The sequence below is a fragment of the Amycolatopsis sp. WAC 01376 genome (genome assembly GCF_003947415.1).
Lineage (GTDB): Bacteria > Actinomycetota > Actinomycetes > Mycobacteriales > Pseudonocardiaceae > Amycolatopsis.
The window spans coordinates 515,018-571,907 of sequence record NZ_QHKL01000004.1 but is presented as its reverse complement, the minus strand read 5'-3'; the positions used below and the strand labels follow the sequence as shown (position 1 = coordinate 571,907).

Genomic DNA, 56,890 nt, shown 5'->3' with positions numbered 1-56,890 from the left:
AGGCCTACGGCACCGAACTGCGGCGGCTCTACGACACCTGCGAGCCCGCCACCCTGGTGATCCGTGAGCTGGAGCCGACCGGCCGGAAGATCGCCGGGCAGGCGCAGTACACCGCGACGCTCGAGGTCACCCGCGCCGACGGCGCCACCTACCGGACGGTGTCGCAGCTGATCGCGCCGCTGGCGACGATCCAGCAGTACGCGCCCGGCACCCGTCACGAAGCCCGCGTCGACCCCGCCGACCCGGCGAAGGTCGCCGTGTTCGGGCCGATCGCGTAGGTGACGGTAGGCGGAGCTGCGGCAGGTCCGGAGAAATGACCATACGCGTGAACCCGCCCGGCCGAAGGCCCCGCTATCGCGGTGGCGGGGCGCCTTGTTCGCTCGACATGACGTGCTATGCCATGCCGCGCCCCGCCGACGTCGATCGCGGCCGCGGGTTCACGCACAAACAGAGAGGTGACGGCGATGTTCGGGTCCTTCGAGTTCGGCCTGCCGGGAGATCCCCGGCAGGCCCGCCGCCCGGGTCTGCGCCTGTGGTTGCTCGGCGTGCCGACGACACTCGCGTGGGCGGCCGTCGGCTGGTCGGGCGCTCTCGGGCTGCTGGACGGCTTCCGGCTGATGTCGCTGAACCGCGTCGACGCGTGGGGGCCCGACGCGGGTCCGGCGGTCTCGCTCGTCCTGTTCTTCAGCGTCTCGATCACGGTGGCTTCGTCGCTCGGGTTCGCGATGCTGTGGGGCGGCGGAATGTCGCTCAGCGGGATGGGCGTCGGCTTCCGGGCGAGCAGCCTGGCCGCGTCCCTCGGTATCGCGCTGGGCAGTGGCGTCGCGATCCCGTCCTGGACGCCGCCAGAGTCGGTGGGGCAGCGGCTGCCGTCCGACCCCTGGACCGATGTGGATTGGATCGTCTACTACGAGCCGTATCTCGTACCGGCGGTGGCCGGGGTGAGCGCGCTGGTGATGATCATGGTGCTGGGACGGGCTTTCGTCACCAGGGCCGAGGCGGACGACCGCGCGCAGGCGCTGGCGCAGACCGGCCGTCAGGTGATCGGCCACGTGCTCGGCGTCGAGTTCACGAACGTCTGGGTGATGGGGAATCCGCGGTTCAGCGTGCAGGTCCGGTTCCCCACGGACGGCGGTGAGCGGACCGTCATCACGACGATGATCACCTCGCCGATGCAGGCCCCTGCCCGGGGTTCGACGGTGAAGGTCACCTACGACCCGCTGAACCCGGACTCGGTCCAGGTGGATCCGGATCCGGCCGATCGGGCCGCCGGCGGAAACTTCGGTGCGTTCTTGCCTCCACTGTTCTGATCGCCCTCTACACTCCCGCGGATGGACGAACAGACGGCAGAGGTGTCCACCGCGTCAGCGGTACGCAAGGCGATGATCCGGCTGGTCCCGTTACTCGGGCTGCTCTATCTGCTCAACTATCTCGACCGGGTCAACGTCGGGTTCGCGGCGCTCACCATGAACGCCGACCTCGGCATCAGCTCGGCCGCCTACGGGCTCGGCGCGGGCCTGTTCTTCGTCGGGTACTTCTTCTTCGAGGTGCCCAGCAACGTCATCCTGCACAAGGTCGGCGCCCGGATCTGGATCGCGCGGATCATGGTCACCTGGGGCATCGTCGCCTCGGCCACCGCGTTCATCCAGGGCGAGGTCAGCTTCTACATCGTCCGCGTGCTGCTCGGGATCGCCGAGGCCGGGTTCTTCCCCGGCATCATCCTGTACCTGACCTATTGGTTCCCGCGCAAGCAGCGAGCCAAGATCGTCGCGCTGTTCTTCCTCGCGGTGCCGCTCTCATCGGTCATCGGGAGCCCGGTTTCGTCCCTGCTCATCAAGCACGGCGACGGCGTCCTCGGCTTCGACGCCGGCTGGCGCTTCATGTTCTTCGCCGAAGGGGTGCCTTCGATCCTGCTCGGGGTGGCGGTGTTCTTCCTGCTGCCGAGCAAACCGAAGGACGCGAAGTGGCTCTCCCCGGGGGAGCGCACGGCGTTGCAGTCGGCCATCGACGCGGAAGACTCCCGTGAGGTCGGCAAGGAGGTGAGCACCCGATCGGCGTTGACCGATCCGCGCGTGCTCGCGCTGAGCGCCGTCTACTTCGGGATCATCTTCGGCCTGTACGTGCTCGCGTTCTTCTTGCCGCAGGTGATCAAGGGCTTCCAGCAACAGTTCCAGACGAACTACAGCATCGTGGAGATCGGGCTCATCACGGCGATCCCGTACGCGGTGGCCGCCGTGGCCATGGTGCTGTGGGCACGCCATTCGGACCGCACCGGCGAACGGGCGGGGCACGTCGCCATCGCCGCGTTCGTCGGCGCGGTCGCGATCGCCGGCGCGCTGTATCTCGGCTCGCCGCTGTGGGTGATGATCGCGGTGACCGTCTGCGCGGTCGGCGTGTTCACCGCGATCCCGGTGTTCTGGCAGCTGCCCAACGCCTTCCTGACCGGAGTCGGTGCCGCCGCCGGGATCGGCCTGATCAACTCCTTCGGTAACCTGTCCGGCTTCGTCGGTCCCTACCTCACCGGCTGGTTGCAGGGGTTGACCGGGAGCTTCCGCGCCGGGATGTGGGCCGTCGCGTTCTTCATGGCGATGGCGGGGGCCATCGCGTTGACCTTCCGCAATAAGGAAAAGAACGCGATCAAGTGAGGTGGTCGAAGTCGCCGTTCACCCACCGGATGTGGGTTTCGGCGCTTCGGCGCACCACGGCCTTGGCGTCACGATCGATGGTGTCGCCGCCGAGGGTGTAGAGCCGGTCGTAGGCGAAGTCGTCGAGCCGGTCGACGATGCGGCGGACCACGGCGCCCGAAAGCGGGACGTGCTTGGGGAAGTTGCGCTGGAACGACACCCAGTCCGGCGCGAGCCCACCCGAGATCGTGTCCCCGGCGAGGATGCTGCCGTCCGGCGTCCTGGCCACGGCGCTGCCGCGCATATGCCCGCCGAGCCGGACGAGTTCGAGGCCCGGCAAGGGTTCCGCGTGCTCGTCCCAGAACTCGAACGCCGGATCGGGGGCGGGCAGCCATTCTCGGTTGCGTTCGTTGACGAGCACCGGAACCCCGCCGAGCGCGCGGCTCCAGCCGAGCTGGGCACCGAACATGTGCGGATGACTGGTGGCGATCACGGCGACGTCGACCAGGCCGCGCACGACGTCGAGCACCTCGGTGTCCAACCAGGACGGCGGATCCCAGAGCAGGGTGCCCGCCGGGGTCACCGCGATGAACGACCAGTGCCCGATCGCGAAGTTCGGTTCCCGTTTGATGCTGTGCAGACCACGGCCGTGATCGCGGTGCAAGGTCCTGTGCGGCACGGAGATCAGTTCCTCGTGCGTCCACCAGCGTCCGGTGTGCGCGCCGAGGTCGCCTGCTTCCTCGATGCCGACCTCGCCGCGGTCGAGAACGCAGCGGGGAGGTTCGGGAGTGGCGGGATGTTCGATACCGCACCTGTCGCAAATCCACATGATCGACAGCTTGCGACCTCCAGTGCGCTGGAGGTCAAGACGCGTCTTCCCCCGGCTCGGCGAGCCGGGGGAAGACGAGGGTTCAGCTGACGGTCGTCTTGCCGAGGACGGCGTCCTGGTCGGGCGGGTCGAGCGCGAGCTGGACGTCGAACTCGCCGAGGGAGCTGTCGGTGACGATATGCGAGGTCGCCGCAGCGTCCACGCTGCTGGTCGCCTCACCGGCGGGGGTGCCCGCGGGGATGGTGAAGTCGACCTTGCCCTGCGCGGTGAACTTCAGCGGTCCTTCGGCGGGCACCTCGGTGTCGGGGATCGGCAGCTCGATGGGGATCGCGATCTTCTGCTCGCCGAGCGCGATGTTCACCTTCGAGCCGATCGTGCCGGAGAGCTTCTTGGCACCGACGAGCCGGAGCCCGTCGCCCGCGGCCTGACCGGCGTCGACGTCGAGGGTGAACGGCACCGAAACCGGCTCCCCGGCCTTCGCCGCCGCCGGGATTTCCGCCTTCACGACCACCGCCACCTTCTGGTCGCCGATGATGGGGAAGCCGCCCTTGTACGTGAGATTCTTTTCGACGGCGGCAGCGGTTCCCGCCGCGGCGAACATGACCGTGCCGGCGACCGCGGCCGCGATCCCGGCCGCGCAGAACCGCCGAACACCCTTCCGTACGAGGGTTTCCGTCATGTCAGGTCCTTTCGTCGTTGAATGGGCTCGACGCCGAATCTAGGTGGAAAGTCACCAACGAGGAAAGGAAAAGATCTCTCGCGTTTTCTTTACGTGTGGATCTTGTCACGCATATGTGGAATAGCGTGTTCATGAATTGTCATGCGAAGGCGGAAAGGGGAAATGCGTGCCGCATTCTTGTCATCCCGGTGACAGGTGCCCCGGTCGTACCGTGCGCGGTCTAAGGTCTTGATCGTGACCGAACGACCCGAGCCGTGGCATCGCCGGACCCGCAGGTTCCTGCGTGCGACGGACCAGCGCGGCGAACTGGTGCGCGGCGCGCGGTTCCTCCGCAGGCTCGTCCCGGGGGACGGCACGCCCGGCGACCCGCTGGCGCCGTCGACGGGCCGTTCGTCCGACCGGCTCGCCCGCCTGCTCACCGAGGCGGGCGCGGACCGGCCCAGCGCCACCCGCGAGCTGGGACTGGCCGCCGTGCAGGCCTGGCAGGCCGTCCGCCGGACCGGCGCGCAGCCGATGTCCGCGGACGGGATCACGGTGCTGTTCACCGACCTGGTCGGCTTCTCGACCTGGGCGTTGCAGGCGGGCGACGAGCGCGTGCTGGAGCTGCTGCGTTCGGTCGCCGAGGTGACCGAATCGGTCGTCACCGGGCACCGCGGCAGCATCGTGAAAGGACTCGGCGACGGCGTGATGGCCGTGTTCGCCGACCCGGGCGAGGCGGTGAAGGCCGCGTACGAGACGTGCTCCGCCGTGAGCGTGATCAAGGCCGAGGGCTACCTGCCCCATCTGCGCGCGGGGCTCCACCGCGGCAACCCGAGCCGCGTCGGCAACGACTACCTCGGCGTCGACGTGAACATCGCCGCCAGGATCATGGCCGCCGCCGACGGCGACGAGGTGCTGGCCAGCGGAAGCGTCGTCGACGAGCTGGACCCCGGCGCGGTGATCGTGCGCCCGCGCCGGAGTTTCCGCGCCAAGGGGACCCCGAAGGACCTCCGTGTCTACCGCGTCGTGCCTCGCTACTCCTCGTGACGGGCCCTCACGGAGCCTTGCCACTCACGAGCCGCAAGTCCTAGCCGGGCATCTCCGAAGGCTGCGAGTCCAGCCCCGCCCGGGGCTTCGACCAGCCGCCGCGCGTGAAGTCCGGCACCGCGACCGGTTTCCCGCCGCGCGCGAGGGAGACCACGCTCAACGGCACGGGGGAGCACCAGGCCGCCGAGTCGTAGACGTCGATGTCCGGCACCAGCCCGGCACGCATCTGCTGCACGATCCGCCACTGCAGCACGTAGTCCATGCCGCCGTGCCCGCCGAGGTTCGGGTCGTCCTTGAGCTTCTTCCACAGCCAGTGGTCGTGGCGTTCGCGATACGGCCCGAAGTCCTTCCACGCGTGCCCGCTGTGGTCGGGCTCCAGGTAGATGCGAGCGGGGTAGTCCTCCACGATGCCGCGGCTGCCGGCGAGACTGTTGATGCGGCTGTACGGCCGCGGCGAGCTGACGTCGTGCTCGGCGCGGATGATCCGCCCCTGCTCGGTCTCGATCAGGCAGGTCACCAGGTCGCCGTTGACGTAGGTCTCTTTCCACGACGGATGGCCCGGCGGCATATGGCGTTTCCGGTAGTCGGCGAGCCCCTTCGGCTCGGTCGCCGTGGCACGCAACGTGGCGAACCGGTCGCCGCGGTTGACGTCCATGCAGGCGGCGATCGGCGCGAGGCCGTGCATCGGATAGAAGCTCGCGGTGCTGCGGGTGTGCCATTTCCGGCGCCACGCGTCGGTGTAATACGTGTCGGAGAACAGCAGCGCGCGCAGGTCGTGCAGATAGCCGCCGTGCCCGTTGGTGACCTCGCCGAAGACGCCCTCGTGCGCCATCTTGAGGATGGCCAGCTCGTTGCGCCCGTAACTGCAGTTCTCGGCAAGGAACAGGTGTTTGCCGGTCTGCTCGCTGGTGTTGACGAGGTCCCACAGCTGGTCGAGCTCGGTGGCGATGGGCAGTTCGACGCCGACGTGCTTGCCGGACAGCAGCGCGGCCTTGCCCTGCGGGTAGTGGAACTCCCACGGGGTGGCGATGTAGACCAGGTCGATGTCGTCGCGGGCGAGCATCTTCTTGTAGGCGTCGGCGGATCCGCCGTACTCGGCCGGGCGCGGACGTCCGCCGGCGGCGAGCTTGTCCGCGGCGGCCTTCGCGCGCTCGGCGCGGATGTCGCAGACGGCGGTGACAGCGGCGCCCGGTACGGCGCTCCACCCGCCGATCATGGACATGCCGCGATTGCCGAGACCGATCATCCCGATCCGGACGGTCTGGTGCCGCTCGAACGGCACCCCGATCATGCTGCGCTGACCAGGACGGCGAGGCGCGCTTTCCGCCTCTTCGGCTGCGGTCGCGCTCGTCGGGATCGCGGCGAGCGCCCCGGTGGCGAGCGCGCCGCCGAACAGTGTCCGCCGGGAGACAGAGGGCAGGTCGGCCATGAAGAACACTCCTTCGTGTCGCCTTCGGTGCCCAGACCTTGTCCAATCGCCGCCGGATATGTCAAGAGATGCGTCAAAGTGAGCAGTAAACTGCACTAATGCGCAGTTTGACTGCTTGTTTGCGGGCGCTTCGCGCAACCCGGGTGCGCACACGCACCCGGGTCACGCTCGCGCTCAACGGCGGATCAGCACCTGGTCGATCGACTTGCGCACCAGGTTCGGCACCACGCAGTCGTCCGCCGGATAGCCGACCGGGATGACGGCGAACGCCTTCTCGTTCTGAGGCCGTTCGAGCAGCTCGCCGAGGAACCGCATCGGCGACGGCGTATGCGTCAACGCGGCCAGCCCGGACAGATGCAACGCGGTGATCAGCATGCCGACCGCGATGCCCACCGACTCGTCGACGTAGTAGTGCTTGTGCTTGGTGCCGTCCTCGTCGAGGAAGTAGCGCTGCTGGAAGACCACGATGAGGTACGGGGCGTCGGTGAGATGGGTCTTCACGGAGTCGGTGCCCAGCGGGCGCAAGGCGGACAGCCATTCCTCGCCGAGCCTGCCCTCGTACGAAACGCGCTCCTCTTCTTCGGCCGCCTCCCGAATCCGCTGTTTGGTCGCGGCGTCCTTGATGAGCACGAAGGTCCACGGCTGCTGATGTGCGCCACTGGGTGCGGTGGAGGCCACCGCGATGGCGTCCACCACCACCTGCTCGGGTACCGGGTCGGTCGAGAACATCCGCACGGTGCGTCGGGAGTCCATGCGGCGGCGCAGATCGGCGGCGGTGGCCAGCGATTCTTCCGCGGACATGCGCGCCGGACGGTAGGGCACCGGCTCGAAGGGGTCGCCGTAGGTCGGGGTCCACTGTGCTGCGGTCATGGTCCCGATTGTGGTGGCGGACCTGGTTTTCGGGAAGCCCCGGAGCCAGGTTATGTCCCTGGGGTTATGCCGCCATCCGTTTCAAGTGGACGGACGCCGGTCGTCGTAACCAGCGGGCCGTTCCAGTACCTAGCGGGCCACTTAGCGGTGGCCGCGGCGTAGGAATAGGTATCCACTGCACGACTTTCGTCGGTGTCAGGTTTCTCTTGCCGCGCCCCAGAATCAGCACACCCGTCCCCATCGCGCGGCCGAACCCGGGTCGCAGAAATGAGTCGGAACCATGCGACTTCGCTCCTTCGCCCTGATCGCCGGCACCGCCTTCGCGGCGTTGCTCGGCGTCACCGCCCCCGTGGCGTCCGCCGCGGAACCGTCCTCCGATGTCCAGCCGATGATCATCGGCGGCCAGAACGCGTCGAGCGGCCCCTGGGCGGCCAGGCTCTTCGCCAACGGCAGGCAGACCTGTACCTCGACGATCATCGCGCCGCAGTACATCCTGACCGCGAAGCACTGCGTCGCCAGCAGTGGCACGTTCACCTTCCGGATCGGCAGCCTCGACCAGCAGAGCGGCGGCACCATGGCCACCGGCTCCACGGTCACCCGCCACGCGAGCGCGGACCTCGCGATCGTGCGCCTCACCGCCCCGGTGAACGCCACGTACTCGCCGCTGGGCACCACCGCCAACGTCTCCGTCGGGCAGACCGTCCAGGTCTACGGCTGGGGCGCGACCAGCCAGTGCGGCTCGGAGATCAACTGCCAGTCGCGCTACCTGAAGGTCGCCAACGTCTCGGTCACGTCGGTCTCCTGCCGTGACTACAACGGCGGCATCGCGGTGTGCGCGCGCCGCGGCGACGGCATCACCGCCGGCGGCGACTCGGGCGGCCCGATGTTCGCCTCCGGCCGTCAGGTCGGCGTCGCCTCGACGAGTGACCGGCAGACCACGACCGCGTACACGAACATCACGCGGTACCGGCCCTGGATTCAGCAGATCGCCGGCGTCTGACATCTGGATGTAGCGGGGCCCTCCCCGGCGGTTGCCGGGGAGGGCCCTGTGCTGTGCTCTAGTCGGGACGGCCGACTTGGGTGTTCGAGAGGTCGAGACCGATCGCGAAGTCCGCCGTGTAGCCGCTTCCGGCCTGCTGTGGACGCAGCAGCATCTGGGCTCCGCCGCTGCGGTAGATCGAGTCCCGGCTGTTGGTTGTGTCGGCCGGACCTTTCCGCCGGTACGGTTCGGTCCGCAGATAGGCCGCGCCGAACTCGGGGGTGAAGTAGAGCTGCGAGGTGAACTCGTACGGCCGGCCGTTGGTTCCGACGGTGCGTATTTTGAGGTGGATATGCAGCGTGCGTCCCGTGTACCAGCCGGGAAGAATGGTCGTGAACTTGGCCGCTCCCGATTGGTCGGTGTTCTGGTAACCGCGCAGGAAACGGCGGCCGCGACTTCCCTGGGACGGAATGTCGGAATACAGCCCGAACGCGTCGCACTGCCAGAGGTCGACCATGGCCCCCGGTAGCGGGGTGCACACTTGCTGGCGAATTTGCTGAACGGTGAAATTGATGGCCAGCGCGGTGCCGGCGACCAGCTGTCCGGTGGATGGCTCACTGCGGATATCGGAACGGTTGAGCCGTTCGTCGACGAAGTACGGACCTTCCATTTGTTCTGGCTTGACCACGCAATCCAGCGTGCAGACCTCGGGTGTGCCTGCGCTGGGGGTGGTGGCACTCGCGGTGGCGGATCCGGCGACAGTGAGTGTCGCGCCGGCGGCGCCGAGGAGAATCAACGCCTGCCGCCTGCCGAGTACCCGGCCTACTGGCTCATCATCGTCATGCATGGGTTTCCTTTTCGCCGAATGAGGGGAGCGAGGGAACTGAGCGCGACAAGGGATTACCGTAATGTGTCGCGCGCATCTGATTTTCCAACATGGCTCGCCCGCTGTCGAGAAAGTTCACTCGCATGCATCATACTTCGAAGCGGGCACTATTCTTTGATGGGCCGAATTCGTGAACCGCTGTTACGGCATTTCGCCTACGGCGCCTCGAAAAATCCAGCTTGAGAAAGCTTTCGTGCCCGATGGTTGGCCACGTTGACGCGATTTCCGCATAATCCCGGCATGCAATAGCGACGTCGTCCAGGGCGCGTTGTGTCGATGAACGCACCTCGGCACGTAGGTGCGCCACAGGTGCGGAACCGTTCCACGCCGAGAGACTGGACGACGCCGAGTATTCCGACGCCGCAGACTAGGGCCAGGGAGTCCGCGGCCGTCGCGTCAGGCCGGACCGAGACGGCCCATCGTGCGCTGTCAGTCAGAAGGGTGACGTCACCGATCGGAGTGGTGAGCGCGGTGGCGCCGGTGATGAGGCGCGCCTGGTCCGGGTGGTCGATCAGATCCCGCACTGTGACGCGTAGCCGGTGAACGGCACGCAGATCACTGGGCCGGGAGGGCTCGGGCAATGAGTGAAGCTCGGCGAAGGCGGCGAGAGATGCCAGGTCGGGCAGCTTGTCTTCGCCTTGCCAGACCTCCGCGGTGGTGTTGACCAGGTCGGTAGCGATGCCCGCCGCCCAGACGTAATCGTCTAATGCTACTTGCATCCCTTACCAACCTCTCGTACGTTCGCGGTTAACCGCTACTTTAACCCTTACCGGGAGGTTCTCCGTGGAGATCGACGCCTTGGTGTTCGACATACTCGGCACGCTCGTCGACGAGCCAGCCGGGATTCGCGCGGCCATTCGGCAAGCCGCGCCGGATGCGGAGGCTGACGAGCTGGTCGAGCTGTGGCAGGGCCACGTCGAGACCGAGCAGCGACGCATCGTCGAGGGGGAGAGGCCGTACGCCCCGAGTGACGTTCTCGACCGCGAAGCGGCCCAGGTCACCACCAAGATGGACGTGGTGCCGAAGCTCGCGCCGTGGCCCGACGCCGTCGAGGGATTGGCCAGGCTCGCCGAGAATCACCGGCTGATCGGGCTCTCCAACGCCGGCCGGACGAGCCTGCTGCGGATCAATGCCCACGCCGGCCTCCGGTGGCATCTAGCGCTCTCCGCGGAGGAAGCACAGACCTACAAACCGGACCCGGCCGTCTACGAACTGGCCGTCGGGGCCTCAGGTGCGCCGCCGGAGCGGCTGCTGATGGTCGCCACCCACGCGTGGGACCTGAGGGGAGCGCAGAGTGTCGGTCTCCGGACCGCCTACGTCGCGAGGCCTGTCGGGGACCCGCCGGTGGCGACGGACCGGTTCGACTTCTACGCCGAGGACCTCGCCGATCTGGCCGTTCAGCTCGCAAAACAACGGATGTGATCAAAACTGTCGGTGCCGCCCGCTAGGTTCATCCCAGTCCCCACCGAGGCACCCCGCAAGGAGAAGATGCGTTGTCAGACTGGGAAAGAGCGAGCACGGCCCGGGTGTTGCCACCTGCCCGCCCGCGCAAGCTCGCGAAGGTCCCGTTCGTCGAACTGGCCGACGGACGGGTGCAGGGCGTGGTGTCCAGTGGATCGGACATCGGGCGCGTGTACGTCTCGTCGGTCGCGGCGAGCACGTACGAGTTTGCCTGTAGCACCAACAACAACCGGCCTTGTGGCGGGGCGCGGGGCATGTTCTGCAACCACATCCTCGCCCTGCTCAACGAATCCACTCTTCAGTACGGCGCCGAGCGTGTCGCACGGTACTTGCGCGTCGAAGTTCCGGAGCCGACCGCGCAGGCCATTTCGCAGACCATGAGCGCGACGCGGCCGTCGCAGGGCGACAACACCGCCGCCGCGTCCGTGTTCAGCCAGTTCTTGCGGCACTTGGCGTATCTGGAATTCGAAGCGTCGACGGCGCCGGCGCCGGAACTGCACTGGTTCCCGCCGACCAGGGCGGTGGTGTGATGCGCACCGATCTGCTCACCGACCCCATCGCCGGTCTCGACGAGGCGCTGGCGGTTGTCGACGCCTTCGACGACGTACTCGTCGCCGGGTTGCTTCGTCCACAGAAGATCGCCGGTTTGACCGAGCTGGCCGAGGCCGTCGCGGGGTCGCCGTTGGCGTCGCGAGTCGCCGAGGCAGCCGAGAAGACGGCAGCGGGTGCCGCGGGGGAGGAGCACTTCGTTTCCCTTGCGGCGGCGAGGATCGCCGTGTTCGGTTCCGTGCACGACGCCGTCCTCGCGCGCCTCGCCGAGGCGACCGGCCGGCCGTCGGAAGAGGAGTCCACTCGGCAAGTGTCCAAGACGGACATGCCGAATCTGCCGGCCGCCGCGCGTTCCTGGCTGTCCGATCTGGCCCGCGCCGGCTGGCAGGGCATCGACCACGATTTGATCTCGGCTTCGGCGCAGGTGATCTCCGCTCTGCTCGCGGAACCGAGTCTGCGTCGGCTGGCTGTCCTGCTCGACGGCTTCGCCGCGGAACTCGCGGCGTCCTGTCCTGGTGCGGCGTTGGAACGAGTTCCGGTTCGACGCTGGGGCGACCTGTGGTCGCGCGGGATGCTGCTGACCTTGCCCGTGGCCACGCCCGCGATCGGCACGGTCACCGGCCGCCTGCTGCCGCTCGGGGTCGATCTGCTGGAGCACTCGACGGCCGCCCAAGCCCAGGTCCACGCAGTGTTCGAGCCCGAGGACGGCAGCACGCCGCGTCTCGTGCGTGCCAGCGTGACAGTGCCGAAGCCGGACACGATCATCGGCGCCGGGATCTGGCAGTTGCTGCGCCCGCATCTTTCCCTGCTCACGGCGATCAGCGAGGGCCGCTCGATGGACCTCACCGAGATGCCGCTCACCGCCGAGGGCGACCTGCTCTGGCAGGACGAACATGCCCGCCTCGGTGAGCCCGCGGACGCTTTCTCCACCGCGCGTGTCGCGCTGCCGAAGGCTGTCACGCCGGCGGTCGCACCGCTGGATCGGCATCCGGTGCGGATCGCCGTCCCCGTCTTCCTCGAGGGTTACGGCATCGAGGGCGACGAAGACGCGCTCACGTTCACGTTCGCCGGGAATCACCTCGCCGTCGAGACCGACCGCATCCCGGCAGCCGGTCCGCTGACACCGAAAGCTGTCGCGAGTTCCAGTGCGTGCATCGGCCTGATCCGGTGGGACGGCGGTTTCCGGCTCCAGCCGCTCGCGATGGAGACCACGGTGCGCAAGAAGACCACCGCCGTGCACGCCGGAGCCTGGGCCGGGGGCACCACGGACAAGGCCGGGGTGAAAGCCGAGAAGGCGGCCACCGACGCCGCGGCCGTGTTGCGCGAACGCGCCGGAAGGCTGTTGCGGAAATGAGCGAATCCGAGGACAACCGCCGCCAGGTCCTGTACTGGCGGCTGCTCGCCCGGCTCTTCGACCCCGAGGAGCAGGCCGCGCTCGAAGCGGCGAGTGTGGCCGTGGTCGAGGACATCGGCCTGCCGTCCGCGCTGCTCGATCCGAACGTCGCGGTCGACTCGGTCGTCCAGCGTCATCCGGAACTGGCCGCCGAGTTCGACGGGCTGATGGTCCCCGAAGCCGAAGACAGCCGGGACAAGGCCGCGGAGGTGCGGCGCGCTGCGCTGGTGTCGAAGGTGCTGCTCAACGTCTTCGCCGCCGCACCCTCCACCGTGACGGCCGGGCAGCTGTCCAGCTGGCAGGCCGACGCGGGCTGGTTCGAGCGCGCACTCGGGTGCCGCCCCGGTGAGCTCCGCGGCGGTCGTCCCGGTGGCGCTCCGACCGGGCTGGGTGGTACCGGCGGGGGCTCGGCTCCCGACCTGAGCACGCTGCTCCCGTCGATCGGCCCGGAACTCGGTGCCATCGAGGCCGACCTCGTCAAGCGGATGCATCTGCGCGAGGTCCTCGCCGATCCCGCGCTCGCGGCGAAGCTGAGCCCGAGTATGTCCCTCATCGAACAGTTGTTGCGGGACAAGGACAATCTGTCCGGAGTGGCGCTGGCCAACGCCAAGTCACTCATCCGCCGCTACGTCGACGAGATCGCGGAGGTCCTGCGGACCCAGGTCGAGAAGGCCTCGACGGGCAAGGTCGACCGGTCGGTCCCGCCGAAGCGCGTGTTCCGCAACCTCGACCTCGATCGCACCATCTGGAAGAACCTCACCAACTGGAGCCCCGACGAGGAACGGCTCTACGTCGATCGCCTTTACTACAAGCAGACCGCGAAGAAGACCACCCCGCAGCGGCTCATCGCGGTCGTCGACCAGTCCGGCTCGATGGTGGACTCGATGGTCAACTGCGCCGTACTGGCCTCGATCTTCGCCGGACTGCCCAAAGTGGACGTTCACCTGATCGCCTACGACACCCAGGCCCTCGACCTCACGCCGTGGGTGCACGATCCGTTCGAAACCCTGCTGCGCACCAATCTCGGCGGCGGCAACGACGGCATGGTCGCGATGGCGCTGACCCAGCCGAAGATCGCCGAGCCCGCCAACACCGTGGTGGTGTGGATCTCCGACTTCTACGAGACCCGCGTCGAGCAGCTCTTCGAAAGCATGGCCGCGATCCACCGGTCCGGGGCGAAGTTCATCCCGGTCGGTTCGGTCACCAGCGCCGGCCGGGGCAGCGTCAACCCCTGGTTCCGCGAGCGCTTCAAGGATCTCGGCACGCCGGTGATCTCCGGCCACATCACCAAGCTCGTCCACGAACTCAAGACCTTCCTCACCTCCTGAACTTCCCCGAAAGGCAAGACATGTCCGACGTCCTGCGCGCCCCCGCCGAACTCAAGTACGCCGAAGAGCTGGACTGGCTCGAGTCGATCGACGACGGCCCCAAACCGTTCGCCTGGCGCCTGTCCCCGAAGATGGTGCGCCTGTTCGTCCTCGGCGCCGAGCGTGCCGACGGCCTCGACCGTGAGATCTCGCAGAAATGGTTCGGCGACCGGAGCATCGTCGAACGAGCCATCGTCACGCTCGCCTCCGACCGCGCGCTGCTGCTGATCGGCGACCCCGGCACCGGTAAGAGCTGGCTCGCGGAACTGCTGGCCGCGGCGATCTCCCGCAACTCGACGCTCGTCGTGCAGGGGACCGCGGGCACCACCGAGGATCACATCAAGTACTCGTGGAACGTCTCCATGGTCATCGCCAAAGGCCAGTCCCGGGAGTCGATGATCCCGTCGCCGATCATGACCGCGATGGAGGCGGGCTCGATCGGCCGGTTCGAGGAGCTGACCCGGTCCACCAGCGACGTGCAGGACGCGCTGATCTCGATCCTGTCCGAGAAGTACATCTCGGTACCGGAACTGGACAGTGACGGCATCGTCTTCGCCAAACCCGGCTTCTCCGTGATCGCGACCGCCAACAGCCGCGACCGCGGCGTCAACGACCTGTCCTCCGCACTCAAGCGCCGGTTCAACTTCGTCCGCATCCCGGTGGTGACGAACAAGAAGAGCGAGGCGGAGATCGTCCGCTTCCGCACCGAGGAACTGCTGCGCCGCCACCAGATCGAGCTGGACGTGCCGCCGACCCTGCTCGACGTGCTGCTGCGCAGCTTCGGTGACCTGCGCGCCGCGGCGGCGTCGGCGGGCAGCGACGACGAGAAGCTGGAGTCCGCGTTGTCCACCGCCGAACAGATCGGCGTGCTCGAAGACGCGGTGCTGCACAGCAACTTTTTCGGCGAACAGGCGCTGACCGCCCGAACGCTCGCATCGTCGCTGGTCGGCTCGCTCGCCCGTCGTGAGCCGGAAGACCTGGCGATCCTCAACAAGTACCTGCACGGCGTCGTCGAGCCGCGCAGCAAGGACGAGGGCGGGGACTGGCCGGAGTTCCTCGACGGCGGCCGCGACGCGATCGCCACCCTCTCGTGAGCGGCGCCTTCGAGGCGCTGCGCGGCCAGTTGCAGGAGGCCGCGGCCGCCTTCGCCGACGGGCCCGGCGCCCTGGAGGGCATCCTGCTCGGACTCGTCGACGACGTCGACCGCGCGGTGCGGGAACCCTTGGAGATCTTCCCGGTCTGCCACCATTCCCCGGCTTCGGCCGTGGCGATGGCCCGGCGGTTGCGGGAGAAGCAGCCGAAGGTGGTGTACCTCGAACTGTGCGAAGACATGGCGCCGTTGCTGACCGAGCTTCGCAACTGCCGTCTTCCCGTGGCGGTGCAGGCTTTCGCGACGGACGTGAAGGGATTCCCCGCCGAGTGGGCGCCCTTGTCCGTTGTCGCGCCGATCACCGAGGCTTCGGCCGAGTACCAGGCGATCGCGTATGCCCTCGACACCCCGGGTGTCGAGCTCGTCCTCGTCGACCGGTCGGCCGACCACGTCTTCCAGTGGAACGAAGGCGAACCCGTCCCGGATCCGGACGCGCCGCCCGCGGAGGAAGAGGCCGCGCTGCACGGTGACGCGGTCGGCGTCGAGATCGGTGACCTGCGGCCGCGGTTCGCCGAACTCGAGGAACACCTCCTGCGGCACGGGCGGGTGCGGCACTGGTCGGAGTGGTGGCACCAGTACGTCGAGCTGCCGCTCGGCGACAGCGACCACGACACCTACCGCCAGGTCATGTTCCTGATCGGCAGCCTGTTCCGCCGTCTCGCGCCCGGCGACACCCGGCGCGTACGGGTGGACGAAGACCGCGAGCGCTACATGTGGACCCGCATGCGCGAGCACCTCGCCACTTCGGGTGCGGATCCCGCGGACTGCCTCTACATCTGCGGCGCGTTCCACGCGGCCAGCCGGGTCGCGGAATTCGGTGTCGAAGGCACGGACGGGTTCGTGATCAGCCCGCGCAGCGCGAGCACCTGGCAGTATGGGCTGATCCCGTCGAGCCACGCCTCGATAGAGGCGCAGTTCGGGCTCGCCGGGGGATCGGTGTCGATCGCCGCGACGGAGTGGGCGAAGAACCTCAAGCGCACCAAGGTGAAACAGTTCCAGCTGGACGGGCAGGTGGGCGTCCCGAAGCGGAAGAAGGCCGCGGAGCTGCCGGCACAGACGCCGGATCCGGCGTCGTCGGATCAGCTTTCCGGGTTCCTGCAACGGCCTCCGGTGCTCGACCGGCTGGACGAGGCCGAGCTGCTCGGCTGGTCGGTCGAGATCGTGCGGGCGGCGCGCCGCAACGGGTACCTGTCCTCGACGGCCGACGCCATCGCGGTGTTCGAGACCTCGATCCTGCTGGCGGGCCTGCGTGACAGGGCCAAGCCGACGCCGTACGACTTCCAGGACGCGGCGGTCACCTGTATCGAGAAGGACGTCGTGCCCGGCAGGCGCGACGTGCGCCGGCTCGTCGAGATCATGATGGGCGGCGACCGGATCGGCCAGGTCGGCTACGATGCGTTGCCGCCGCTGGCACGCGACGTGCACGACAGGCTCGAACCGCTGAACCTCAAGCTGCAGCAACGAGGTGTGCAGCGGGCGCTGCTCGACATCGCTTCGAGGCCGGAGCTGGAGCCGTGCTCCGATCTGCTGTGGATGCTGCGGTACCTGATGCCGCACGGTGCGGCGCGGCCGATCATGGGGGAGCGGCGGCTCGGTGAACGGCCGATCCAGGAGTCGTGGGATCTGGCGCTGGGCACCCACCAGCGGGCCCTCATCGAGCTGGGCTACGAGGGCGTCAGCATCGAACAGGTGCTGGAGCAACGGCTTCGTCGTGCCGCCTACCATCCGCAGGCCACCGCGGCGAAGGTGCTCGGAGCGGTCGAGGACGCGACGCTCTACCTGCGCAGCGCCCGGCTTGCGGGGGAGCTGGGCGCGCGTGCCCTGGAGGTGCTGGCCACCGAACGCTCCGTCGACGGCGCGCCGGAAGTGCTGCGGCGGGTGCGGAGGCTGCTGGCGCACTACCGGACCAGCGAGCCGGTGCTGCCCCGGTGGATCGAGGACTTCGTCAGGACGGGGTACGCGCATTACTGCACCCTGCTCCCGGCGGCCTTCGCCGACGAGGAGGCCGGTGTCGAGCAGGTCGCCGCGATGCTGGGCTTCCTGTTCAGCATGGAGGCGCTCGCGTTGTCGCTGGGCTGCGACCGGACGCAGCTGGAGCTGGCGATGTCCGGATCGCATCCGGAGGAGCCGTCGAAGGTGGCGTTGCTGTGGGCGGCGCAGGTCCAGCTCGGACGCCTCTCGCGCGCGGAACTCCGCGAGCGGTGCGCCGGACTGCTGGCCAACCCGTTGGTGCTGCCCGCCTATCCGCGCTACCTGAGCGGGTTCGTCCACGCGTTGGAACCGGCGCCGGGCTTGGCCGACTTCGTCGTCGAGGCGGTGTCGAACGCCTTCTCCGAGCTCCCGGACAGGTTGCTGCTGCCGTGGTTGCCGACGTTGATCACCACGCTGCGATCCCGGGGCGCGGATCTGGTGCCGCTGCTCGTGCGTGAGGCGGGACGGATCTTCCCCGGCCGCCTGGCGGCGCTCGATGAATGGGTTCCGCCCTGGAAAGACCAGCGGGAACCGCTTGCCCTACCGAGGAAATCGGGCGGGAGCGGGCTCGCGCTGCTGGCCGCGCACCCGGCGGCCTGCGACGCCGTGGCGGGACTGCTGGGCTGCGACGAGCCATGGGGGAGCACCGCACCCACCGGCTTGACGCTGCTCGAACGGTATCCGGAGTCCGCCGCCGCGCTGGAGGAGGTACTCACCGGGGTGTGAACCCGAGGGGCGGTCGCCGGGGCATCCGGCGACCGCCCGATCGGTCAGTCGGCGACCCAGCTTCCGTGGAAGCCCAGTGGCACCGGCCGCGGCAGATGGATGCGAGCCAAGGGTTTCGCGGTGAAGTCCTGTGCCGAAAGGATCACCAGATCCGAGGCGTTGCGGTCGGGATTGTTGACGTAGGCGAGGGCATAACCGTCGTCCTCGGTCTTGCTGCGGGACGACGGGACGAAGACCGCTTCGCTCGCGTCGGCGCCCCGCCCGAAGCGGTGCACCTCCGAGCGTCCGTTCCGCAGGTCGTGTTTGATCAGCGCGTTGCCGAAGGTGTCGGCGGGCTTGTCCAGGTAGACGTCGAACAGTTCGCCGGGGGAGGCCGAGTAGCCGTACCGGTGCCGTCGTGACACCAGGCTTTCGTTGACCCGCGGGAACTCCTGTGGCCGGTCGTCGAGGACACGGCGCCGCACACGGCCCTGCGCGAGATCGATCGTCCAGCGCTCCAGCACCGGCGGGCCCGACGCCGACGGGCCACCGAAGCCCTGCTTGCCTGCCACCTCGAATGGCGCCGGCATCGTCGTCAGGTCGACCACCACCGTGGAGCCGTGGTCGTAGGCGTTGAGCGTGTGCGAGTAGAACACCGGATCCACGCCGAACCAGCGGACCGGGCCACCGTCGCGTTTCATCACCCCGACCCGCGCGGGGTGATCCGTGTTCCACTTGTAGGGCACGACCTTGCCCGGCTGCGGATCGAAGGTGACCGGTACGTCGAAGACGACCACGTAGTTCTCCGTGAGCCCGAAGTCGTGCATCATCGGGCTGTCGGTGACCGGGATCCGGGTGGTCCGCACGACGCGGCCGGTCCGGTCGATCATCAGATGCCGTACGTGGTCCCAGGTCGGGTGGTAGGTCACGGCGTGCAGTTCGTCGGCGCGCGCGTCGAACTTGGTGTGCGCGGTGTAGGAGCCCTCCAGCGAACCGCTGAAATCGAAGGGCCCCAAGGTGTTCAGCTCGCCGTCGAGTTCGTACGGCGGGGCGCCGGACTCCTGCAGGGTGAGGATGCGGCCGTGGTGGCTGATCACGTGCGTGTTCGGCGCGAAATCCTCGGCGGGCACCGGCCACGGGTACCGCTCGCCCAGTTTCGCCGCGACACCGGACGAACGCACCCAGCGGTTGCGGTACCACTCGGCCTTCCCGTCGCGGAGCCGGACGCCATGCACCATCCCCTCACCCAGCATCCAGTGGTGAGCGCGCGGATCTTCGAGCCCGAGGACGTTCGGCCCGGTGCGCAGGTACCGCCCGCGGAGGTCGTCCGGGATGCGGCCGGTGACCGGCAGGTCGAACGCGGTCACCTCCTCCTTCACCGGCGCGAACGCGCCTTCGATGAACGGGTAACGCGGTTTCGCCGGATTGGGCGCGGCGGACGCGGGCCCGGTGCTCCCGTAGGTCGCGGCGGCTCCTCCGATGGCGAGCGCGGCCGCGCCGCGGAGCACGTTCCGCCTGTTCGGTTCGGTCATGGTCGATCCCCCAACTCAGGAAGTAACTGTGTATGCCATGAACAGTGTATGCCTTTACCTGTTTTGGGTGCAACAATGCCCTGATGGACGACGTTGAGATCGAGTTGCTGCCGCCGGGTACCGCGCTGGCCTGGGGGCACACCCCGGCGCCCCGGCGCGGGCCGAAACCGGGATACAGCCTCGAGCAGATCGTCGACGCGGCCATCGCGCAGGCCGACGCGGAGGGTTACGCGGCACTGTCCATGCCGTCGATCGCCAAACGGCTCGGCATCACCGCGAACGCGCTTTACCGGTACCTGAGCTCCAAGGAGGAGCTGCTCGTCCTGGTCGCCGAAGCGGCTTGGGGGCCGCCGCCGGAACTGTCGTCCGGTGACTGGCGCGCCGCGGTGACGGCCTGGGCCCGCGCGCTTCTCGCGCGCTGCCGCCGTCACCCGTGGCTGATCGACCTGCCGGTGCGAAGGGCGCCGAGTACGCCGAATCTGCTGGGGTGGCTGGAAAACTTCCTGGAGGGGATGGCAGGCTCGGGCCTGAGCGTCCAGGACGCGACCGGCTGCGCCGTCCTCGTCGACGGCTGGGTCCGCAGCACCGCTTCACTGCTGCGAGACGTGAACGCGAGCCCTTCGGATCAGGTCCGGGCGTTGAGCGCGTTCCTGGGGCCGCGTCTCGAAGGCCGAGGCTACCTGCGCGTCGCCGCCGTGATCTCCGGTGAGGCGTACGGCGAAGAAGGCATGGAGGAAGCCGACATCGAGTTCGGTCTCGGCCGCATCCTGGACGGCATCGAAGCGCTCATCGATCGCCGCTGAACACTCGTCGATCAGGCCGCGACCGCGGTGTCCGGCCACGACGGCGAACGGCCGAGCAAGGCGACGATCGTGTCCAGGTCGGACGGTCCCTTCTCGTCGATGGCCGGGGCGAAGGCGGCGCCCGGTGCCTTCCGGTTCTTCCCGTCCGGAATCGATTCGGCGAACCGCAGGCCGGCGTCGAGCACCTCTCGCTGGAACTCGAGCGGCAGGCCGAGGGTTTTGGCCACATCCCAGGAGTGCACCAGGTAGTCGACGAAATGGAAGCCCAGAGCCTGCTCCGCCGTGAAGGTGATTTCGGTGGAGAACTCGGGAAGGGCGAACTTCCGGTCGGCGAGGTCGTGGGGGACGAAGGCGTTCAGCACTCGGTTGACCGAGGCGCGGTAGGTCTCCACAGGGTCGTCGCCCAGCGGCAGTAGGCGCCAGTGGCCGAGGTCGGTTTCGCCATCGGCCGCGGCGGCGAAGCCGTGGTGCTGGGTGGCCATGTGCGCCAGCAGGCCGTGCAGGGTCCAGGCGCTGCAAGGCGTCGGCTTGGTCAGGTCGGCGGGCGTGATCTTGGTGACCAGATCCAGGCTGGCTCGGGTCACGATGGCGTCGAGGATGCGGAGTTCATCAATAGGCATGCGCATATCATCTACATATGCGTACGAGTTCGTCAACCGGTTTCGCGAACCAGGTCGGTATGGTCTGCGCATGGCGGAGCAGGGGAGGCCGGATCTCGCGGCGATGCTCGGCGGGCTGATGCGACGGCTGATGAACGCCGAGACGCCGGTGCTGGCCGAGCACGGGTTGACCATGTGGGGTTACGTGGTGCTGAGCGCGCTCGACGACGGGCCCGTCCGCACGCAGGCCGCCCTCGCGAAGGCGGTCGGCGCGGACAAGACCCGGATCATCGGCACCCTCGACAAACTCCAGGAAGACGGGCTGATCACCCGTGAGCCGGATCCGAAGGACCGCCGAGTCCGGCTGTTGGGGATCACCGAAGCAGGCCGCGCCGCGCGAAGGTCGGCCCAGTCGAAGATCCAGGCGCAGGAGGAGCGGCTGCTCGGAGAGCTTTCAGCCGCCGATCGCGAAGCCTTCCTTCGCGCCGCGCGTGTGCTGTCCGAGACGCGGTGGCCGTGAGTCAGCCGAGCGACTCCACGACCATGCCCGCCGGATAGTCCGACGGCGACCGGCGCCACCACGCGCCGAAAGCCTGCGCCAGCCGCCGTGGCACCTCGACCTGCGCGCCGCCTCCGTGGAAGTCGACGGTCACCAGAACACCGCCGATTTCCGTGGGACCCCAAGGGATCCGCCGGATCAACTTCGCGTAGTCGGCGCTGGCGGACACGAATGTGACGACCTTCGCCGCCCCGATCCGGCGTGCCTCCCCGAGCACGGCGTCTTCGAGTACGCCGGGCGGCCAGTCGCCGAGCTTGAGTTTCCGGTCGTAGTACGAGATCGGCTCGTCGGCGCGCAGGAGCCCGTAGCCGCCGCTGAGGATCAGCGTCCGCCCGGACGCGGCGGCCTCGCCCAAGGCGCCGCCGACGTTCCGGTAGAAGTTCCCGTTGTAGCGCAGCCACGCGGGTCGCAACCCGCCGTCGTCGACCTTGGACCTCGCCAGGACATCGGCCCGCGCGCGAAGCATCGCCTCCGGCCAGACAGTGCTGGACTCGGGCAGGTCACCGCCTCGGTTCTTGGCCTTGGAAGGGCCGAGAACGGTCAGCGCCTCGCGCGGATCGATCGCGTCGAGAACACCGGTCGCCTCCATCGAAGGGATCCTATCGGCGACGCGCTGACCGGACGCTGATCGGTCCCGGGCATGCTGGAAGGACCAGACCGCGGAAGGGGGATCATGTCGCCACTCGTCGTGCACGGCCTGTGGTCCCCTGGCCGCGGGATCCTGCTTTGGGGCGAACACGGCGACCGCCCGGCGACGACGTCGATGCGGCCGTCGAGCGCGGCCCGGCCGCATCCGTTCGCCGCGTCGGTCGCGGATCTGACGGCCCTGCATCCCGGCAAGCCGGCGTCGGCCGTCCTGCTGCTGCCGTCGCGGCGCGGCGGCCCGGTCGCGTCGCCCGAACTGGGCGTGCGGGGTCGTCCGCAGCAGGAACTGACGCTGGAACCCTGGTCGGTGCCGGCGCTCCTGATCGACCCGTCCGAGCTGGGAGACCTGGCCGACACGGTCAGCTACGGCACCTCCGTCCGCCACCTTCGCGCCGTCGTGCGGCTGGCGGACGACCTGGTGCGCCGCGGCCGGGTGCTTCCCACGCTCGTGCGGAACGAGATCGTGGCGCGGGCGGCCTGGCGGCCGGTGGCCCGCGGCGGCGACGCGGTCGCGGTCCGGGCGCTGATCGCGGCCACCCCGCCGGTCGGCCGGGCCGAACATCCCGGACCGGATCCGGCGGCGCTCGTCACCGACGCGCTCCGCACCCTGGTCGACGCCGCCGTCCGCGACCGGCTGGCCGCCGCCGGACACGCCACGGAAAGTGACGGGCGCGAAGGCCCGTTCGGGTCGTGGCTCCACGCGCTGAAGAGCGCCGACGACCGGATCGGCCAGTCGCCCGGACGGATGGGGATCGTCGCCGAGGGCATCGCCGCCTGGGACGCCGTCGGCGACACGGACCTCACCGAAGGCACCGTCTGCTTCCGTCTCGACGAGGTTCCCACGCTGCACGGCCCGGCCGACGATCCGGACGACCAGACCGGCGACGGGACCAAGTGGCAGCTGCGCTTCCTCCTGCGTTCCGCGGCCGACCCCAGCCTTCTGCTCCCGTCCGAGGACGTCTGGTCCGGCAAGGCGGGCGCCAAGTTCACCGACCCCGAAGGTCTCTTCGCCGCCGAGCTGGAGCGGGCCGCCGAGGTGCTGCCGTTGCTCCGTCCCGCGGTCGAAGCCGAGAAGCCGGGCATCTACGACCTCACCGTGGCCGAAACCGTGGAGTTCCTCGACGGCGGTGCGGAGCGCCTGGTCGCGGCCGGGTTCGACGTCCAGCTCCCGGCGAGCTGGGGCGGCAGGCGGAAACTCGCGCTCAAGCTGTCCGTCCGCGGCGCGCCCGTCGACCAGGCCGCGGTGCACCGGCTCGGCCGCCACCAGCTCGCCTCCTACCGCTGGGCGCTCGCCGTCGGGGAGGACGCGCTGACCGACGAGGAACTCGCCGGGCTCGCCGCCGCGAAGTCGTCGCTGGTGCGGCTGCGCGGCCGGTGGGTGAGCGTGGACCCCGAACTGCTTCGCGCCGGTCTCGAGTACCTCCGTCGCGAGCCGGATCGCGAGAAACCGCCGCTGCCCACACCGGCGGAACTGCTGGCCCTGCTCCACGGCTTCGACGACACGCCGCTCCCGGTCACCGAGGTCACGACCGACGGCTGGATCGACGACTTCCTCGCCGGCCGAGTCCAGCGCACCATCGAACCGGCCGAGCCGCCGCCCACGTTCCTGGCGACCCTGCGGCCTTACCAGAGCCGCGGCGTCGCCTGGCTTTCATTCATGGCGTCGATCGGGCTCGGGGCCTGCCTCGCCGACGACATGGGGCTCGGCAAGACCGTCCAGCTGCTCGCGCTCGAAGCGATCGAGCGGGCACAGGACGACAGGGCGCCGACGCTGCTCGTCTGCCCGATGTCGTTGCTCGGGACGTGGCAACGGGAAACGGCCAAGTTCGCGCCGGAGCTGCGTGTGCACCTGCATCACGGTGCCGATCGCGAGCACGGCGCGCGGTTGACGGCGCGCGCCGGGGCGGCGGACCTCGTCGTCACCACGTACTCGACCGCCGCCCGCGACGTCGACGAACTCGCGGGCATCCGGTGGCACCGGCTCGTGCTCGACGAGGCGCAGGCGGTCAAGAACCAAAACACCGGACCCGCGCAGGCCCTGCGCCGGATTCCCGCCGGGCATCGGATCGCGCTGACCGGGACGCCGGTGGAGAACCGGCTCGCCGACCTGTGGTCGCTTTCGGATCTGCTCAACCCCGGCGTCCTCGGTGGCAGGCAGGAGTTCCGCGAGCGGTTCGAGGTGCCCATCGAACGCCGGGGCGACCTTTCCTCGGCCACCGAGCTGCGCCGGCTGACCCGGCCGTTCCTGTTGCGGCGCCTCAAAACCGATCCCACCGTGCTCGCCGACCTGCCCGAGAAGATCGAGATCCTCCAGGAATACCGCCTCACCCGCGAACAGGTGACGCTGTACCGCGCGACCGTCGACGAGATGATGACCAGGATCGCCGACAGCGCCGGGGTCAAACGGCGCGGCAACATCCTCGCCGCGATCACCAAGCTCAAGCAGATCTGCAACCACCCCGCGCATCTGCTGCACGACGGTTCGCCGATCGGGCACCGCTCCGGCAAGGTCAACCGCCTCGAAGAACTCCTGGCGGAGATCCTGGACTCCGGCGATCGCGCGTTGTGCTTCACCCAGTTCGCCGAGTTCGGACATCTGCTCGTGCCGCATCTTTCGAGCAGGCTGAACGTGAAGATCGCCTTTCTGCACGGCGGGTTGTCGCAGCGGCGCCGCGATTCGATCGTCGAGCACTTCCAGTCGGGCGAGGGGCCGTCGATCCTGCTCGCGTCGTTGAAGACCGGGGGAGCGGGGCTGACGCTCACCGCCGCCACCCACGTCCTGCATCTCGACCGGTGGTGGAATCCGGCGGTGGAGGAGCAGGCCACCGACCGTGCCTTCCGCATCGGTCAGCGGCGCAGCGTCCAGGTACGGAAGTTCGTCTGCCCCGGCACCATCGAGGAGCGGATCGACGCCGTCATCACCAAGAAGGAAGCGCTGGCCGATCTCGTCGTCACCGACGGGGAGGACTGGCTCACGGAACTGTCCGCCGATTCGCTGCGCGAGGTCTTCGCGCTGGGGCGGGAGGCGGCCGATGACTGAGGGATTCCGCCGGGCGCTTGATGACCTGGGTGTCCACAAAGGACTTGTGCCGCCCTGCCGGGTCGACACGCTCACGGTCGGGCCCGGCGCCGCCGTCGCCCAGGTCCGGGTGACGCGGCAACGGTTCTACGAGGTCCGTATCGGTCTGCCGACCTTCGGCAAACAGGTGTGGACGGCGGTCATCACCGCCGTCGCCGCGGACGAGGCCACGAGGACGGCCCTGCTCGACGGCCGGATCCCGGACGGCATCGATCGCTTCTTCGCCGCGGAGCAGGTGCCGCTGTTCCCCGAGGCGGCGTGGGAACTATCGCTGGACTGCACCTGCCCCGGCACCCGCGTCCCGTGCGATCACCTCGTCGCGGGGCTCATCGCGCTCGAGGAAGAGGCGGACCCGTTCGCGATCTTCGCCCTCCGCGGGCGCGACCGCGCGACGCTGCTCGAAGAGATCGGACGGCAGGCGGGCGCTCGCGTGACGGCTCCGTCGGCGGACGACGAGACGCCCGGTCTCGACGAGGTGATGGACGACTTCTTCGGCTGGGGCCCGGCCGGGGACGTCACGAACAAGCGCCGACCAGCGGCCGGGGACCCGCTGGGGCTGCTCGACGAGGTCCCGCCGCTCAAGGCCACCGTGGACGGAACGTCGGTCACCGCCTTGCTACGGCCGCTGTACCGGGCGTTCACCGGCCCGGAATAAACGAAGAAACCGCCAGCGAGGAGCGGGTCCCGTCTGGTAGTCATCGAATATGAGCGATCAGCCGACAGCGGCGGAGCTGGCCGACGAACTCCTCGACGTACTCGCGACCGAGATGCCGTTGATGGCGACCTTCGACAACATCCCCGGACACGATCACGAGTTGCGGGACGTCTCCGAGGCCGGTGACGCCCGGCTGCGGGAACGGGCCGTCCGGATCGCCGGGCACGCCGCGCGGTCCACGGATCCGGACCGGATCACGCTCGGCGTCGTCACCCACCACGCGGAATCGCTCCTTTCCCGGCTGGACTCGCGGCAGCTCGAGTTCACCATCGCCGATCAGATGGCGGCCGAGGGAACAGGTGTGCTGTCCTGGCTCCCGCAACTCGAGCCCTCGGGAGAGCAGGCCGAGGAGGACTACCTGGCCAGGCTGGCCGCTTTCCCGGAGTTCTTCGCGGCGTTGGCCGACCGCCACCGCGCCGGGGTCGCGGCGGGCCGGACGCCGGTGGACCGCGCGGTGCGCGGCGCCATCGACCACGTCGACCGATTCTTGGCCGCCGAGCCCCATCCGCTGCTCGTCCCGCCGCTGACCGGTGACCGGGTGGCGCGCCGGGAACGGCTGTTCACCGCGAAGGTGCGCCCGGCACTCGTCGCCTATCGCGACACCCTCGCGAGCGAGATCGCCGGCCGCGGCCGCCCCGACGACCGGCCGGGCCTCTGCTGGCTGGACGGCGGCAAGGAGAGCTACGCGGGTCTGGTCAGAACACACACCACCACCGGGATCTCGCCGGAGGAACTGCACGAGACCGGCCTCGAAATCGGCCGGGCGCTGGACGACGAGTATCGGCGGCTGGGCTCGGCGGTGTTCGGCGAGGACGACCCCGTCGAGGTCCGGCGTCGGCTGCGCACCGATCCCTCGCTGTGCTGGCGTGACGCGGACGAGATGATCACGACCGCGACGGAAGCGGTCGCGCGGGCCACGGCCGCCGCGCCCGCCTGGTTCCGCCGGGTGCCGTCCGCAGAATGCGTCGTGCGCGCGGTACCGGAAGCGGACGGGCCGTCCGCCGCGCAGGCGTACTACATGCCGCCGTCGGCCGACGGCAGCCGTCCGGGCGTCTACTCCACCAACGCCTACCGGGTGACCGAGCGGTTCCGGTTCATCGCCGAGTCGGTCGCCTTCCATGAAGCCGTTCCCGGACACCATTTCCAGGCTTGCGTTTCCTACGAGCTCGACGGAGTGCCTCGGCTGCGCAAACTCGTCCCGCTTTCGGCGTTCGACGAGGGCTGGGCGCTCTACACCGAACGGCTCGCCGACGAGATGGGGTTGTACTCCGATGACGTGATGCGCCTGGGCATGGTCGCCGAAGACTCCCTGCGCGCGGCGCGGCTCGTCGTCGACACCGGACTGCACGCGCTGGGCTGGACCCGGCAGCAGTGCGTGGACTACCTCGCCGAGCACTGCGTGCTGAGCGACGTCGAAGTGCAGTCCGAGACCGACCGGTACATCGAATGGCCCGGTCAGGCGTTGTCGTACATGACGGGCAGGCTGGAGATCCAGCGGCTGCGCGCCTTCGCCGAGGAGCGGCTGGGCGAGGACTTCGACATCCGCGATTTCCACGACGTCGTGCTGAGGCAAGGGCAGGTGCCGTTGCCCGTGCTCGGCGACATCGTGCGGGAGTGGGTGGAGGGCACGCGGCGCCGGGAGTGACCCCGGCGCCGCGCGAGCGAGCTCAGTCGCGCTTCGCGAGCGTCGCGACTTCGGCGTCGGACAGCGGCCGGTCGTACAGCCGGACGTCGTCCACGGCGCCACGCAGGAAGTCGACCTGCTGACCGCCGTACTGGCCGCGGCCGATCACGGTGTGCCCGGTGCTCGGTGCGGCGGAGCAGGCGTTCTGCGAGGCGACCTTCTGGCCGTCGACGTACAGCGACAAGGTGCCCGCCTTGGCGTCGCGGACCCCGGTCAGGTGGTACCAGCGGCCGACTTCCGGCTTTTCCGGTGACAAGGCGCGAAGGCCGACGAAGCTCATCGCCCACCGCTGATCCTGCCCGGAGTACTGCAGGAAGAACGCGCTGTCGCGGCCGGTGTCCTGGCTGACGACGGTCTGGAAGGCGCCGCTCGCCTCATCCAGCTTCGCCCACGCCGAGACCGAATAGCTGCCCGCCGTGGGGACGAGGTTCGCCCCGGTGTCGGCCTGGCCGTTGCCCGCGAAGGCCAGCGCGCCGCCTTCGACACCGCCTGCCCACTGCGTGTTGGTCAGCGTGGCGTGCGCGGCGCCGACCGAGTCCGCCGCACTGGATCCGGTGCCCTCGTTGAACTTGTAGGCGTGCACACCGGCGAGCCCCGGGGTGCCGGGGCCTGGGTCGGGTGCGCCGGAACCGCTGCCGTCGGCGTTACGGATGATCGCCTGGTTGACCGCACGCACCTGCGCGAAGTCCATCTTCTTCACCTGCCTGTCGTAGGTGAAGAAACCGTTGACCTCGTGCTCGACATCGGTGATCTGCGTGTAGATCGAGCCGCTGATGCCGCAGCTCTGCGCCGAAGCGAGCACGTCGCGCTGGTTCTGGACGTAACGGCTGTTCAGCGTCGCCTGGTCCTTCACCATCTCGTAGGCGTGGCCTTCGCCGAACCACATGTGGTCCTCGACTTCGAGGCCGTAGCCGCCGTGTTCACCGTCGATCGAGATCCGCTTGCCGTCGGGCATCGGCTTCGCGGGGCCGGGGTAGGCGTGCCAGTCGATGACGTCACCCTTGCCGGAGTCGCCGAGGGAATCGCAGCAGTTGACGCCGCTGTGCGCGTTGACCAGACGGGTCGGATCCTGGGCCTTGACGTCGTCGGCGATCTCGCCGGTGGTCTCGCGCGACCATTCGCCCCAGCCCTCGTTGAACGGCACGTAGCCGACGATCGAGGTCCAGTTCTTCTTCTGCTCCACCAGTTCCTTCAGCTCGACCTGGAACTGCCGCTGGGCGTCGGCCGGCGGACGCCCGCCGGTGCGCATCGACGGCATGTCCTGCCAGACCAGCAGGCCGAGCTTGTCGGCGTGGTGGTACCAGCGGTCGGGTTCGGTCTTGATGTGCTTGCGGACCGTGTTGAAGCCGAGGACCTTGTGCTGTTCGAGGTCGAAGCGCAGCGCCTCGTCGGTCGGCGCGGTGTAGATGCCGTCCGGCCAGTACCCCTGGTCCAAAGTGGACTGCAGGAAGAGGATCTTGCCGTTGAGGGTGAACCGGAGTTTGCCGTCGGCCCCCTTCGCGGTGCCGAATTCACGCATGCCGAAGTAGGACGAAACCTTGTCCACGGTGCGGCGGCCGTCCTTGAGCTCGACGTCCAGGTCGTAGAGGAACGGCGAATCCGGCGACCAGAGTTTCGCCTTGGGCACCGGCAGGGAGATCGTCCCGGCAGCGGACGCCTTGCTGCGGCTGACCACCTTCCTGCCGTCGCGGACCACGGCCTCGACGGTCAGCCCGGAGTTGCCGCCGGTGTCGACGGTGAGCTTCAGCGTGGAGGACTTGAGATCGGGGACCATGCCGAGCGTGCCGATGTGCTTCGCCGCGACCGGTTCCATCCACACCGTCTGCCAGATGCCCGAAGCGCCTTCGTAGAAGATCCCGCGGTCGGGGACCAGCCGCTGCTTGCCGACGGGCTGCCAGGTCGCGTCGGCGCGATCCTCGACGCCGACGATGATCTCCTGCTCTCCCTGGGGTTTCAGCGCCGAGGTCACGTCCGCCGAGAACGCGCCGTAGCCGCCCTGGTGCGCGGCCACCTCCTTGCCGTTGACGTAGACCTTCGCCTTGTAGTCGACGGCGCCGAAGTTGATCCGGAGGGTGTTGTCCCTGCCGACGTTCCAGTTCCTGGGCACGGTGAACGTGCGCCGGTACCACATGAAGTCCTCATGCCGCTGGATCCCGGAAAGCGCCGATTCGGTGGGGTAGGGGACCAGGATCTTCTCGGCGAGCTTCTCGCCGAAGGGCGGGACCTCGCCGGGGGCGGCGCCGGCGAACTCCCAGACCCCGTTGAGGTTCTGCCAGTTCTCGCGCGCCAGCTGCGGCCGCGGGTACTCGGGCAAAGCGTTCGAGGGCGACACCTGGTTCGTCCACGGCGTGGTCAGGCGCGGCTTGCCCATCTTCCAGCCGCTCTCCGCGGCCGTCGCGGCTCCCGACGTCATCGCCAGGGCGGAGACCACCGCGACCGCGGTGGCCAGTGATTTCCGGAAGCGTCTCGGCTTTCGGGAGCGGCGTGGTGACAACGTTGACAACATCTGCTCGACACCCTTCTCCGGGGGCGGCCGCCTCGGCGGAGGTGCGCCTCCCGCTGGACTTGTGCAGGCGTGAAACCACGACGCCGTGGCCCGGGGAACCGGTGTGAGCCGGGCCACGGTCGACCGTCAGGATGTTTTTACATCGTTGATACAACGTTGTAAAGCGTCGAAGGCCTCGAATCGGTCCTGGGTGGAAGAGCTGTCCTGTGTGTCAGGGAAGGCGGGATTCCCGCAGCCACTCGGTGAGCGTCCGGTAGTCGGCGCTGGTCAAGCCGCGCCGGGGATCGACCCGGTGCAGGAGGGCCGGTCCAGGATGGTTGCCGGACACCCGGTCGCGATCGATGTCGGAAAGCTCGTCGTCGATCCACACGAACGGGCGCTCCGGCCGGTCCACCACCGGCAGGTGGGGAAGGCCGAGTCTGGGAGCGAGGGAGTCGTTGGCGTCCTGAAGCCAGGTCGTGGCCCAGATCAGTTCGCCGGGAAGGGCTTTCAGGCGCAAGCCATGCGAGGGATCGAGCCTGCCGAGGAGCGGATTGTCGCCATCTTGCGGCGACGGTCCGAACAAGGGGTAGCTCGAGGTCTCCAGTCCGAAGGGGATGAGCGGGCCATCGACGTCGAGGTAGATCAGAGGACCTGGGGCCACGACGGCACACGTTATCGGTGTTCGTTGCCGCGGTGCGTTGACACAATAATTGACCGATAGGTAACTTACTGGCGAGTCAGATCGAACGGAGGCATCGATGCCGGCCGAGGAGCGTTCCTGGTGGGGCTGGGGCACCACCACCGGCGCACTGTCCAGGGAGGAGTCCGACGCGCTGGTCGCCCGCACCTCGGGGGTGCTGCCCGCTCACGACTTCACCGACCACGCCCCGCCGGACCCCGCGGCGCTCGACGTCCCGGCATCGCGGATCCGTCCGCCCGCGGCGCTCGCCGCGTTGTGCAGCGGCCTCCCCGTCGACCGGTTGTCCCACGCCAGGGGCAAGGCGTTCCGCGATGTCGTCCGCAACCTGCTCGGACGGCTCGACCACGTGCCGGACCTGGTCGCCCGCCCGCGTACCGAGCAGGACGTCGTCGACCTCCTCGACTGGTGCACGACCTCCGGCACTCCGCTGATTCCGTACGGTGGCGGCAGTTCCGTGGTCGGCGGGGTCGAACCGAGGTTCGACGGGCCGGCGATCTCGATGGATCTCGCGGGCCTCGGTGACGTGCTCGAAGTGGACACGGTCAGCCGCGCGGCCCGGATCCAGGCCGGGATTTTCGGGCCGGCGCTGGAAGACCGCCTTCGCCCGCTGGGGCTGACCCTGCGGCATTTCCCGCAGTCGTTCGCCCATTCGACGCTCGGCGGCTGGCTCGCCACTCGCGCGGGCGGGCATTTCGCCACTCTCGCCACGCATATCGACGATCTCACCGAGTCGCTGCGTGTCGTCACCCCGGCCGGGATCAGCGAGTCGCGGCGCCTGCCGGGCTCGGGCGCGGGCCCCTCACCGGATCGGATGTTCCTCGGCTCCGAGGGCACGCTCGGCGTGATCACCGAAGCGTGGATGCGTCTGCAGGACCGCCCGGTCTGGCAGGTCACCGCGTCGGTCGCCTTCGAGCGGCAGGAAGACGCGGTCGCCGCGACCCGCGCGATCGCGCAGTCCGGGCTCCACCCGTCGAATTGCCGTCTCCTCGACCCGGCCGAGGCCTTCATCAACGCGGGCGCGAGTGTGGGCGGTGGCCTCCTGCTGATCGGGTTCGAATCCGCCGATCATCCGGTCGACCCCTGGCTCGACCGCGCGCTCGAAGTGACCGCGGGCCACGGCGGAGTCGTGAAAACCAGGCGCGGCAAGGATTCCTCCGGCCAGGACAGTGCATCGACGTGGCGATCGTCGTTCCTGCGCATGCCTTATCAACGCGACGCGCTGGCCCGCCGGTCGCTCATCGTGGAGACCTTCGAGACCGCGTGCACCTGGGACGGCTTCGAGGAGTTCCACGACGCGATCACGTCGGCCGCACGCGCCGCGATCGACGAGGTGTGCGGCGGTGCCGGTGTCATCACCTGCCGCTTCACCCATGTCTACCCCGACGGTCCCGCGCCCTACTACGGGATCTACGCCGCCGGGCGCTGGGGGAGCACGGTCGAGCAGTGGGACGAGATCAAGGCCGCCGTCTCCGAGGCGATCGCGTCCCATGGCGGCACGATCACCCACCATCACGCCGTCGGCCGCGACCATCGGCCCTGGTACGACCGGCAGCGCCCCGACCCGTTCGCCGCCGCGCTCGACGCCGCCAAGTCCGCGCTCGACCCGGCCGGAATCCTCAACCCCGGAGTGCTGCTCCGCTGACCGGCGGACGGACGAACGAGGTCAGCAGCGCGGTGAACCGCAAGGCCGCCAAGGACAAGGTCCGTCCCGCCATGGTCTGCACCTGGGCTTCGCGTTTGCGGAACACGGCGTTGTCGAGCAGCACGTAGGCGACGCCTTCGGTGGCCGCGTCCTGCTCGATGTCACCCAGCCCGCCGACGAGCGCGATCCCGCCGCCGCACCGGACGAACTCGTACTTCGGGCTCAGTTCGTTGCACTCCAGCACCGGATGGGCGGCGAGATTCTCGATCCTGGCGGCGATGTCGAACAGGTCGCGCAGACTCTGCCCTGGCGCCGGGAGCGCGAGCGGATGACGGCACAGTTCGGCGAGTTCGACCGAGTCGCGGCTGGTCAGCGGATGATCGAGCGGGACGATCGCGTACACCGGGACGACGACCGCGCTCTCGACACGTACCCCGTGCTGTGGTCCGGTCGCGAACGTGACGGCGACGTCTGCCGCGCCTTCTAGCACACGCCGAGTCGCTTCCTCCCTGGTGACGACGTCGATGTGGAACGTGACATCGTGCTCGCGCCGGAAGGCGGCGATCGCCTGCGGGACCACACGGCGCGCGAACCCCTCGGAACAGGCGACCGTGACGGACCGGGCGTGCAGTCCGCGGCCGGTGCGGAGCTCGTCGACGAGAACGGCCGATTCGGCCTCGCTGCGCCGGACGTGGTCGAGCAGCCGGGTCCCGGCCTCGGTCGGCACCATGCCGCGCGGATGCCGGACGAACAGCGGCACCCCGAGCCCCGCTTCGAGTTTGGCGATCTGGCGGCTGATCGCCGACGGCGCCACCGTCAGTTCTGTCGCCGCTTCGGACACCGAGCCGGTGCGGGCGACTTCGAGGAAGTACGTCAACGCGATCGGCAGTAGTCGCATCAGGTCTCCGCAGGTTTGCCGCAATGAGAACGCGGAGCACGGTAAACGGCAATGGTCCCGATACGCAAACCGACTTACGCTCCTCTGCGACACTCGACGAGCGAATCGGGAGACAACACGGTGATCCCTGCGGAATTGGTCGCGAAGGCCCACGAGCACGTCGACTCGGGAGCGTTCTTCGCCGAACTCGCCGAGCTCGTCCGGTATCCGACCGTGAGTGATCATCCGAGCGGTCGCGTTGCCATCAAGGCATACCTGGACGAAGTGCTGGCCCCGGCACTCACCGCGCTCGGCTGTTCCGTGGCGATCCATCCCAATCCGGATCCCGGCGGCGGCCCGTTCCTGATCGGCACCCGGATCGAGTCGCCAGAGCTGCCGACACTCCTGTGTTACGGCCACGCGGACGTCGTCGACGGACACGAAGGCCGGTGGAGCGGTGGCCGGGACCCGTGGACGCTGACCGCCGACGGCGAGCGCTGGTACGGCCGCGGTTCGGCGGACAACAAGGGCCAGCACCTGATCAATCTGACCGCGCTCAGGCTGCTCCTCGCCGAGACGGGTTCGCTCGGATTCAACCTCAAGTTCCTGTTCGAGACAGGGGAGGAAATCGGCTCGCCGGGGCTCGACGAGTTCGTCTCGGCGCACCGGGAGGCACTGAGCGCCGACGTCCTCATCGCGTCCGACGGACCGCGCCTGGACGCGGCGACACCGACGTTGTTCCTCGGCGCGCGAGGCAGTGTCCGGATCGCCCTCGACGTCGACCTCCGCCCCGACGCTTACCACTCGGGGAACTGGGGTGGCGTGCTGCGTAATCCCGCCACCACCCTCGCCGGGGCGATCGCCTGTCTCGTCGACGGGCACGGCCGCGTCCAGGTGCCGGAGCTTCTGCCACCCGAACTCCCGGACAGCGTCCGTGCGGCGCTCGCCGAACTCGAGATCGGGAACAAGCCGGGCGATCCGGCGCTGGACGCGGGCTGGGGCGACACCAGGCTGACCGCGGCGGAGCGGCTCTACGGCTGGAACACCCTCGAAGTCCTCTCGCTCGGCGCCGCGGACATCGACCGGCCGGTCAACGCCATCCCCGGCCGAGCACGGGCGATGCTGCAACTGCGCTACGTCGCGGGCACCGATGTCGGCGGAGTGGGCGAGGCGATTACGAAACACCTTGCTGCACAAGGGTTTTCCATGGTCGACGTCACCGCCGAGGGCAGCTTCCGTGCCAGCCGCACGCCGGTCGACGACCCGTGGGTCGGCTGGGCGAAGAGCGTCCTCGACGAGGTTTCCGATCAGAGCGTGGCGATCCTGCCGAGCTTCGGCGGGGGACTGCCGAACCATGTGTTCACCGACCTCCTCGGCCTGCCGACGCTGTGGCTGCCGCACTCCTATCCCGGATGCCTGCAACACGCGCCCGACGAACACCTGCTCGCGCCGATCGCCCGTGAAGGAATCGTCCTCGCCGCGGCACTGTTCCACGCGCTCGGACGGCGCGGCGGGGAGGCATGATGAGCGAGCGGACGGTGGCCAGGCCGCGCACGCCGTCGTCCACGCGGCGCGCGATCGCAGCCGCGACCATCGGCAACGCGCTCGAATGGTTCGACCTCGGCGTGTACGCGCTCATGGCGGCCTATATCGGCAAGACTTTCTTCCCTGGCGGGAACGCCGCCGTCCAGCTCGTGCAGGCGTACGCGGTCTTCGGCATCACGTTCCTCGTGCGTCCGCTCGGCGGTCTCGTGCTCGGTGCCTACGCCGACCGGTTCGGCCGCAAGAAGGCGCTGGTGCTGACCATCTGGCTGATGGTCGCCGGGACGTTCCTGCTGGCGGTGATGCCGAGCTACGCGACGATCGGTTTCCTCGCGCCGGTCGGCGTGATCGTCGCGCGGCTGATCCAGGGCTTCGCCGCGGGCGGGGAATTCGGGGCGGCCACGTCGTTCCTGATCGAACAGGACGATCGCCGCAAGGGCTTCCTCGGCAGTTTTCAGTTCGCCAGCCAGGGTTTCGCGACCTTGATGTCAGCCGGGTTCGCCGCCGGGCTGACCGCTTCGCTCAGCGCCGACGCGATGACGTCCTGGGGCTGGCGAGTCCCGTTCGTCTTCGGGCTGCTCGTCGGCCCGGTCGGCTACTACATCCGGCGCCACGTCGACGAACCCGAGGCTGCGAAGGAGGATCAGCCGAAGTCCACGCCGGTCCGGACGCTCTTCCGCTTCCACTGGGGCGGCCTGCTGATCGCCGGTGGAGCGCTGGTCGTCTCGACCTCGCTGAACTTCATCCTTCAGTCGCTGCCGACGTTCGCGATCAAGAACCTCGGCCTGGACGACTCGCTTTCGTTCGTCGCCCTGATGATCACCGCCGCCATCCTGACCGTCGTGACACCGATCGTCGGGCTGCTCACCGACCGGCACGGCCGCATCAGGATCATGATCGGCGCCGCGGCGGTGATCGGGGCCGGCGTGGTGCCGCTGTACCTATGGGTCACCACCTCGCCGTCGTTCCTGACCCTCACGATCACGATGACGATCCTGGGACTGCTGAAGGCCACCTACTTCGGCGCGCTTCCGTCGGTGATGGCGGACGTGTTCCCGGCGCACACCCGGGCGACGGGACTTTCGTTCGCCTACAACGCCACCGTCGGGGTCTTCGGCGGGTTCACGCCGACCATCGCGACCGCGATGATCGCGGCCACCGGATCACCTGTTTCGCCTGGTTATTACCTTTTGGCGACGGCATCGCTCAGTATTGTCGCGCTGGTCGCGGCGAATCGGCGTCGCGGGATTCGCTGAAGCCAGGCGGTGTGGCGGCGGTTGGCGAGCTTGTCGCGAAAGGTGCTCTGATGCAGATGATGTGAGACAGCCCTTCGATCAGCTTACGGCGGGGGCATCACCGGGTCGATCGCTCCGTGCTCCGGGCATGCCGAGGGGCCCGTCGCCGGTGTGGGTCGGCGGGCTCCTCGGGGTTCAGCGGTGGTTGCGGCGGGGCTTCTGTAGCGGGTCGAGGTATTGGGGTGGGATGAATTCGGGGCGGCCGTCTGTCATCTGTACTTTCCAGCCGGATTGTCCGTGGATGACCATGTGGTGGTAGCGGCAGAGCAGGCAGAGGTTGTTCAGGTCGGTGTCGCCGAGTTGGCCCCACGGCAGAATATGGTGGGCCTCGCAATGTTTCGGTCGTCGGTGGCAGCCGGGGAAGGCGCAGCCGTGGTCGCGGAGGTTCAGGGCCCGGCGTTGGGCGGGACTGACGGACCGGGTCACGCGGCCGATGTCGAGGGGTTCGCTCTCGGTGCCGAGCACGGCGGGGATGATTTTCGCGTCGCAGGCGAGCATGCGGGCGTGGCGTGCGGTGATCTGCGAGACCCCGTCCACGCAGGCTGAGCCCAGTCCTGAGGTCAGGGATTCCAGAGGGATGGTGACCACGATGGTGGTGCGGTCTCCGGAGAGCGTGGGGGCTTTGTCGTTGGTCATGGCGTAGTGGAGGGCGTCGAACAAGGCGTCGCCGTGGCGTTCGCCGGGGGGTGCGGGGGTCGCGATTGCCGTCTTCGTCGACGGGTCTTCGTTGTCCCCAGGTTTCGAACAGCGCGTGGGCCCGGGCGCCGAATTCGGGGTCGAGAAGGCCGTTGAGCCGCCACCAGCCGTCGTCGCGTTTCCGCAGGTGCACTTCGCGCGAGGGTGGTGTGAGGTCTTCGTCTTTGGGTTCGTTGCCGTCGGGGTCCAGGTGCGCCAAGAGTTCCGCGCCACCGTTGATGATCTGCTGGGGGCCGGCATTCCGGGCCAGGTTAACCAGGATCTGTTCCGCGCCGGACCGGTCTTCGGCGGAAATGTCGGCGGGGATCTTCTTCAGTACCGCCAGGAGTGGGTCGAGGTGCTGGTGCCCGAGTTCCCCTTCGGCCGCAGCGGCTCCGGCGATGGGGGCGAAAGCGGGGGCGGGGGTGCCGTCCAGGTTTCGGCTTTCGTTCACCGCCAGTGCCCGCTTCACGGTGTCGTGGGCCTCTGTGGGGGTGATGCGGGCGGTTTCGGCGAACCAGCCCGCGGTCGAACCATGCCCGAACAACTCCATCGGACCGCGGGACTCTATCTCCGTCAGGAACTGCCCGACCTCCGCCAAAGCCTGTCGTGCCACCGACAAACGCTCGACCACGCCGTGCGCGAGTTCGCGTGCACCGGCACGCCACAGCTCCTGTGGCGGTTCGAGGATTCGTTGGCTGGACACCCCCCAAGAATACCAGCGTTCGAACAGGCGTGCGAACGTGAAAATTGCTCCAGAATTGTTCCCGAGATCTGGCGAAGTGTGACGACAGGTGATAGTTGGCATGGTGCGCTGTGCTCGGTCGACGGGACCTGCCATGCGGCCGACTGGCGGGTCAGTCTTGGTCGGGAATCTCGGAGTGCGTTTCCTGGCGCTCGTGGGCGTTGAGAATGTCGAGGGCTCGGCCGGCGTGGCCGTAGCCGGAATGTCGGGCGAGCAGCTGTGTCGCTTGTCCGGCAGATGTTGCCGGCACCTGGTACAGGTAGCCCCTGCCCCGCGCGGCGACGATCGGGCTTTCGCCCAGATCCGTCGGTTTCAGCTTCTGGCGCAGCCGATGGGCCACAACGTCCAGCGAGCTCATCGATGACGGTTTTTTATCCCACAGCGCGCGAGCGATTTTCTCCCTTGACTGGATCGCCCCGGCGTTGCGCACCAGCACTTCGAGAAAACGGAATTCCTGCCGGGTCAGCGGCACCGCGATGCCACTGACCCGGAGTTCGCCTGCCTGGAAGTCCAGATGGACGAAGCTGTCGGTGTAGGTCTGCTCGGTCGGGCTGTCCGGACGGGATCGGCGCAGCACTCTGCCCACTCGGGTGGCAAGATCAGGCATGGAGAACGGTTTGACGATGTAGTCGTCGACGTGGCGTTCGAAGCCTTGGAGCCGGTCGCCGAGCGAGTCGCGCGCGGTCAGGATTACCACCGGGATCGCGTTGCCGTAGGCGCGCACGTGTCGAACCCAGTTAAGAGAGTCTCCGGAGGGGACGATGCGGTCGAGGAGAAGCAGGTCCGGCGGGTCGGTGCGCACCCGCTCGTCCACGGCAGGCAGATCCCCCTCCTCCGTTACCTCATATCCTCGTGCTCGCAGCTCGCGCGCGACTATCCCGCGCAGATTGTCGTCGTCCTCCAGCACCAGGATCCGGCCGTGGGACCGGCTGTCGTGTGCGACGGGAGCACTCGCGCGCCTCGCGGACGGCCTATCGAACGGCTCGACGTCCACAGTCGTGGCGGTCGCGCCCTGCCTGGTCAGAAACGCCATGACCAGTTCGCGGCAGATGCCGCAGGTGCGTACCTCTCGACCGTCCACGGTCACCACGAACTTCGCCGGACGTTGGCAGGCGTGCCCGGCCACGCTGTTCACGCAGCGGCGCGCACTGCGGGCCTCGGCCATTCTGCCCTCGCGCTCGCGGGCGCGATGACCCGCCGTTCGGCATGCGGCCGAGCAATACCGTCGGGGCCGTCCCCTCCCGGAGTTCGGGGGAAGCGGACCTCCGCACGACGGGCAAACGCCGACAGCGTCCCCCACCAGACCACCCCTCCCGGCTACGTAAGAATCGATGTAACGAAACCATATTTCGTTACGGTTCAGGACCTGATCCTGCGTCTCCATTTGCACGCCGACCGCGCGTAAGGTTTCCTGGATGCGGTGGTGGTCCGGCCGTCATACGACGACCGGACCTGGTGCTATGACCGCTTGTGCCGACCAGCGTTGACGATCATGTCACCAACCGCGATGAGCGCCCTTGCCACAACGGCAAGGGCCTCGTTGTCCTCCAGGGCAGCCGCGGCGAAGGCCGGCAGGCACAACACCGGGCGTAGCCCCTTCCAGACATCAGGTTCCCTCACGCGGGCCACCTCGCGACCGGCTCGGCCAACTCGGCTGGACGACCTGGTCCCCAGCTTCCTCGGCCGAATCGATCGGCCCCGGACCTGACGCATCAGCAACCTCCTCTCGACAGCGAACGCGACCGTCGCGAACTGTCGCGACAAGCACGCGAAGGCCGTTCGACAGCGAAGGCGGTCGCGGAGCAGACAATCCCGGCACCAAAAGAAATGGCTCCTCACAATCGCGCGGCGCCATGCCGATCGACAAGGGCATGCAAGAAACCTCGCCTCTTGCGCGGAGGTTGCCAAACGAGAACTCGCTCTGTGCCGGGTCCACTCAGCCGCACACGTGCGACCACACCAGCGGCCTACGCGACCACCACCGTGACATCCAAGTACAACGCTGAAGCTGGCAGACACGACGTGCTGCCAGCCATGCCAACTATCGACTGCAACGCCTGTCGTCACACGAAGACGCGGATCGAGGACGGATAGGTAAGGCAAACGAGGTGTGTCAAAGGGAAGAATCCAGGAAAGTCCAATGTGGACAGAAATCACAGCTCCCGTAACAGATACCGCTGCAACTTCCCACTCGCATTACGCGGCAACGCCTCGATGAACCGCACGCGCCGCGGGTACTTGTACGGCGCCGCGGTCGCCTTGGCGTGGTCCTGCAGCGCCCGCGCCAGGTCCGTGCCCGGGTCGGCGCCGGGACGCGGCACGACGAACGCCGTCACGACCGAACCGCGGTCGGGGTCCGGCGTGCCGATCACGGCGCATTCGTCCACGTCCGGATGGGTCAGCAGGACTTCCTCGACCTCGGGCGCGGCGATGTTGTAGCCCGACGAGATGATCATGTCGTCGCTGCGGGCGACGAACCGGAAGTAGCCGTCGGCGTCGCGGACGTAGGTGTCGCCGGTGATGTTCCAGCCGTCGCGCACGTAGTCCTGCTGGCGCGGGTCCTCGAGATAGCGGCAGCCGGTGGGGCCTCGCACCGCCAGGAACCCGGGAGTGCCGTCGGGAACGGGTGAGCCGTCGATGTCGAGAACGGCCGCTTCGTAGCCGGGCACGACCTTCCCGGTCGCGCCGGGACGTGCGGTGTCGTCGGCGGCGGAGATGAACACGTGCAGCATTTCGGTGCTGCCGAGTCCGTCGATGAGCGGCCGTCCGACGATGTCCCGATACCGCTCGGCCACGGGAGCGGGAAGCGATTCGCCGGCGGAGACGGCCCGGCGTACTCCGGCCAGGAGTCGTCCGTCGCCGGCGTTCAGGATCGCGCGATACGCGGTCGGGGCGGTGAAGAGGACCGTGGCGCCCTTGTCGGCGACGATGGCGGCGAGTTCCGCCGGAGTGGCGCGTTCGACCAGAAGCGTGGCCGCGCCCGCGCGCAAGGGAAAGACCAGCAGGCCGCCGAGGCCGAAGGTGAAGGCCAGCGGTGGCGTGCCGCAGAAGAGATCGTCGGACGTCGGGCGCACGATGTGCCGGGAGAACGTGTCGGCGATCGCGAGCAGGTCGCGATGGAAGTGCATCGTCGCCTTCGGGGATCCCGTTGTGCCGGAGGTGAAGGCCAGCAGGGCGACGTCGTCGGCCGCGGTCGGGACGTCGGTGAACGTGGGCGGATGCCGCTCCGCGCGGGCGGCCAGATCCGTTCCGTACGACACGACGGGAAGATCGGCCGGGAGTTCGTCCAGCAGGCGTTCGTCGCAAACGGCGAGTGCGGGCTTCGCGCGGCCGGCGATCTTGTCGAGTTCGGCCCGCCGCAGCATCGGCATGGTCGTGACGGCCACCGCACCCGCCTTGAGCACGGCCAGCCAGGCCGCCGCGAGCCACGGGGTGTTGGTGCCCCGCAACAGCACCCGGTCTCCGGGAACCACCCCGAAATCGGTGACCAGGACGTGGGCGACGCGGTTGGCGCGGGCCAGGACTTCGCCGTATGTCCACGTTTCGGCGAGGGAGAGCAGGCAGGGCCGGTCCGGACCGAAGCGCGCCACGGTGTCGTCGAGCAGTGCGGTCGCGGCGTTCAGCCTGTCGGGATACCGCAGTTCCGGCAGGTCGAACACGAACTCCGGCCACTGCTCGGCGGGCGGCAGCCGGTCACGGCAGAACGGGTCGACGTGCGCGCTGGGAGAAAGCCTCATCGTCGCCGCTCCTCGGTCCGGCCCCCTCCCGCGAAGGTAGCACTTGTTACGACCGTCGAGAAGACGCGATGAAGCTCAGGGGACGAGGTCGGCCACGGCTCGGTGCAAAGTGGCGCGCACGGTCTCGGCGTCATCGAGGTTGCCGCCGTGAAGCGCGCCGTCGCGGAGAAGGACGAGAGTGCGGGCGGCGTGGTCCGGGTCGGCGTGGCCCGCGTCGCGTGCCAGGTCGCGAAGGACGCCGAAGAACCAGTCCCGGTGGTCGTCGATGACCTGACGGACCTGATGTCCGGGATCGGGGTATTCGGCCGCGGCGTTGAGGAACGGGCAGCCGCGGAAGTCGTCGTCGAGCGTCCGGTCGCCGATGATGCCCAGCGCGGCGAGCAGCGCTTCGCGGGCGGGTTTTTCGCTGGTCACCGCGTCGACGCCCGCGCGGATCTTCTCGCTCGTGGTGCTCAGGTAGGCGGCGACGAGGTCGTCCTTGGTGGGGTAGTGGCGGTAGAACGTCGCCCTGGTCACGGCCGCCTCGGAGACCAGGCGCTCCACGCCGACGGCATGGATGCCCTCGGCGTAGAACAGCCGTGACGCTGTCTCGAGCAGCCGGATCTTCGGATGTACGTCCCGGTCGACAGTCGGCATTCCCCAACCCTAGAGAAAGAACGGTCATTCCACCAGGTCGCCTTCGTCACGTTGCGGAACGCCATCGGGACGAGCATGGTTCAGGGAGAAAGACCGATCGTTCTCCCTGAACTGAAGGAGCCACCATGACCAACCAGAAGCCCACCATCGTCCTGGTCCACGGTGCTTTCGCCGACTCGTCCAGCTGGAACGGCGTCGTCCCGAAGCTGCGTGAGCAGGGCTACCGGGTGCTGGCCGCCTCGAACCCGCTGCGCGGCATCGAGTCCGACGCGGACTACGTCGCCGACGTCGTCAACGGTGTGGACGGTCCCGTGGTGCTGGCCGGGCATTCCTACGGCGGCGTGGTGATCAGCCGCGCGGCCACCACCGCGCCGAACGTCAAGGCGCTCGTCTACATCGCCGCCTTCCAGCCGGAGGCGGGGGAGAGCGTGTTCGAGCTGTCCGGCCGGTTCGAAGGCGGCAAGCTCGGCCCGGACACCACGAACGTCCTGGCTTCCCAGGGTGAGCTGTCGATCAAGCCCGAGAACTTCTCGGACGTGTTCGCGGCCGACGTCCCCGAGGAGACCGCCGACGTCATGGCGGTCACCCAGCGTCCGGTCACCGAGCGCGCGCTCGCCACGCCGTTCGACGGCGAGCCTGCCTGGAAGAACCTGCCGTCGTGGGCGCTGATCGCCGAGCAGGACCACGCGATCCCGGCCGCGGCGCAGGCGTTCATGTCCGAGCGCGCCGGTTCGGAGGTCACCAGGATCGACGCTTCGCACGCCGTCTCGGTCTCGCGGCCGGACGTCGTCGCGGAGGTCATCCTCGCGGCGGCCGCCAAGGTCGCCTGACCTCGGTCGCTTGACAGCGGAAACCTCGCCCGGAGAGACTGCAAAAGCGTTTTTGCAGTCTCTCCGGGGAGAACCACGTGAAGGTCTTGGTGCTCGATTCGAGTCCGCGTCGTGAGGGCAATTCCTGGGCTCTCGCCCAGGCTTTGGCCAAAGGGGCGGAGGAAGCGGGACACACGGTCGGCTTCGTCCGCCTTTCCGATTTCGTCGAGTCGCCGCTGGGGGACTGCCGCGACTGCCGGCTGAGCGACCGGTCCTGCGGTATCGGGGACGGTTACGAGCGACTGCTGTTCGACCACGTGCTCCCGGCGGACGCGATCGTCTACGCGACACCACTGCACTGGTACGGCATGACCGGTCGGCTGAAGTCCTTCTTCGACCGGCTTTTCTGCTACACCTCCGGCAGTTCGCCGCACACCGCCGAAGTCGTGCCCGGGCTGATGGACAAACGCGCCGCCGTGCTGATCTCCTGCGAGGAGAGCTACCGCGGCGCGACACTCGGGCTCGAGGCCCAGTTCCAGGAACTCACCCGGTACCTGCGTCAGGACCTCGCCGGGATCGTGGTCGGCGTCGGCAACAGCCGGGGCGAGGTGGAGCGCGATCCCGCCCGGCCGCTGGAGGCCGCGGCGGACCTCGGACGTAGGCTGGGCGACGCCCACGTCACCGACTATCGGCTGGACACCGACCGGCCGAACCGCGTTTGGGGACCGCCAGTGGAGGCCTGAGTGTCGCCGACCATCCGTGACGTCGCCGCGGCCGCGGGGGTCTCGATCACCACCGTCTCGCATGTGCTGAGCGGGCAGGGCCGGATCTCCGAAGAGACCCGGCAGCGCGTCGCGCGGGCGGCGGCCGATCTCGGCTACCAGGCCAGCGTGCACGCACAGCAGCTGGTCACCCGGCGCAGCCGCACCTTGGCGATCCAGCTCGCGAACTCGGTCGACGCCGGCAGCGCGTGCGCGCTCGTGCCCAACTCGGACTACTTCCTCGAAGTCCTCAACGGGGCGGCCGAAGTGGCGTCGAAACGGTCGTACGCCTTGCTTCTGACGCCGAGGGAAGCCGACCTCGACCGGCTGAACGCCTTCGCCGTCGACGGCGCGATCCTGGTGGATCCCCGTGGGGACGAGCCGTTCTTCGCGACCGGCTGGTGCCGTGACCGGCCGCTGGTGACCGTCGGACGTCCGATGGCGGCGCCGTGCCCGGTGCCGGTCGTCGTCGACAACGACCTGGTCGCGGCCGCGCGGTTGATGCTGGATCACTTGGCGGACAACGGTTACGAGCGTCCGGCGATGATCACCACCGACACCCGCCGCTCCTACGCGGCGGACCTGGTCGCGGGATACCAGGGCTGGATGGAGGCACGGGGCCTGGAGCCGGTGATGGCCGAGATCGACGAACCGCCGACCACCGAAGGCACTGCGGAGGCGCTGGGCAGGCTGCTCGACCGGCGCGTGTGCCCCGACGCCGTGTTCACGACGTCGGAGAACCTCGCCCTCGGCGTCCTTCACGAGGCCCGTCGCCGCAGGCTCGCGGTGCCCGGCGCGCTCGGGATCTGCAGTGCGGTCGACAGCGGATCACTCCGGCTCACCTCACCGCAGGTGACCGGCATGTTCGTGCATCCCCGTGAGGTGGGCGGCCGCGCGGCCACGGCGTTGATGGACCTCATCGAGGGGAAGGCGTCCGACGGCGAGCCGCGCCGGATCGAGGTCCCCGTGCGCTTGAACGCGCGGGAATCCACCGGCGCGGCTCACCGGTTCACCAGGTGACGGGCAGTTCCCGCACCGTGTAGAAGACGGCGTTCTCGTCGAACGGCAGTTCTTCCAGTGGGGTGGCCGGTTTCAGGGCCGGTATGCGCCGGAACAGCGTGCCGTAGACGACCTGGAGTTCCATCCTGGCCAGCGGAGCACCGACACACAGGTGCCTGCCGTGGCCGAAGGCGACATGGTGGCGCGCCTTGCGCCGGATATCGACGGCGTCCGGATCCGGAAAGGCGGCCGGGTCGCGGTTGGCCGTGCTCTTCACCGCGATGATGCCGTCGCCGGCGCGGATGAGCCTGCCGCCGATCTCCAGATCCTCCCGCGCGACGCGGCGCGCTTCGGTGTGGGTGATGGACAAATAGCGCAGGAGTTCCTCCACCGCGCCAGGGGTGTCGGCACGGACCTGGTCGAGCTGATCGGGGTTCGCCAGGAGCGCGGCCGTGCCCAACGCGATCATGCCCGCGGTGGTGTCGTGCCCGGCCACCAGAAGAAGCTGGCCCATCGTGGCGATCTCGCGCGGGGTCATCGCGCCGGTCCGGAGCTGCCCGACGGCCAGGGTGCTGAGCAGATCCTCGCCGGGCTCGGCGTTCTTCGCGATCACCAGCTCTTCCAGATAGGCGTTCAGCTCCTCACTGGCGGCCATGGCCCGTTCGGGATCGGGCTCGTCCATGACGAGGGTGCGCGCCACCCCTTGGAAGAAGCCGCGGTCGGCGTAGGGCACGCCGAGCAGTTCGCAGATCACCAGCGAAGGGACCGGCAACGCGAACGCCGTCACCAGATCCACCGGTTTGGGTCCGTCGAGCATCGCGTCGAGGAGATCGTCGACGATCCGCTGGACCCGGGGTCGCAGGGCCTCCATTTTCTCGATCGTGAATTCCGGGGTCAGCAGCCGTCGTTGGCCGGTGTGTTCGGGCGCGTCCATCTGCATCAACGTTTTCATCGTCGTGTCGCGTGCCTTGCTCACCGCGTTGGTGTGCGGGAAGCCCGGCTGCGTGGCATCGACGCCGATCCGCGGATCGGCCAGCACCGTGCGCACGTCCTCGTACCGGGTGATCAGCCACGGCGTGCCGCCGTCCCAGAGCCTCACCCGGGAGACCGGGTCCTTTTCGGCCAGCCGCGACAGTTCCGGTGGCGGGTCGAAGGGGCAGCCTGCCGCGCGCGCCATCGGGAATCGTGGCGTGCTCGCTTGGTCGTCCACGCGTTTCTCCTTGCTGTCGAGTGCTTCGCGCTCGCAGCATGCCGGTGCGGGGACCCCCGGTAATCGGACAAATCAGACGTGAGTTGTGTCACATTCCTCGGTCAGGAACTCCGGCACTCCGCGACCGGCGTGTCCCCGCCGTCTTCGCCGGTGGTCGCGATGAAGCCGAAGGTGGTCGTCCCGCCGACCGGCAGGACCGCGTTCCAATCGGCTTCGGACACCCGTACGCGATCGCCGTCCTGTGCCAGGGAACCGTTCCACAGATTGGCGATGCGGGTGCCGGGCGGGAGGGTCCAGCTGACCTCCCAGCCGGTGAGCCGGGTGTCCTGGGAGTTCCGCACGGATACGCGGATCTCCGAGCCACCGGGCCAGCGATTGGCCACCTCGTAACGCGCTTCGCATACCGGTTTCGCGGCGGGTGTGGTCGCGATCGGTGCCGCCAGCGGAGCCTCGGGCGCATCGCCGTCGAACAGGAGGACGCCCGCCAGCACACCGCCCGCCACGACCACACCGCCCGCGATGGCGAACGGCAGGCGTGAACGACGAGTGGGCGCGGGAAGCCGTTTGGTGCCGGACAGGATCGCCGGGCGGCCGTCGGCGACGGCGGCGAGCATCCGTTCGGCCTCGGCCATGTCCGGCCGTTCCAGTGGATCGCGCCGGAGCATCCGCAGCAGGACGTCCGTGAGCGGGCCGGTGGACCGCGGCGCGGTGATCTCGCCGCGGGCGACCCGTTTGAGGAGGGCGATCTGGTTACCGTCGGTGCCGAACGGCGGCGCGCCTTCCAGCGCGGTGTACAGCGTGGAGCCGAGGGAGAACACGTCCGACGGAAAGCCGGGCTCCTCGCCGTCCGCGACCTCGGGGGAGAGGAACGCGGGTGTGCCGACGACGAGACCGTCGCCGGTCATCGTCCCTTCGCCCGTGGCGTGGGACAGGCCGAAGTCGGCGATCTTCGCTTGCCCGTCCTCGGTGATCAGGATGTTGTTGGGTGTGACGTCCCGGTGCAGGATGCCGTCCTCGTGCGCGGCGGCCAGCGCCGAGGCGATCTGCGCGCCGAGTTCCGCCACCCGGCCCGCGGGAAGCGGGCCGTCGTCCGCGAGGAGTTCCGTCAGCGGCCGCGACGACAGGAACTCCATGATCAGATAAGGGGTTCCGTCCTGTTCGACGACGTCGTAGACGGTGACGGCGTGCGGATGCTTGAGCCGCGCGGCGACCCGGGCCTCCCGCATCGCGCGCACGATCGACCGGAACGGCGCGTCACCCGGCGAGTTGTCCGGCAGCAGCTGTTTGACCGCGACCGTGCGGTCGAGCCGCTCGTCCCGCGCCTGCCACACCACGCCCATCGCGCCCCGGCCGACCTTGTGCTCCAGCCGGTAACGACCGGCGATGATGGCGTTCCGGTTCACCAGGCAACTGTATCCGCTAGGGGAGCGTGGCCTCCTCGACCGGCGAACCGGCCGTCGCGAGCCAGGCCTCGGCGAGCAGGCGGTGGCCGAGCGGGCTGGGGTGGACGCCGTCCGGGGCCAGCGTCGCGGCGCCGTGCTCCTCCGCGGCGCGCGGCATGAACAGATCCGCGCGGATCAGCCGCGCGCCGAATTCGGTGGCCACTTCCAGCGCGACTTCGATCCGAGGTGCCAGATCGGCCACCCAGTCCTGTTGCTCCGGTTCGACCGGCAGCAGGAACGGCGTGATCACGTACAACTCGGCAGGCAGGTGCTGCCGCGCGTCGGCCAGCAGCCGGGTGTAGGCGGCGCGGAACTTGTCGATCGGGCTCGGCAGACCGCGGTCGAAGGTCCGCCAGGTGTCGTTGATGCCGATCTTCACCGTCAGCACGGTGGGGCGCGCCGCGAGGACGTCGGTGGTCCATCGGGCTTCGAGGTCGTAGATCCGGTTGCCGTTGATGCCCCGGTTGATCACCTCCGGCCCGTCGCCGAGGAGGTCCGCGATCTGCCGGACGTAACCCTTGCCCAGCGACGCGGGATCGGTGCGATCGCGGCTGGAGTCGGTGATGGAGTCGCCAGCGAAGAGCAGCCTGTCGGCTTCGGTGAACCTCACGCGCCCACCTCGATCAGTTTCCGCAGGGAGTCGGCCTCGCCGGGGACCAGGTCCGGATCGTTGTCCGGGACGAACTCCAGCAGCGCGTCGAGCGGCCGACCGGTCTTGGCGAGCAGGCCGAACGCCCGCGTCCACAGGTCCGCCCGGAAGGTCAGCGGATGCCGCTCGTTGCTGGGCCACCACGAGAAGACGTGCACCGCGCGCACGTGGTCGAGCACCAGTTCCAGTCCCGCCAGCGCCTGGTCGTCCGGCAGGTCCTGGGGCGGTTGCCAGTAGGTGCCGAGATTGTCGCGGCCGACCTCGTCGAGCAGCCGGACGGTCGATTCGGCGGTGTCGGTCAGTGTCCCGCCGTGGAATTCCAGCGCGACCTCCAGACCGTGGTCGTTCGCGACGTCGGCGGCCTCGCGGAGACCGGTGACGACCTGCGCGCGTTCGTCGGGGTCGACGTCCTCGGAGCCCGCCTTGCCCGCCCACACGCGGATCCGCGAGGCGCCGAGCCGGACCGCGGTGGCGGCGATGTCGCCGAACTTCCCGGCCTCCATCGGGGTGGCGCGGAAGTAGGAGCCGTAGGAGTCGCAGGTCAGCCCGTGCCGTGCCATGGCTTCGAACGCACGCTCGGCCGCCCAGTCGTCGTCGGGGCGCACGTGGACGTCGGCGCCCCACTCGATCACCTGCAGCCCCGCCTCCTCGGCACGGCGCGCGACCTCGTCGGCGTCCAGCCGCCGCAGCGTCACCGAACACAGTCCCGGGCGGATCATTTTCCCTCCAACGGTCGAGTACTTTCGCGCAGCACGACCTCACCGGTGATCGCCAGGACGCGAGGGTTGTCAGCGCGAGTGTCGAGAATGAAGTCGAGCGCCCGTTCGCCCATCCGCTCGATCGGCACCCGCACAGTCGACAGCGAAGGCCTGATGTCGCGCAAGGTAATAATGTCGTCGAACCCCGCGATCGCGATGTGTGCGGGGACCAGCAGCCCGTGGTCGCGGCAGGCGGCCATCGCGCCGACGGCCATCACGTCGTTGACCGCGAAAACGCAGCCGCGGAAGCCGTTTTCGATCGCCCGCACCATCGCTGCGTAGCCACCGTCGCGGGTGAATTCCGCGCGCAGCACGTGGTTCTCGGACAGTGAGACGCCTTGCCGGGCGAGCCCGTCACGAAAGCCGAGGACCCGATCCCGCGAGGTCATCAGGCCCGGCGGCCCGGCGAGGACGAGGAAGTCGCGGTGTCCGAGCAGGACGAGCTGTTCGGCCAGATCCGCCGCTCCGGCGCGGTTCTCGAGCATGACGGTGTCGAACGGCAGTTTCCGCTGCCCGATCACCACGACCTGACCGTCGACGGCCTCGAACGCCTTGAGCTCCTTGGTCAGATTCCGTTGCAGGGCATCGCCTTCGTTACGCGACCCGGCGAGGATCACCGCTCGCGCCCGTTGCCCGCGCAACGTCGTGACGTACTCGAGTTCCTTCTCCGGATGGTTTTCCGTGCTCGCGATGGTGACCGTCAGCCCGTGCCGGGCCGCCACCCGCATGACGCCGGACGCGATCGAGGAGAAGTACGGGTCGACGATGTCGTGCACCAGCAGCCCGACGACGTTGCCGCGGCCGCGGGCCATCGCCTGCGCGGGCACGTTCGCCGTGTACTGCAACCGTTCCGCGGCCCGCAGTACAGATTCGCGCAGCGTCCCGCTGACCTGTCTGGTGCCGCCGTTGAGCGCCCTCGACGCCGTCGCGAGCGACACACCCGCCTCACGGGCGACGTCGGCCAGGGTGGCCGAACCCGCGGCGCGCTGCGGCATGGTTCCTCCTCTGGGTCTGGCGGTGGGCTCACGCCGGCGTGGGCTGACGCCGGCGTGAGCCCGGTTCGCTACGGAGCGCCGGGGCCGACGTCCGCGGGGGTGAGCGGCCGGTTGGCGATGGCGGCCGTCGAGTACTCGTCGGCACCGACGTCGCGCAGGCTGCCGCGAGCCTGGCCGTCGATGTCCAGCGTGACCGGTGCGCCTCCCAGGGTTGCCGCGTCGATCGCGGGGCTGCCCGCGGCGAGCCGCGAGACGCCGTCGCTGCCCTGCACGAGCTTCGGGTCGATCCGGCGGAAGGTGCCCGCCGGGATGTTGCCGTTCCCGCCCGAACCCCACAGGATGTTGCCGGACCAGGTGAAGTTGCCCGTGGTGCTCATCGCGACCAGGTCGCCGTTGCTGCCGACGAAGAGGTTGTCCGAAATCGTGCAGTCGCGCGGTTCGATCGTCCGTTTGGTCTCGCCGGAGAGCGTGCCGCTGTTGTTCAGCAGCGTGTTGTGCGCGATGAGCACGCGGTCCGCCGCGTCGTTGCCGCGCCGTGATTCCTTTGACTCACCAGGGAAGTGGTCCCGAACGCTGCCGCTGCCGACGACCAGCGCGTTGCTGGACACTCCGGCGATGTAGTTGTTGACGATCTTGTGGTCGTTGCCGTAGATCCGGATGCCTTCCTTGCCGCCGAGGATGAAGTTGGACTCGACGACGGTCTTGTTCCCGTGGCGCAGCACGATGCCGCCCAGGCTGTTCCGGATGGTGTTGTTGCGGATGAAGTTCCCCGACGACTTGACCGAGATCGCCTCCGGGTCGCCGTTCGCGCGTTCGAAGAGGTTGAACTCGATCTTGGCGCCGGCGGTGGTGAGCGCGCGCGGGCTGACGCCGAGCCGGATCGGCTCGCCGCCGTTGTCGCCGGCGAAGGTGTGGTCGGAGAAGTAGTTGCGGAAGACCTCGACCCCCGCCGCCATCTTGTCCTCGTCCGCGCCTTCGATGCAGAGCATGACGCCGAGCGTCGTCTTGTGGTGGAAGTGGTTGCGGTCGATCTTGCTCTTGTCGGCGCGGACCATCACCCAGTGCAGGCCTTCGATGTCGGCCAGCTGGAAGTCGTTGCGGGTCAGGCGGATCACCGAACAGTTCGGCGGGATCTCGATCGTGGTGCTCTGGCGGAACTTGAACCCGCTGATCGTGACACCGGTGGAGTCGTCGAAGACGAAGCTCTGTTCACCGTTGAGCGTCACCCCGCCGCGGGACTGCGCGACGATGCTGATCGGCTGGTCCTTCGTGCCGCGCCTGCCCTTGATGCTGATCGGCTTGCCCGTCGGCACGGTGTACGTGCCGTTGTTCAGGGTGATGACCGCGCCGGGGCCCGCCTGATTGATCGCGTTCTGCAGTTCGGTCAGCGAACTGACGTTCAGGGCGCACAGCTTCTTCGGTTTGGCCGACGCCGTGCCCGCGGTGACCCAGGGGACGGTGATCAGCGCGGCGCCGAGGGTGGCGCCGCTGAGGAACCTTCTGCGATCCATGATGCCTCCGTGCTCAATCGGTGGGGAGGGTTTCGGCGGCGGGGCTCTCTGTGCTCAGGAACAGTTCGATCACCGGAACCGGGGTGTCCGGCTTACGGATGGGGAGCTTGAGGGTGAGCGTGCCTTCCGGCTGCCCGCCCATCTGGGTGTTCTGCGCGGTCTGCCCGGGCTCCGTGTGCACCTGCCGGATTTCCGAGGCGTCGTCGAGCAGCTGGGCGTAGCGCACGCGCCCGGCGAGCCCTGGCAGGTGGACGTGGTTCATCGGCCAGCTGAACAGGTGCAGGTACAGCCGGTCTCCGCGCTGGGTGTAGCGGCCGTCCGCGGGGGCGGTGAACTCGGCGGGACCGCAGCCGCGGATCGAGCGTTCGTGCCGGTCCATCCAGCGGCCGAGCTCACCGAGCACCTCGAGCGCCCGCGGGTCGATCTCGCCCCGGCCGTTCGGCCCGACGTTGAGCAGCAGGTTCCCGTCCTTGGACACGCCGTCGACCAGCATCCGGATGAGCAGCTCGGGGCTCTTGTAGTCGAGGTTGTCGCGGTCGTAACCCCAGCTGCCGTTCAGCGTCTGGCACGCCTCCCACACCACCGGGACGCCGTCGCGGGTCATCGGACCCGACGGCTGGTACTGCTCCGGGGTGATGAAGTCGCCCGGGATCCCGGTGCGGTCGTTGACCAGGATGCCGGGCTGGAGTTCACGGACCAGCGCGAGCAGGCCGGGGGAGTCCCAGTCGTCCGGTCCCTTGCCGCCCCACCATTCCTTGCGGCCCTGGTACGAGAAGTCGAAGAACAGGTAGTCGATCGTGCCGAAGCGGGTTAGCAGCTCGCGGACCTGCCCGTGCAGGTAGAGCTGGTACTCGGCGATGTCGGCGTACTGGTGTGCCGCGATGTACTCGGCGTCGTCACGGCGGGGATGGGTGCCGTCGACGGGGAACGCGGGATGGTGCCAGTCGATCAGCGAGTGGTAGAAGCCGACCTTCAAGCCTTCTTCGCGGCAGGCGTCGACGAACGGGCCGAGCAGATCCTTGCCATACGGCGTGTTCGTCACGTTGAAGTCGGTGAGATCGCTGTCCCACAGGCAGAAACCGTCGTGGTGCTTGGTGGTCAGCACGACGTAGGTCATGCCCGCTGCCTTCGCGGCCCGTGCCCAGGAACGCGGGTCGTACTTGTCCGGCTCGAAATGGTCGAAGTAGACGCGGTACTGCTCGTCGGTCAGCTTTTCGCGGTTCTGCACCCATTCGTGCCGGGCGGCCAGCGAATACAGTCCCCAGTGGACGAACATCCCGAACCGGTCGTGGGTGAACCAGGCGGTGGAACTCACTTCAGGATCGCTCCTTGTTGTCTTTGGTGAGTCAGCCCTTGAGTGCGCCCGAGGCGAGGCCGCGGACGAACGAACGCTGGAAGAACAGGAACGCGGCGACCGAGGGGAGCAGCGCCAGCAGCGACGCGGCCATGATCACGCCCGGCGTGACGTTCGTGTCGATCCGCAGTGTCCGCAGGGCCAGCGGCAGGGTGTAGGTCGAGGCGTCGGTCGACACGAGCAGGGGCAGCAGGTACTGGTCCCAGATCATCGTGAAGCCGAAGACACCGATCACGCCGAGCGCGGGCTTGCACATCGGGAGGATGATCTGCGCGAAGATCCGCAGATCGCCGGCGCCGTCGATCCGCGCGGCCTCCTCGAGTTCGCGGGGGACGTCCTTCATGAACTCGGTCATCACCAGGATCGAGAAGGCCCATGCGCCCAGCGGCACGATCATCCCGACGAGGCTGCCGATCAGGTTGAAGTGCACCAGCGGCAGATCCGAGAGGATCAGCGACAGCGGGATCGCGAGGATCTCCTCCGGCAGCATCAGCGTCGCCAGGATCGCGACCAGCACGAAGGTCATGAACCGGAACTTCTTGCGCGCCAACGCGTACCCGGCCAGCACCGAGACGATGACCTGCAGCAGCAGGCCGAAGCCGACCACCAGGAACGAGTTGAGCAGGTACATCCCGACGCCGAGGTCGAAGGCGATGCCGAAGTTGTCCAGGGTCGGGCTCGACGGGACGACGCTCAGCGCCGTCGGATCGGAGACGTTGTTGAACGCGCTGACCAGCAGCGCCAGCAGCGGCCCGGCGAACACCAGGAGCAGGATGGCGTACAGGACGAACTTCAGGATCCGTCCGCCCGGCGACTTGACGGCGTCGAGGCCGAGTGCCGAATCGTTGGCCGCGGTCATGCGTCTCGCCTCCGTCGGAGCACCTGGACGAACAGCGTCAGCACGAGCGTCGCGAGGAACAGCAGGACCGCGCCCGCCGCGCCGACGCCCAGCCGGTTCTGTTCCAGGCCGAGTTTGTAGATCAGGGTCATCGCGACTTCCGTCGAGCCGTTCGGCCCGCCGTTGGTCAGCAGGAACACCTCGGTGAACACCCGCAGGCCGCGGATCGCCGCGAGCACGAACAGGATCGAGAACACCGACCGCAGGCCCGGCAGCGTCACGTGGAGGATCTTGCGCCAGCGGGAGGCACCGTCCACAGTGGCCGCTTCGTAGAGACCCCTGTCGATTCCGGCCAGTCCGGCGAGGAAGATCATCATGTCGTACGGCGCGCCGCGCCAGATGCCGGTGACGATGACCGAGATCATCGACGTGTCGGGATCGTTGATGAAGCCCGACGGGCCCAGCCCGACCATGCCGAGGATGGAGTTCAGCATCCCGTCCTCGGTCGGGTGGTACATGATCCGCCAGAGTTCGGCGACCACCGCGATCGGCACGACCACCGGCAGGAACGCCGCCGACCGCAGGAACTTCAGCCGTTTGCTCTGACCCTCCATGAGCAGGGCGAGCGCGAGGCCGATGACCATCGACCCGACCGTCTGCCCGACCGCGATGATCACGGTGTGCCAGATGGCTGAGTGGAACGCCTCGTCACCGAGGACGGTGCTGTAGTTCTGCCCGCCGACCCACTGGTTGCCGAGGTACGGCTGGACATCCTGGAAGGACATCGTCACCGCGGTGATCATCGGGATGAACTTGAAGTACACGAACAGGATCAGGGCGGGGGCCAGGAACAGCCACGGCGTCCACCACTTCCCGTCGCGGTCGCTGCGCCTGCGGGCCTTCGGCGCGGGCGTCCGCTTGGCAGCGGGACGGTCCGCGCCGACGGCCGCCGGCTTGGCGTGATCTACGGTCATGACGCGCTGATCCCCTGTTGCTGCAACGTCGCGGTGAGCTTGGTGTCGAGTTTCGCCAGTTCCGCCTTGGTGTCGAGCTTGCAGTCGGCGATGAGCGCGCTGACCGTGTCGGCGGTGTCCTGGCGGACGGGCGTCCAGTTCGGGATGGACGGCGCGTAGTGGCCGGACTTGGTGTAGATCTCGGCGTAGGTCTTCCAACGCGGGTCCGGGCGGACCTGGCTGATGTCGATGTTCTTGTTCACCGGGAGCTGCACGATGAAGGCCGATTCGCCCTCCATGCCGATCTTCTGGCCGTCGGCCGAGATCGCGAAGTCACCGAAGGCGTCCTGCCCGGCCTGGTTCGGCGAGCCGGCCATCATGTAGATCGACAGGCCCTCGGCGAGCACGTCGGCGTTCTTGGCGCCCTTCGGCATCGGGACGACCTCGTACTTGTCCTTGCCGAGTGCCTTGTCGAAACGCGGCAGCAGATACGGGCCGACGACGTACATCCCGGCCTTGCCCGCTTCGAAGGTCTCGTTGGTCGCCGGGGTCGGCATGGTGACCGAACCGGGCTGGATCACGTTGTCCTTGCAGCCGAGGTCGCGGAACCACTGCACCGCGGCGACGGATTCGGGTGTGCTCATCGACGGCTTGTACTTGCCGCCCCCGGCCTCGGTGATGAAGTCGCCGCCCGCGGCCCACAGGAAGTTGGAGAAGTACCAGGAGGCGTAGCCCCGTTTGGTCGACAGCGTCGCGTTGAGGCCCGCGGTGTCGTTCTTGCCGTTGCCGTCGGGGTCACCGGTGGTGAACGCCTTGGCGAGGTCGACGAGCTCCGGCCAGCTCTGCGGCACGCTCTTACCGAGCTTCTCTCGCCAGTCCTTGCGGATCAGTAGCGCGGAAGCCTGCGCGCTGTAGGGCAGGCCGTACAGCTTGCCGTCCGGGGTCTGGTTGGACTTCAACGCCTGCTCGGTGAGCTCCGAGGCGTGCTTGATCTTGCCCTGTTCGATCTCGCGCACGAGACCCTGGCTCTTCAGCGTGCCGACCTGCGTGACGTCGTTCATCACGATGTCCGGCAGGTCGCGCTGGGCGGCGCGCTGGGCCAGCTTCGTCTCGAAGTCGTCGAAGATCGCGGTGACCTGCACCTTGAACCCCGTGGCCTTCTCGAAGGCTTCCGCGAGCCGCTTGGTGGCCTGCTCCCCGGCGCCGCCGGGAGTCGTCCGGGTCCACAGTTCCAAGGGCGCCTTGGTGTCCTGCGCGACGTTCGTTCCGGCGGGGCCTGCCGAGCAGCCCGAAAGGACCAGCGCTGAGACAGTGAGTCCCACGCCGATCCACCGCGATTTCCGCATCGCATCTCCTGTTCACTGTGGACCACGCTGTCTACTCCGCAGGGGACGGTAAGCGCTTTCCCGACCCGAGGTCAATGGTCCGATGATTACGAATTTCAATCGGCACGGTTTGCCCTTGTGTGGGACTTGCCGCGCGTGGACCGGGGAAAGCATCCGATGTATGGTCGCCGACGGAGGTAGGGATGACCGAGCTGCAACACCGGCCGACGGCACTTCTCGTGATGGAGGAACGCCGCCGCGACGACGTTTACCCCGAGGCGGTGCTGAAGGAGATCGGCACGCTGGTGGAGCTGCGTGAGCCGCTCACCCGCGAGCGGCTGGCGGAGGATCCGGCGGCACTGGAAGGCATCGAAATCCTGTTGTCCGGCTGGGGTGCCCCGGTGCTGGACTCCGTCCTCTTGGGACACGCGCCGGACCTGCGCGCGGTGCTCGTCGCCGCCGGATCGGTCCGGCCGCTGACCACCCCCGAGTTCTGGGCGCGCGAGCTGCCGATCGTGTCCGCCGCGGCCGCGAACGCCGTCCCGGTCGCCGAGTTCACCCTGGCCCAGGTCCTCTTAGGACTCAAGCAGGTGCACCGGATCTCCCGCGAGATCCGGGAGCGGCGGGCCTATCCGCCCGACCCGAGGGTCGCGGGCGCCTACCGGTCCAGGGTCGGCCTGCTCGGCCTCGGCGAGATCGGTGCTCTCGTCGCGTCACATTTGCGCGGTTTCGACGTGGACGTGCTCGCTAGCGACCCCGTCGTCGACCCGGCGACCGCCGCCGAACTGGGCGTGCGACTGGTGGGCCTGGACGAACTGTTCGCCACGTGCCCCGTGGTCAGCCTGCACGCGCCGCTGCTCCCGGAGACCGAAGGACTGGTGAACGGGGAGCTGGTGGCCAGGATGGGCATCGGCGCGACCCTGATCAACACCGCCCGCGGCGCCGTCGTCGACGAACCTTCGGTGATCCCGGTACTGCGCGAGCGCCCGGACCTCACGGCGATCCTCGACGTCACCTGGCCCGAACCGCCCGAGCCGGACTCGCCGCTGTACACGTTGCCGAACGTGGTGCTCACCCCGCATCTGGCCGGCGCGCTGGGCGCCGAACGCGCCCGGATGGGCGAGCTCGTCACGCGAGAGCTTCGGCGGTTCGTCCTCGGGGAGCCGCTTCAGCACGCCGTCGCACCGGACCGGGCACACTTGCGGGCGTGACGCTCGCAGTTCGAGAGATCGGATCTGGTGGGTCATTCGATGGGCGGCAGGGTAGCCGTCCTGCTCGCCCAGCGCCTGCCCTTGGAGCCGTTGGCTCCCGCGCAGGAACCGCCCGAGCCCTTGCCGTTCGACTGGCGGCTGATCGACCCGATCATCTCCGAACTCCGGAGGAGTTCGCGGCGGTGGCGGGGGCGTTCCTCGGCT

At 68.6% G+C, this 56,890-nt stretch carries 48 protein-coding genes and 2 pseudogenes (1 of these 50 only partly in view); 23 read left to right on the top strand and 27 right to left on the bottom strand.

Annotated features, from left to right (window positions below; all coding sequences use genetic code 11):
• The 3 genes from DMH03_RS25265 to DMH03_RS25255 form a co-directional block, all read left to right on the top strand.
• Positions 1-278, top strand: partial view of a hypothetical protein gene (locus tag DMH03_RS25265; RefSeq protein WP_125794466.1) — the 3' portion only. Its footprint begins 250 nt before the window's first position; 278 of the gene's 528 nt are visible here — the last part of the coding sequence; its start codon lies off the left edge, out of view; it ends in the stop codon at positions 276-278.
• A 186-nt stretch (positions 279-464) separates the two neighbouring features.
• On the top strand, positions 465-1,310 hold the full coding sequence (locus tag DMH03_RS25260) for a DUF3592 domain-containing protein (RefSeq protein ID WP_125794465.1): 846 nt from the start codon (positions 465-467) through the stop codon (positions 1,308-1,310).
• A gap of 21 nt (positions 1,311-1,331) precedes the next feature.
• Positions 1,332-2,645 carry an MFS transporter gene (locus DMH03_RS25255; RefSeq protein WP_125794464.1) on the top strand — a complete coding sequence of 438 codons (1,314 nt, stop codon included), beginning with the start codon at positions 1,332-1,334 and terminating at the stop codon, positions 2,643-2,645.
• Here DMH03_RS25255 and DMH03_RS25250 read toward each other — a convergent pair.
• Both DMH03_RS25250 and DMH03_RS25245 read right to left on the bottom strand, forming a co-directional pair.
• Positions 2,638-3,453 carry a hydrolase gene (locus tag DMH03_RS25250; protein WP_233611624.1) on the bottom strand — a complete coding sequence of 272 codons (816 nt, stop codon included), beginning with the start codon at positions 3,451-3,453 and terminating at the stop codon, positions 2,638-2,640. The genes DMH03_RS25255 and DMH03_RS25250 overlap by 8 nt on opposite strands.
• Positions 3,454-3,535: 82 nt before the next feature.
• Positions 3,536-4,132 carry a DUF6801 domain-containing protein gene (locus DMH03_RS25245; RefSeq protein ID WP_125794463.1) on the bottom strand — a complete coding sequence of 199 codons (597 nt, stop codon included), beginning with the start codon at positions 4,130-4,132 and terminating at the stop codon, positions 3,536-3,538.
• Between the two features lie 228 nt (positions 4,133-4,360).
• Here DMH03_RS25245 and DMH03_RS25240 point away from each other — a divergent pair, with 228 nt between their 5' ends.
• Positions 4,361-5,158, top strand: coding sequence for an adenylate/guanylate cyclase domain-containing protein (locus DMH03_RS25240; RefSeq protein ID WP_125794462.1), 798 nt, complete (start codon positions 4,361-4,363; stop codon positions 5,156-5,158).
• Between the two features lie 40 nt (positions 5,159-5,198).
• Here the strand turns inward: DMH03_RS25240 and DMH03_RS25235 are convergent, their stop codons facing one another.
• Together DMH03_RS25235 and DMH03_RS25230 are read right to left on the bottom strand one after the other, a co-directional pair.
• On the bottom strand, positions 5,199-6,587 hold the full coding sequence (locus DMH03_RS25235; RefSeq protein WP_125794461.1) for a Gfo/Idh/MocA family protein: 1,389 nt from the start codon (positions 6,585-6,587) through the stop codon (positions 5,199-5,201).
• A 174-nt stretch (positions 6,588-6,761) separates the two neighbouring features.
• On the bottom strand, positions 6,762-7,457 hold the full coding sequence (locus DMH03_RS25230) for a nitroreductase family protein (RefSeq protein ID WP_125794460.1): 696 nt from the start codon (positions 7,455-7,457) through the stop codon (positions 6,762-6,764).
• Between the two features lie 280 nt (positions 7,458-7,737).
• Here DMH03_RS25230 and DMH03_RS25225 point away from each other — a divergent pair, with 280 nt between their 5' ends.
• A complete protein-coding gene (locus DMH03_RS25225) occupies positions 7,738-8,457 on the top strand; it encodes a trypsin-like serine protease (RefSeq protein WP_125784604.1) in 720 nt (239 codons plus the stop codon).
• A gap of 58 nt (positions 8,458-8,515) precedes the next feature.
• Here the strand turns inward: DMH03_RS25225 and DMH03_RS25220 are convergent, their stop codons facing one another.
• Positions 8,516-9,283 carry a twin-arginine translocation pathway signal protein gene (locus DMH03_RS25220; protein WP_125794459.1) on the bottom strand — a complete coding sequence of 256 codons (768 nt, stop codon included), beginning with the start codon at positions 9,281-9,283 and terminating at the stop codon, positions 8,516-8,518.
• Between the two features lie 194 nt (positions 9,284-9,477).
• Positions 9,478-10,041: a CGNR zinc finger domain-containing protein gene (locus DMH03_RS25215; RefSeq protein ID WP_125794458.1), complete on the bottom strand. Its 564-nt coding sequence runs from the start codon at positions 10,039-10,041 to the stop codon at positions 9,478-9,480.
• 64 nt (positions 10,042-10,105) lie between these two features.
• On the opposite strand from DMH03_RS25215, the gene DMH03_RS25210 reads away from it, so the two are divergent.
• The 6 genes from DMH03_RS25210 to DMH03_RS25185 all read left to right on the top strand — a co-directional run bounded on the left by DMH03_RS25210 (position 10,106) and on the right by DMH03_RS25185 (position 17,939).
• Positions 10,106-10,744 (top strand): haloacid dehalogenase type II, encoded by a 639-nt coding sequence (locus DMH03_RS25210; protein ID WP_125794457.1) that lies wholly within the window; start codon positions 10,106-10,108, stop codon positions 10,742-10,744.
• A gap of 71 nt (positions 10,745-10,815) precedes the next feature.
• Entirely contained in the window at positions 10,816-11,313 is a 498-nt protein-coding gene (locus DMH03_RS25205; protein ID WP_233611622.1) for a hypothetical protein, read from the top strand.
• On the top strand, positions 11,313-12,686 hold the full coding sequence (locus tag DMH03_RS25200) for a hypothetical protein (RefSeq protein ID WP_233611621.1): 1,374 nt from the start codon (positions 11,313-11,315) through the stop codon (positions 12,684-12,686). The genes DMH03_RS25205 and DMH03_RS25200 overlap by 1 nt, the downstream gene beginning before the upstream one ends.
• Entirely contained in the window at positions 12,683-14,053 is a 1,371-nt protein-coding gene (locus tag DMH03_RS25195; RefSeq protein ID WP_125794456.1) for a VWA domain-containing protein, read from the top strand. Before DMH03_RS25200 ends, DMH03_RS25195 begins: the two co-directional genes overlap by 4 nt.
• Before the next feature lie 20 nt (positions 14,054-14,073).
• A complete protein-coding gene (locus DMH03_RS25190; RefSeq protein WP_125794455.1) occupies positions 14,074-15,186 on the top strand; it encodes an AAA family ATPase in 1,113 nt (370 codons plus the stop codon).
• The gene (locus tag DMH03_RS25185) at positions 15,183-17,939 is read left to right on the top strand and encodes a DUF5682 family protein (protein ID WP_125794454.1); all 2,757 of its coding nucleotides are present in this window, start codon (positions 15,183-15,185) and stop codon (positions 17,937-17,939) included. The genes DMH03_RS25190 and DMH03_RS25185 overlap by 4 nt, the downstream gene beginning before the upstream one ends.
• A 44-nt stretch (positions 17,940-17,983) precedes the next feature.
• On the opposite strand, the gene DMH03_RS25180 is transcribed toward DMH03_RS25185, so the two are convergent.
• Positions 17,984-19,450, bottom strand: a complete 1,467-nt coding sequence (locus DMH03_RS25180) for a carotenoid oxygenase family protein (RefSeq protein ID WP_125794453.1) — start codon at positions 19,448-19,450, stop codon at positions 17,984-17,986.
• A gap of 83 nt (positions 19,451-19,533) precedes the next feature.
• Here DMH03_RS25180 and DMH03_RS25175 point away from each other — a divergent pair, with 83 nt between their 5' ends.
• Entirely contained in the window at positions 19,534-20,253 is a 720-nt protein-coding gene (locus DMH03_RS25175; RefSeq protein ID WP_125794452.1) for a TetR/AcrR family transcriptional regulator, read from the top strand.
• An 11-nt stretch (positions 20,254-20,264) separates the two neighbouring features.
• On the opposite strand, the gene DMH03_RS25170 is transcribed toward DMH03_RS25175, so the two are convergent.
• Positions 20,265-20,873 carry a TIGR03086 family metal-binding protein gene (locus DMH03_RS25170; protein ID WP_125794451.1) on the bottom strand — a complete coding sequence of 203 codons (609 nt, stop codon included), beginning with the start codon at positions 20,871-20,873 and terminating at the stop codon, positions 20,265-20,267.
• Between the two features lie 70 nt (positions 20,874-20,943).
• On the opposite strand from DMH03_RS25170, the gene DMH03_RS25165 reads away from it, so the two are divergent.
• Positions 20,944-21,372: a MarR family winged helix-turn-helix transcriptional regulator gene (locus tag DMH03_RS25165; RefSeq protein ID WP_125794450.1), complete on the top strand. Its 429-nt coding sequence runs from the start codon at positions 20,944-20,946 to the stop codon at positions 21,370-21,372.
• 1 nt (position 21,373) lies between these two features.
• On the opposite strand, the gene DMH03_RS25160 is transcribed toward DMH03_RS25165, so the two are convergent.
• Positions 21,374-22,000 (bottom strand): hypothetical protein, encoded by a 627-nt coding sequence (locus tag DMH03_RS25160; RefSeq protein ID WP_125794449.1) that lies wholly within the window; start codon positions 21,998-22,000, stop codon positions 21,374-21,376.
• A gap of 84 nt (positions 22,001-22,084) precedes the next feature.
• Between DMH03_RS25160 and DMH03_RS25155 the strand changes: the two genes are divergently transcribed.
• From DMH03_RS25155 to DMH03_RS25145, 3 genes are read left to right on the top strand one after another with little or no spacing between them, the layout of a single operon-like run.
• Positions 22,085-25,096 (top strand): DEAD/DEAH box helicase, encoded by a 3,012-nt coding sequence (locus DMH03_RS25155; protein ID WP_125794448.1) that lies wholly within the window; start codon positions 22,085-22,087, stop codon positions 25,094-25,096.
• Entirely contained in the window at positions 25,089-25,790 is a 702-nt protein-coding gene (locus DMH03_RS25150) for a hypothetical protein (protein WP_125794447.1), read from the top strand. The genes DMH03_RS25155 and DMH03_RS25150 overlap by 8 nt, the downstream gene beginning before the upstream one ends.
• Positions 25,791-25,839: 49 nt before the next feature.
• The gene (locus DMH03_RS25145; protein WP_125794446.1) at positions 25,840-27,495 is read left to right on the top strand and encodes a DUF885 family protein; all 1,656 of its coding nucleotides are present in this window, start codon (positions 25,840-25,842) and stop codon (positions 27,493-27,495) included.
• 22 nt (positions 27,496-27,517) lie between these two features.
• On the opposite strand, the gene DMH03_RS25140 is transcribed toward DMH03_RS25145, so the two are convergent.
• Together DMH03_RS25140 and DMH03_RS25135 are read right to left on the bottom strand one after the other, a co-directional pair.
• A complete protein-coding gene (locus DMH03_RS25140; RefSeq protein ID WP_125794646.1) occupies positions 27,518-29,947 on the bottom strand; it encodes a LamG-like jellyroll fold domain-containing protein in 2,430 nt (809 codons plus the stop codon).
• 304 nt (positions 29,948-30,251) lie between these two features.
• Positions 30,252-30,683 carry a hypothetical protein gene (locus tag DMH03_RS25135; RefSeq protein WP_125794445.1) on the bottom strand — a complete coding sequence of 144 codons (432 nt, stop codon included), beginning with the start codon at positions 30,681-30,683 and terminating at the stop codon, positions 30,252-30,254.
• A 97-nt stretch (positions 30,684-30,780) separates the two neighbouring features.
• Between DMH03_RS25135 and DMH03_RS25130 the strand changes: the two genes are divergently transcribed.
• Entirely contained in the window at positions 30,781-32,364 is a 1,584-nt protein-coding gene (locus DMH03_RS25130) for an FAD-binding oxidoreductase (protein ID WP_125794444.1), read from the top strand.
• On the opposite strand, the gene DMH03_RS25125 is transcribed toward DMH03_RS25130, so the two are convergent.
• The gene (locus DMH03_RS25125) at positions 32,339-33,262 is read right to left on the bottom strand and encodes a LysR family transcriptional regulator (RefSeq protein WP_125794443.1); all 924 of its coding nucleotides are present in this window, start codon (positions 33,260-33,262) and stop codon (positions 32,339-32,341) included. The two genes, DMH03_RS25130 and DMH03_RS25125, sit on opposite strands and share 26 nt — an antisense overlap.
• A gap of 120 nt (positions 33,263-33,382) precedes the next feature.
• Here DMH03_RS25125 and DMH03_RS25120 point away from each other — a divergent pair, with 120 nt between their 5' ends.
• Positions 33,383-34,765 (top strand): M20 family metallopeptidase, encoded by a 1,383-nt coding sequence (locus tag DMH03_RS25120; RefSeq protein WP_199749007.1) that lies wholly within the window; start codon positions 33,383-33,385, stop codon positions 34,763-34,765.
• On the top strand, positions 34,762-36,039 hold the full coding sequence (locus tag DMH03_RS25115) for an MFS transporter (protein ID WP_125794442.1): 1,278 nt from the start codon (positions 34,762-34,764) through the stop codon (positions 36,037-36,039). The genes DMH03_RS25120 and DMH03_RS25115 overlap by 4 nt, the downstream gene beginning before the upstream one ends.
• A gap of 174 nt (positions 36,040-36,213) precedes the next feature.
• Here the strand turns inward: DMH03_RS25115 and DMH03_RS25110 are convergent.
• From DMH03_RS25110 to DMH03_RS25095, 4 genes and pseudogenes are all read right to left on the bottom strand, one after another.
• Positions 36,214-37,459: pseudogene (locus DMH03_RS25110) on the bottom strand (DUF222 domain-containing protein).
• 151 nt (positions 37,460-37,610) lie between these two features.
• Complete coding sequence (locus DMH03_RS25105) at positions 37,611-38,663, bottom strand: response regulator transcription factor (RefSeq protein WP_158633118.1); 1,053 nt, start codon at positions 38,661-38,663, stop codon at positions 37,611-37,613.
• Positions 38,664-39,651: 988 nt separating this feature from the next.
• Positions 39,652-41,235 carry an AMP-binding protein gene (locus tag DMH03_RS25100; protein WP_125794440.1) on the bottom strand — a complete coding sequence of 528 codons (1,584 nt, stop codon included), beginning with the start codon at positions 41,233-41,235 and terminating at the stop codon, positions 39,652-39,654.
• Between the two features lie 75 nt (positions 41,236-41,310).
• The gene (locus DMH03_RS25095) at positions 41,311-41,871 is read right to left on the bottom strand and encodes a TetR/AcrR family transcriptional regulator (protein ID WP_125794439.1); all 561 of its coding nucleotides are present in this window, start codon (positions 41,869-41,871) and stop codon (positions 41,311-41,313) included.
• Positions 41,872-41,996: 125 nt separating this feature from the next.
• On the opposite strand from DMH03_RS25095, the gene DMH03_RS25090 reads away from it, so the two are divergent.
• From DMH03_RS25090 to DMH03_RS25080, 3 genes are all read left to right on the top strand, one after another.
• Positions 41,997-42,701 (top strand): alpha/beta fold hydrolase, encoded by a 705-nt coding sequence (locus DMH03_RS25090; protein WP_125794438.1) that lies wholly within the window; start codon positions 41,997-41,999, stop codon positions 42,699-42,701.
• 77 nt (positions 42,702-42,778) lie between these two features.
• The gene (locus DMH03_RS25085; protein ID WP_125794437.1) at positions 42,779-43,423 is read left to right on the top strand and encodes a flavodoxin family protein; all 645 of its coding nucleotides are present in this window, start codon (positions 42,779-42,781) and stop codon (positions 43,421-43,423) included.
• The gene (locus tag DMH03_RS25080; RefSeq protein ID WP_125794436.1) at positions 43,424-44,461 is read left to right on the top strand and encodes a LacI family DNA-binding transcriptional regulator; all 1,038 of its coding nucleotides are present in this window, start codon (positions 43,424-43,426) and stop codon (positions 44,459-44,461) included.
• Here the strand turns inward: DMH03_RS25080 and DMH03_RS25075 are convergent.
• From DMH03_RS25075 to DMH03_RS25030, 10 genes and pseudogenes are all read right to left on the bottom strand, one after another.
• Positions 44,451-45,617 (bottom strand): cytochrome P450, encoded by a 1,167-nt coding sequence (locus DMH03_RS25075; protein ID WP_125794644.1) that lies wholly within the window; start codon positions 45,615-45,617, stop codon positions 44,451-44,453. The genes DMH03_RS25080 and DMH03_RS25075 overlap by 11 nt on opposite strands.
• Positions 45,618-45,751: 134 nt before the next feature.
• On the bottom strand, positions 45,752-47,053 hold the full coding sequence (locus DMH03_RS25070; RefSeq protein ID WP_125794435.1) for a serine/threonine-protein kinase: 1,302 nt from the start codon (positions 47,051-47,053) through the stop codon (positions 45,752-45,754).
• A gap of 16 nt (positions 47,054-47,069) precedes the next feature.
• Entirely contained in the window at positions 47,070-47,702 is a 633-nt protein-coding gene (locus DMH03_RS25065; protein ID WP_125794434.1) for an SGNH/GDSL hydrolase family protein, read from the bottom strand.
• Positions 47,699-48,460: a sugar phosphate isomerase/epimerase gene (locus tag DMH03_RS25060; protein ID WP_199749006.1), complete on the bottom strand. Its 762-nt coding sequence runs from the start codon at positions 48,458-48,460 to the stop codon at positions 47,699-47,701. Before DMH03_RS25060 ends, DMH03_RS25065 begins: the two co-directional genes overlap by 4 nt.
• The gene (locus DMH03_RS25055) at positions 48,457-49,494 is read right to left on the bottom strand and encodes a LacI family DNA-binding transcriptional regulator (protein ID WP_125794433.1); all 1,038 of its coding nucleotides are present in this window, start codon (positions 49,492-49,494) and stop codon (positions 48,457-48,459) included. The genes DMH03_RS25060 and DMH03_RS25055 overlap by 4 nt, the downstream gene beginning before the upstream one ends.
• A 68-nt stretch (positions 49,495-49,562) precedes the next feature.
• The gene (locus DMH03_RS25050) at positions 49,563-51,005 is read right to left on the bottom strand and encodes a polysaccharide lyase 6 family protein (protein ID WP_125794432.1); all 1,443 of its coding nucleotides are present in this window, start codon (positions 51,003-51,005) and stop codon (positions 49,563-49,565) included.
• Between the two features lie 13 nt (positions 51,006-51,018).
• Positions 51,019-52,341 (bottom strand): annotated as a pseudogene (locus tag DMH03_RS25045) (alpha-L-fucosidase); the annotation flags it as partial.
• 10 nt (positions 52,342-52,351) lie between these two features.
• Positions 52,352-53,218, bottom strand: a complete 867-nt coding sequence (locus DMH03_RS25040; protein ID WP_125794430.1) for a carbohydrate ABC transporter permease — start codon at positions 53,216-53,218, stop codon at positions 52,352-52,354.
• Entirely contained in the window at positions 53,215-54,171 is a 957-nt protein-coding gene (locus DMH03_RS25035) for a carbohydrate ABC transporter permease (RefSeq protein WP_125794429.1), read from the bottom strand. Before DMH03_RS25035 ends, DMH03_RS25040 begins: the two co-directional genes overlap by 4 nt.
• Positions 54,168-55,496 (bottom strand): sugar ABC transporter substrate-binding protein, encoded by a 1,329-nt coding sequence (locus DMH03_RS25030; protein ID WP_125794428.1) that lies wholly within the window; start codon positions 55,494-55,496, stop codon positions 54,168-54,170. Before DMH03_RS25030 ends, DMH03_RS25035 begins: the two co-directional genes overlap by 4 nt.
• A gap of 182 nt (positions 55,497-55,678) precedes the next feature.
• Between DMH03_RS25030 and DMH03_RS25025 the strand changes: the two genes are divergently transcribed.
• On the top strand, positions 55,679-56,686 hold the full coding sequence (locus DMH03_RS25025) for a hydroxyacid dehydrogenase (RefSeq protein ID WP_125794427.1): 1,008 nt from the start codon (positions 55,679-55,681) through the stop codon (positions 56,684-56,686).
• A 32-nt stretch (positions 56,687-56,718) separates the two neighbouring features.
• Here DMH03_RS25025 and DMH03_RS42885 read toward each other — a convergent pair whose 3' ends face one another.
• Positions 56,719-56,841: a hypothetical protein gene (locus tag DMH03_RS42885; RefSeq protein ID WP_255431251.1), complete on the bottom strand. Its 123-nt coding sequence runs from the start codon at positions 56,839-56,841 to the stop codon at positions 56,719-56,721.
• Positions 56,842-56,890: the final 49 nt, after the last annotated feature.

Excerpts from the sequence above, each read along its gene's own strand:
- DMH03_RS25170 (WP_125794451.1), bottom strand. The coding sequence starts at position 20,873 with ATGCCTATTGATGAACTCCGCATCCTCGACGCCATCGTGACCCGAGCC.
- DMH03_RS25230 (WP_125794460.1), bottom strand. The coding sequence starts at position 7,457 with ATGACCGCAGCACAGTGGACCCCGACCTACGGCGACCCCTTCGAGCCG.
- DMH03_RS25255 (WP_125794464.1), top strand. The coding sequence starts at position 1,332 with ATGGACGAACAGACGGCAGAGGTGTCCACCGCGTCAGCGGTACGCAAG.
- DMH03_RS25225 (WP_125784604.1), top strand. The coding sequence starts at position 7,738 with ATGCGACTTCGCTCCTTCGCCCTGATCGCCGGCACCGCCTTCGCGGCG.
- DMH03_RS25260 (WP_125794465.1), top strand. The coding sequence starts at position 465 with ATGTTCGGGTCCTTCGAGTTCGGCCTGCCGGGAGATCCCCGGCAGGCC.
- DMH03_RS25165 (WP_125794450.1), top strand. The coding sequence starts at position 20,944 with ATGGCGGAGCAGGGGAGGCCGGATCTCGCGGCGATGCTCGGCGGGCTG.
- DMH03_RS25030 (WP_125794428.1), bottom strand. The coding sequence starts at position 55,496 with ATGCGGAAATCGCGGTGGATCGGCGTGGGACTCACTGTCTCAGCGCTG.
- DMH03_RS25150 (WP_125794447.1), top strand. The coding sequence starts at position 25,089 with ATGACTGAGGGATTCCGCCGGGCGCTTGATGACCTGGGTGTCCACAAA.
- DMH03_RS25235 (WP_125794461.1), bottom strand. The coding sequence starts at position 6,587 with ATGGCCGACCTGCCCTCTGTCTCCCGGCGGACACTGTTCGGCGGCGCG.
- DMH03_RS25180 (WP_125794453.1), bottom strand. The coding sequence starts at position 19,450 with ATGACCGAACCGAACAGGCGGAACGTGCTCCGCGGCGCGGCCGCGCTC.
- DMH03_RS25035 (WP_125794429.1), bottom strand. The coding sequence starts at position 54,171 with ATGACCGTAGATCACGCCAAGCCGGCGGCCGTCGGCGCGGACCGTCCC.
- DMH03_RS25100 (WP_125794440.1), bottom strand. The coding sequence starts at position 41,235 with ATGAGGCTTTCTCCCAGCGCGCACGTCGACCCGTTCTGCCGTGACCGG.
- DMH03_RS25025 (WP_125794427.1), top strand. The coding sequence starts at position 55,679 with ATGACCGAGCTGCAACACCGGCCGACGGCACTTCTCGTGATGGAGGAA.
- DMH03_RS25190 (WP_125794455.1), top strand. The coding sequence starts at position 14,074 with ATGTCCGACGTCCTGCGCGCCCCCGCCGAACTCAAGTACGCCGAAGAG.
- DMH03_RS25200 (WP_233611621.1), top strand. The coding sequence starts at position 11,313 with ATGCGCACCGATCTGCTCACCGACCCCATCGCCGGTCTCGACGAGGCG.
- DMH03_RS25115 (WP_125794442.1), top strand. The coding sequence starts at position 34,762 with ATGATGAGCGAGCGGACGGTGGCCAGGCCGCGCACGCCGTCGTCCACG.
- DMH03_RS25245 (WP_125794463.1), bottom strand. The coding sequence starts at position 4,132 with ATGACGGAAACCCTCGTACGGAAGGGTGTTCGGCGGTTCTGCGCGGCC.
- DMH03_RS25040 (WP_125794430.1), bottom strand. The coding sequence starts at position 53,218 with ATGACCGCGGCCAACGATTCGGCACTCGGCCTCGACGCCGTCAAGTCG.
- DMH03_RS25125 (WP_125794443.1), bottom strand. The coding sequence starts at position 33,262 with ATGCGACTACTGCCGATCGCGTTGACGTACTTCCTCGAAGTCGCCCGC.
- DMH03_RS25250 (WP_233611624.1), bottom strand. The coding sequence starts at position 3,453 with ATGTGGATTTGCGACAGGTGCGGTATCGAACATCCCGCCACTCCCGAA.
- DMH03_RS25145 (WP_125794446.1), top strand. The coding sequence starts at position 25,840 with ATGAGCGATCAGCCGACAGCGGCGGAGCTGGCCGACGAACTCCTCGAC.
- DMH03_RS25060 (WP_199749006.1), bottom strand. The coding sequence starts at position 48,460 with ATGATCCGCCCGGGACTGTGTTCGGTGACGCTGCGGCGGCTGGACGCC.
- DMH03_RS25055 (WP_125794433.1), bottom strand. The coding sequence starts at position 49,494 with ATGCCGCAGCGCGCCGCGGGTTCGGCCACCCTGGCCGACGTCGCCCGT.
- DMH03_RS25175 (WP_125794452.1), top strand. The coding sequence starts at position 19,534 with ATGGACGACGTTGAGATCGAGTTGCTGCCGCCGGGTACCGCGCTGGCC.
- DMH03_RS25215 (WP_125794458.1), bottom strand. The coding sequence starts at position 10,041 with ATGCAAGTAGCATTAGACGATTACGTCTGGGCGGCGGGCATCGCTACC.
- DMH03_RS25160 (WP_125794449.1), bottom strand. The coding sequence starts at position 22,000 with ATGGAGGCGACCGGTGTTCTCGACGCGATCGATCCGCGCGAGGCGCTG.
- DMH03_RS25140 (WP_125794646.1), bottom strand. The coding sequence starts at position 29,947 with ATGACGTCGGGAGCCGCGACGGCCGCGGAGAGCGGCTGGAAGATGGGC.
- DMH03_RS25220 (WP_125794459.1), bottom strand. The coding sequence starts at position 9,283 with ATGCATGACGATGATGAGCCAGTAGGCCGGGTACTCGGCAGGCGGCAG.
- DMH03_RS25090 (WP_125794438.1), top strand. The coding sequence starts at position 41,997 with ATGACCAACCAGAAGCCCACCATCGTCCTGGTCCACGGTGCTTTCGCC.
- DMH03_RS25050 (WP_125794432.1), bottom strand. The coding sequence starts at position 51,005 with ATGGATCGCAGAAGGTTCCTCAGCGGCGCCACCCTCGGCGCCGCGCTG.
- DMH03_RS25095 (WP_125794439.1), bottom strand. The coding sequence starts at position 41,871 with ATGCCGACTGTCGACCGGGACGTACATCCGAAGATCCGGCTGCTCGAG.
- DMH03_RS25105 (WP_158633118.1), bottom strand. The coding sequence starts at position 38,663 with ATGGCCGAGGCCCGCAGTGCGCGCCGCTGCGTGAACAGCGTGGCCGGG.
- DMH03_RS25075 (WP_125794644.1), bottom strand. The coding sequence starts at position 45,617 with ATGGCGCGCGCGGCAGGCTGCCCCTTCGACCCGCCACCGGAACTGTCG.
- DMH03_RS25130 (WP_125794444.1), top strand. The coding sequence starts at position 30,781 with ATGCCGGCCGAGGAGCGTTCCTGGTGGGGCTGGGGCACCACCACCGGC.
- DMH03_RS25195 (WP_125794456.1), top strand. The coding sequence starts at position 12,683 with ATGAGCGAATCCGAGGACAACCGCCGCCAGGTCCTGTACTGGCGGCTG.
- DMH03_RS25155 (WP_125794448.1), top strand. The coding sequence starts at position 22,085 with ATGTCGCCACTCGTCGTGCACGGCCTGTGGTCCCCTGGCCGCGGGATC.
- DMH03_RS42885 (WP_255431251.1), bottom strand. The coding sequence starts at position 56,841 with ATGATCGGGTCGATCAGCCGCCAGTCGAACGGCAAGGGCTCGGGCGGT.